Source organism: Planktothrix sp., assembly GCF_046067725.1.
In the GTDB taxonomy this organism is placed as follows: domain Bacteria; phylum Cyanobacteriota; class Cyanobacteriia; order Cyanobacteriales; family Microcoleaceae; genus Planktothrix.
On record NZ_JBJUDF010000052.1, the window covers coordinates 1 to 46,776 of the forward strand.

A 46,776-nucleotide genomic window follows, 5' to 3' on the forward strand; every position below is an offset into this window, starting at 1 on the left:
GCTTTTGCCTTAATTGATAGCCTGAAACGTCACGGTGTTAAACATATTTTTGGCTATCCAGGGGGGGCAAATTTACCCATTTATGATGAAATTTATCGAGCCGAACAAGCCGGAGAATTACAACATATTCTTGTCCGCCATGAACAAGGTGCCGCACACGCCGCCGATGGTTACGCCAGAGCAACGGGTAAAGTCGGCGTTTGTTTAGCCACCTCTGGCCCAGGTGCTACTAACCTCGTCACCGGGTTAGCAACAGCTTACTTAGACTCGGTACCGATGGTCGCCATTACCGGACAAGTTCCACGAAGCTCTTTAGGGAGTGATGCCTTCCAAGAAATTGATATTTATGGTATTACTTTACCCATTGTTAAACATTCTTATTTAGTGCGAAACCCGGCAGATATTCCTCGCATTGTTGCTGAAGCCTTTTATTTAGCAAATAGTGGCCGACCAGGGCCGATTTTAATTGATGTTCCCAAGGATGTTGGGATTGCTAAAATTGATTATGAGCCTGTTGAACCGGGTCAAGTTAAACTGATTGGATATCGACCGACGATTAAAGGAAATCCTCGGCAAATTCATCAAGCGTTAAAGTTAATTCAAGAAGCCGAAAAACCTTTATTATATGTCGGTGGCGGAGCCATTACTAGCAGTGCCCATTCAGAAATTCACGAACTAGCTGAACGGTTTCAAATTCCAGTCACAACAACCTTAATGGGTAAAGGAGCCTTTGATGAAAATCATCCCTTATCATTAGGAATGTTAGGAATGCACGGCACAGCCTATGCGAATTTTGCCGTAACAGAATGTGATTTATTAATTGCTTTAGGGGTGCGGTTTGATGACCGAGTAGCCAGTCAAGGAAACGGTTTTGCGAAAAATGCTAAAGTGATTCATATTGATATTGATCCGGCAGAAGTTGGCAAAACCCGCACCCCCGATGTTCCCATTGTCGGAGATGTGCGTCAAGTTTTAATTGATTTGTTGCGTCACGTGCATGAATTGGGAGATAGTATTAACCCGGAAAAAACCAAAGCTTGGTGTCAACATTTAACTCAATTACGCTTAGAATATCCCTTAGAAATTCCCCATCCAGAACAAGGAATTTCTCCCCAAGAAGTGATTGTAGAAGTGTCTCGTCAAGCTCCCCATGCCTTCTATACAACAGATGTGGGACAACATCAAATGTGGTCGGCTCAATTTCTGAAAACCGGGCCGCGTCGATGGATTTCTAGTGGCGGTTTAGGGACAATGGGATATGGAATGCCTGCCGCCGTCGGTGCAAAAATGGCGTTACCCCATGAACCAGTGATTTGTATTAGTGGGGATGGAAGTTTTCAGATGAATATGCAGGAATTGGGAACAATTTCTCAATATAATATTGGGGTGAAAGCGATTATTTTAAATAATGGTTGGTTGGGCATGGTACGACAGTGGCAACATTTATTTTATGATGATCGCTATGAAGCAACAAACTTAGAAAAAGGTAGTCCGAATTTTGCTAAATTAGCCGATGTTTATAATATTCGCTCGATGAATATTTCTCGTCGGGAAGAGTTAAAAGATGCCATTACTGAATTATTAGCGTATAACGGCCCGATGTTATTAGATGTGCGGGTCACGCGCAATGAAGATTGTTTCCCAATGGTGGCTCCGGGTCACAGTAACGATGATATGATAGGATTAAAACCTGCCATGATAGAAACCAATGGTCATGGTCAGGTGTTAGGCTGTCCCAGTTGCGGAAGTTTAAATCCTGCTCATCATAAATGTTGTTCAGAATGTGGAGCGAAATTAACAGCTAATTTAGTTTTAGCTTAAAATTTTAAACCGATCAGACACTAGCTGTTCTGATCGGTTTCTACTGTGCACTTGCATAAATTGTTGAATGTTTTTTCTAAAATCGAACTATTCACTCACCCATTGACACGAAAGCCGAGAGTTTTCATCCTTAACCCAACGCGCCACTAATTGTCCTTTTTTTGCAAGGCTTTTGCTTTGGGTTTGAGTTAAAGTCGGCGTTTCTAAGGCGGGTTTTTCCAGATGGGGATGAGAAAGGGGTCTTTTCCAGTAAAGATTGATAAACATGGTTGCTGTTTCTCCATAAACTTTTATGTTTCTTTCTTAATTCCAATTTATCCTCTCCTGAAATGTTGTTACAAAAACGACAAATACTTTAACAGTTGTGTAAAGTTTTATAAAGAAATCGTTAAGAATTTCCAGGCAGAAAACGGGTGGCGTGCTAGAGCCGTTGAATCTGCTTCCAAGCCGTGATCACCCGTTGTAAAGGTTGGGGGAGAAATTTCACGTTTAAATCGGTATATTGCTATCATTGTTTCTGTGATTTCTCGGTGAAAAACTGCTTTGATTTCACCAATCTTAGGAACTTTTAGGTGTTCACCATTAATGGTAACATTCTGAGGATATTGGATTGATTGCTTGTGGTATTTAGATTTCAATCTAAAGTTCTTAGTTTTATAGATTGACAAAACAGTGATAATATGCTTTCAAGAAAAGAGCATCCCAGGAGCATGAATTTTAGGGATTAAACTTGCTAACTTTATAGATTTTCAAATCGATGATGGTCTTGGGATAATTAACTTACAGTAGCAGGGTGATGTGTCCTATGCACTCAAGGAGGATTATCGCTGAAGAATAAACCAACTTGAATGACTCAGAGGCATACGATGTAGACTCAATCCGGTAACATCCCTGTAGAAAGATGTGGTAGCGGGTTCGTTAATAGGGGTGAAAGCAGATCAACTCGAAGTTCCCATCCATGACTCGAGCTTCGATTCACCCCTAGACTTTTTTTTTCAAAACAGAAATAGTAGGGAAGAAACACTGTAACTGGAAATTAGAAATGTGTCAACAATTATTTTTAGGTACTTCTGTCGAGGTACTTATTGGCTCTATAATAAAATTGGGGGATAGCTTAGAGGAAATTTAATAATTTTTTATTATTTAAACTTTTTCAAAAATTTCATAATAATTAATCAAAATTTAATAAAAATAAGTTTAATTTATTGACTATTACTAATCATATAAATTTGAAATTCTGTGGAGTACATCCAGTGACCATCAACGGCTAAATGAAGAAAAGCATTAAAAATGGTATAATGAATAAACTCTGCGTAGGGGTAGAAAATATCGGTTCTTGTGCAGTCAAGGTGACATTAGAGCCAGGGTTGTATCACAATAAAAATAGATTGTGTCATTCTGCTCCGCTCAGAAAAAACAATGACTGAAAACATCTCAATTACTCAGGTTGACCTGTATTCCTAATCATCAAACTTCCGATGATGTCTCTATGAAACGTAAATGGCGCTATCAATTTTTATCACCCAATCGCCAGATTGTTCCCTATCTTGTTCTGTTAAGCACATTGCTGTTGACGGCGATCGCAACCTATTATGTGGAATCAACAGCACGCAACCAAGAGCAATTACGATTTGACTCTTCGATTCAACGCACGGAGAATCTGATCCGAGATCATGTTAAAACCTATATTGCCTTACTGCGGGCTGGAAGCGGACTATTTGCAGCCCTAGAGGATGTAGATCGAGAAGAATTTCGCGCCTACATGGAGCGGTTACAATTGCGGGAGGAATATCCGGGGATTCAAGGAATTGGGTTTACGATTCGCTTATCACCATCGGAAATCGATCCATTAACTAACCGAATGCAAGAGGAAGGAATCTCGAACTTTAAGATTCATCCCGATTATCCTCGACCGGAATATCATGGGATTATTTACCTTGAACCGTTAGATCAACGAAACCGAGCCGCCATTGGATATGATATGTTCAGTGAGCCTGTGCGTCGTAAGGCGATGGAACGCGCTCGTGATGGAGGTTTGCCCGCGGCATCGGGTCGAGTCACCCTCCGACAAGAAATTGATCAGAAAAAACAAGCCGGTTTTTTAATTTATTTTCCCATTTATCAAGGCAATTCGATTCCCCCAACGGTGATAGAACGAAGGCAAAAATTAATCGGATTTATCTATAGTCCGTTTCGGATGGGTGACTTGATGCAAGGTCTGTTTGGAAGTAATCCAGAGTTGTTTATTGATTTCAAAATTTATGATGGGTTAGCGGTGACTCCGGCCCATCTTCTGTATAATTCTAATCCTGAGTCTCCCGTTGGGTTTAAACCCCGATTTCAGCGAATGGTATTGATCGATATCGCGGGACAAACTTGGACAATTCACTATACTTCCCGTCCCGAATTAGATTTTAATTCTCAACAAATCATTGCTCCCTATATTGGTTTATCTGGGGGTATAGTGAGTCTAATTTTATTTGGATTAATGCGATCGCAAATTCAAGCTAGACGCACGGCTGAAAAAAATGCAACAGAATTAAAAAAATCAGAACAAGCGCTGCGAGATAGTGAAGCTCGATTTCAGGTTTTTATGGATTATAGTCCGGCGGTGGCGTGGATGTGCGACGCGACGGGTCGAATGTTATATTGCAGTGAAAGTTATATTAAAACCTTTAATGTTCCCGAACAACGGTTAGGAATAACGGTTTCTGATTTATTTTCCCCCGATTTAGCTTCAAAATTTTTAGAGAATATTTCGATTGTGGTGTCAGAAAATCGAGTGTTAGAAGGAATTGAATCGATCCCAAGGCGAGATGGCACAATTGGAGAATTTTTAGTGTATCAATTTCCGATTTGGGATACTGATGGACATCCCTTGGTGGGAGGTGTAGCCATTGACCGGACGGACAGTCGTCAAGCGGAAGCTTTATTACGTCGTTCGGAAGTGCAATATCGCACGATGATTGAACAATCTCCGTTGAGCATTTTAATTTTATCTTTAGATGGGTTGGTTCAGCGTGTTAACCGAGCCTGGGAAGATTTGTGGGGAATTTCAGGGGAAACAATTAAAAATTATAATATTTTCAATGATAAGCAATTAATTGAAAAAGATGTTCTGCCTTATATTGAACGAGGATTTGCTGGAGAAGGGGTCACGATTCCACCCATTTTATATGATCCTCATGAAAGTTTCCCTGGATTGTCCTGTTATGGTTATGCTCAACGCTGGGTACAAGCTTATATTTATCCGGTGCGAGATGAAGTGGGTCAAATTCGAGAAGTGGTTTTTATCTATGAAGATATTACAGAACGCAAACACGCTGAAGAAGAATTACAAGAAAGTGAATCTCGGTTTAGAACCTTAATTGAAACAACTTTTGATGGAATTATTATTCATGAAAATGGGATCATCTTAGATGCCAACCAAGGTGCTGCTATCATGTTTAATTGTTATTTAGGAGATATGATTGGAGCCTCGGTTTTAGAGTTTGTGACTTTTGAAACTGAAGATTTAACGTTAGACCGCATTCACCAGTATTTAGAAGCACCTCTGGAAGCGATCGGGTTAACCAAAGAAGGTATTAGCTTTAATTTAGAAATTATTAGTCGTCCCCATGTTTATAAAGGTCGTCAAGTTCAAGTGACCGCACTACGAGATATCACCAATCGTAAACAATTAGAATCTCAACTTCGTACCCGTGCGGAACAGTTAGCAGAAGCAAACCGCCTCAAAGATGAATTTTTAGCGACTCTTTCCCATGAATTACGAACACCTTTAAATGCAATGTTGGGATGGACACAACTGTTAATGTCTCGACAGTTAGATGAAGAAATCTTTAAGCGCGCCACAGAAACGATTAACCGCAATACCCGTGCTTTAGCACAACTAATTGAGGATTTATTAGATGTCTCTCGTGTGATTACGGGAAAATTACACTTAAGCCTAAATCCTACTTCTTTAATTCCTATTATTGAAGTGGCAATTGACACGGTACGTCCGGTGGCGCAGGCGAAAAATATTACGATTCATGCGGCTCTTGAACCTAATATTGGGATTATCATGGCGGATGGTAATCGTTTACAACAAGTGATTTGGAATTTACTAACCAATGCGGTGAAATTTAGTTCAGAAGGGGGAAGAATTGAAGTTAGACTCGGCAAATCTCAAGGCAAAGGTGAGGTTTCTAGTTCAGATTCTTTCTTTCAAAAACAGGAACAATTTTTAATACCTGAAGCCGAAAAATCTGAAAGTGTAGAATATGCAGAAATTCAGGTTAGCGATACAGGACAAGGAATTAGTCGAGATTTTTTACCTTTTGTCTTTGAACGTTTTCGACAGGCGGATGGTTCTATTACTCGTAAACAGGGGGGATTAGGATTAGGATTAGCCATTGTTCGTCATTTAGTTGAACTGCATGGAGGAACGGTTAGTGTTGATAGTCCAGGGTTAGGACAGGGTACAACTTTTACGGTTAAATTACCCTTGATAGCATCGGATTTGTGTGACGGAAATGATGATTTTGAAAATTTTATGAAGGATGATGATTTGATAGCAGAAAGCTGTTTAAAATTAAAGGGAATGCGAATATTAGTGGTCGATGATGAAGTTGATGCTCGTGATTTTGTCGCTCATATTTTACAAAATTGTGGAGCGGAGGTCGTGACAGTGGGGAGTACAGAAGAAGCACTGAATACTTTTAAAGCCAAGAGTAGCAGATCTCCATTTCAGATCTTAGTCAGTGATATTGGAATGCCGGGAGGAGATGGTTATTCATTATTGCGTCAAATCCGTTTGTTACCTCCAGAAGCTGGAGGTAAAATTCCAGCTTTAGCATTAACAGCTTATGCGAAAGCTGAAGACCGTCAAGAAGCATTTGCGGCTGGATTTGATGCTCATTTAGCTAAACCTGTAGAATCCTTTGAATTACTGTTTACCATTGCTAATTTAATGGACATTATTGGCTAATTAAATTAGCCAAGATTGTTGCTGATAACCCATATCCCAAAATAGATATTCCATTTTAGAGGTGAGGATAAAATGGTGTTTCATGGCGGCTTTTTGACTTTCGGTGAGAGATGCAGCCATGGTGTTGGTGACGTTTAAAACCGATTGTACAATCGCTTCAAATTCATCACTACTATAGGTATCAATCCATTGTTGATATAAGGGATTAATGGAACCTTTTTTCATTAAATCTTGACCGACTTTTAAATAAATCCAATAGCAGGGTAAAAAGGCTGCTATTGCTTCTGAATAGGGACGAGTTAAAGCGACTCGGATTAAATAGGAGGTATATAATAAACAATGAGGTGCGGGAGGGGTTTGATCAACGGTTTCGGGGTTTAAATTCCAAGTTTTAAAAAAACTTTCATGTAAACTTCGTTCTGCTAAAATTGCATTTCGAGCATGGTCACAAAACATTAAAAATCCATCATCATCGGCTTTAGTGCCTAAAATAGCTAATCCTCGACCAAAATCTTGTAAATATAAAGCATCTTGAATCACATAAAATTTAAAGGCAGATTCATCTAAGGAACCATCGGTTAATCCTTGAACAAAAGCATGGGATAAAATTTGAGCATAAATCGGTTCAATGGACTGCCAAAGGGTTTCTGTAAATTTCATCGATTTTAATTTCCAATTAACTTGAAGCACTGGTATAGAATTTTAAGGCAAATCGCCAAAATTTTGCCGAAATAATTAATAATCCTAAAGCTAGGAACCCTGAACCGATAACCCAAGAAATTTGAGTTCGATTTAAAATTGATTCGGCGGGAATGGTTGTTAAAAAAGCAACGGGTACAATAAAGGTAAAAAAGAAACGATAGGCGAGGGGATAAGCAACCATTGGATATCGTCCCGCTTCTAATAATCCCCGTAATACTTCAGTTACATTATAAATTTTAACGAACCAAATACTCATGGCTCCTAAGATAAACCAGATACTATATAAACTGATAATTCCAAAAAACAACGGCAATAAACTATCCAAATAATCTTGAATGCTTAAGTTTAGTTTACTGCCTTCATAAACAACAATTGAGACGCCAAAAATTAAATCAGGAGTTCCCCAAGGAGAGATCATTCGAGTCGATAGCCAAAATTGACTACTGAGAGGTTTAAGTAAGATAAAATCTAAGGTTCCATCTTGGACATGAGTGACAATTTTGTTTAAATTAGGAACTAAAAAAGTTGTGGAAATACCTTGTAAAATTGTAAAAATACCCATAACAATTAAGGATTCTTCCCAACTCCAACCTTCAAAACTATATCCGGTTCTATAAAATAAAGATAAACTAAAGATACTGCCGATTAAACTTCCTAAACTGGTGATAGCAGAAATTAAAAAATTAATTCGATATTCCAGTTCAGCCGCAAGTGCTGTTTGCCAAAATAAAGTTAAAATTTTTAAATATCGCTGCATAATTTATCAATTTTTAAGCTAAGATTAGGATAACATAGTTAACTTTAAATAACGGGTAGAGGCAAATGAGTTTTAACTTGAACCCAAGCTGGACTCTGAATTTGAGGATTTGAGAAATTTTAAATCCTGTATACAATGAATTGAGACTCTCTCGATTGACTGAACTTTTTAAAATTTGATACAATCATGATAAGAACAAAAAAATTTAAGTATGATGTGGGATCAAATTGCAGAACAGATTAGTCAAGCCACCGGAGAACGGTTTCAAATTAGCGATCGCCGATCCGTTGGTGGAGGATGTATTAATCAAGGATATCAGATTAGTAATGGCAAGAGCCATTATTTTATTAAACTTAATCAAGCTTGTGAATTTGCCATGTTTGAAGCCGAAGTTTTAGGCATTCAACAGATTGGGAAAACGCAAACCATTCGAGTTCCTCAACCCATTTGTTGGGGAATCTTGGGAAATTCTGCCTATTTGGTTTTAGAATGGCTGAATTTAGGCGGAAAAAGTCAAGCTTCAGCTTGGAAAGCAATGGGACAAAAATTAGCGTTATTACATCGGTGGACTCCCCCAGAAAATGAACCGGGTTATGAAAATTTTGGATGGGGTATTAATAATACCATTGGTTCAACACCTCAAATTAATACTTGGGAAATAAATTGGGCAAAATTTTGGCAAGAACATCGAATTGGCTATCAATTAAAACTGGCTAAACGACGCGGAGGACATTTTGAACAAGCCGAAAAATTACTGAATCTGATTCCAGATTTGTTGGCTGGACATGATCCGAAACCCTCTATTGTTCATGGCGATTTATGGGGAGGAAATGCTGCTGTTACGGCTGAGGGAGAACCGGTTATTTATGATCCTGCAACTTATTTTGGAGATCGAGAAGTTGATCTGGCGATGACTGAATTATTCGGTGGTTTTCCGCCATCGTTTTATCAAGGGTATTATCAAATCTTTCCCTTAGAGTCAGGTTATGAACAACGGAAAAAGCTTTACAATCTCTACCATATTTTGAATCATTTTAACTTATTTGGAGGAAGCTATGCAGCCCAAGCCAATCAGATGATTCGTGAGATTTTACGTTAAACGGTGGGTATACTTTATCAATCAACTCGATTGATTTTATTGTTAATTTTGCTTAATAAACTTAAAAGAATATATAGCACTACGCATGATGGGTTAGGACATTTTTGAATCCTGAAGTTTTTTCACTTCTTACTGTTCTCTAATCAATCAATTTGCATTTGAAGAGATTATAGAGATGACCACAAAAGTATTAACTGATCATTAATAACTGATAACTGTCTTGTCTAATGAATGATGCTCAACCTGATAGCCCGCTTGCGAATATCTTGATTGTGGATGATACACCGGATAATTTATATCTGTTGTCCGCAATGTTAACAGAACAGGGGTACGATGTTCGTTGTGTCATTAATGGTTCCGCCGCCATTATGGGAGCCATTACTGACCCACCAGATTTAATTTTATTAGATATTCGTATGCCTCAAATGAGCGGGTATGATATTTGTAAACAATTGAAATCTTCAGAACGTACCCGCGATATTCCTGTGATTTTTTTAAGTGCATTGAACGAAGTATTTGATAAAATTAAAGCCTTTGAAGTGGGCGGTGTAGACTATATTACCAAACCTTTTGAGATTAGAGAAGTTTTAGCGAGAATTAAAAATCAACTGAATTTACAAGCTGCAAAAATGCAAATTCAAAAGTTAAATTTTGAACTGGAACAACGAGTTAAAGAACGAACCAAAGAACTCGAACGAGCGAATTTACGATTACTGCACATGGCTTCCCATGATGCACTCACGGGTTTACCCAATCGAGTGTATTTTATGGAACGATTGATGGCTATTTTAGCGTATACCCATACCCATCCTAACTGTCAATTTGCCGTATTATTTCTCGATTGTGATGACTTTAAAATGGTCAATGATTCGTTAGGTCATTTAGCGGGAGATCAATTGTTAAAAGCAGTCGCAAGACGATTATCCGCTTGTATTAATCCTCATTATACCTTAGCACGATTTGAAGGAGATGAATTTACGGTTTTGTTAGAACAAATTGAATCCATTGATGAAGCCACCTTCTTAGCTCAAGCGATTCAACACGCTTTAAGTCAACCGTTTTTACTGTATCAACACGAAGTTTTTATTAATACCAGTATCGGCATTGTTTTAGGAACCGTTGATTATCAACAACCAGAACATTTATTACGAGATGCAGATACCGCCATGTATCAAGCGAAAGCATTAGGAAAAGCCCGTTATGAAGTTTTTAATCGGGATATGCACACTCGCGCCTTAACTCGTTTACAGTTAGAAAATGATTTGCGACGAGCGATTGAACGTCAAGAATTTATTGTTTATTATCAACCGATTATTTGCTTATTAACAGGTCGAATTAATAGTTTAGAAACCTTGGTGCGTTGGAAACATCCCCAACGTGGCTTAGTTCGACCGGATCATTTTATTCCCATTGCCGAAGAAACGGGTTTAATTATTCCCTTGGGATTATGGGTTTTAGAACAATCTTGTCGTCAATTAAAATATTGGCAAGACCAAGCCAAAGAACGAGGAGAAATCTTTGATATTAGCATTAGTGTTAATTTATCCGTCAAACAGTTTTCTCAACCGGGTTTAATTGAACATATTGATCAGATTCTGGAAAATTTTGGGTTAGAGAGTGAAAATTTAAAACTCGAAATTACAGAAAGTGCAATTATGGATAATCCTGAATTAGCAACCCAGCTATTTGAACAACTAAAATCCCGAAAAATTCAGTTAAGTTTAGATGATTTTGGAACCGGATATTCTTCCTTAAGTTATTTACATCGTTTTCCTTTAGATATTCTTAAAATTGATCGTTCCTTCGTTAGCAGTTTGGATTCCATGGAAAAAAATTTAGAAGTTGTTCAAGCCATTCTCAATCTCGCCCATCATTTAGGGATGAGTGTTGTGGCTGAAGGAATTGAAACTCCAGAACAACTCTCTTTACTTCGACTCTTGGGTTGTGAATTGGGTCAAGGTTACTTGTTTGCTAAACCTTTGGACGCAGAAGCGACAGAAACCCTATTATTATCTCATCCCCAGTGGTAGGATTTAGGGTTGGGTTTGAATGAAGGTAATCAGTTTAGCAGACCCTAGATAGCAATCCGCATTACAGTTAGGAGAATTCTAAATCCTCAACCCTTTTCACTGCTTACTGTTCCCTGTTCAAGTCGTGCTATAGAGTTTTAAGGAGAGTCTTGATTCACCCACAATGAAGCATTTTCGTGATTGAGTTCATTTTGTAAAATTTGGTTATAAATTTCGGGTAGATCACCCGTGATCATATTATCTTCAATTCCATACCCTAAACTTGTCCAGGTTCCTGATAATAATTTCAACACTTCATCGAGTCTATCTTCTCGTAATAATTGGGAAATATTAGCACCCCAAAACTTTTCATCTAATAACCAACGATAAACCACCGCATCTTGATATTCTGGTTCAAAACTATAGGGAAGCCAAAACCAAAATTGAGACGGTTTTGGATGGTAGCGTTCAGCTTTTTCATCCCAAGTTGTTTTTAACATTTGATAGCGCCCAGCGGCGGTGGTACATTTTCCTGTGTTGGGGCCTGTAACAATTTTAATACACTCATCAGGATGACGATCTAAATTTGAGACATATTTTCCCCCATATAAAACATAATAGGGGTCAGAATAACTCGATTCGCTGGCGGAAATGGTTCGCATCAACGCCCGAATATAGGGATCACCCCCCCGCATGACCAACGGTGGCCACTGGGTTTCCACCTGTTGATCAATTAAGGGTTGAAATTCAGATTTTCCTTGACAACTTCTGACGCCAATAAACGTTAAACCGAACAACAGTAAAACACTCCAAAACAGTCGCTTTCGGCGACGAAGTTGGTCTTTTCTTAGAGATCTTCCCATTAGTTTAATACACTGGCAAACAGTTGTTCAAAGGATTGTTGTGGAGCCTCTGAATTCGCCACAATTTCAACAATTTTATTGCGAGACACTTGACTAAATAAAGCTTCTACACAAACTTGAGCCACTTTCGTTCGAGGAAGACTTCCTTCAAATAAAGTATCGGCGGATTTCATAACAATATTATCATTATTATCTTCATTTTTCAACCCCCCAGGACGCACAATGGTATAGGTTAAACCGCTTTTTTGCAGATACTCTTCCCCTTGTTTTTTCCAGACCAAAATTAACCAAAATAAATTTAACGGGTGGAAAAATTGGGAAACACACAGAGAGGAAACTAAAACAAAATGTTCAATTCCTTGCGATTTTGCCGCATCCACTAAATTTTTTGTCCCTTGATAATCCACTTGGTAGGGCCCGGTGATATCAAAACTGGGTTTTGCACCTGTGGCACACAATACAACCGTACAATCTCGGATAGCGGTGGCTAAAGTATCAGGATTTAATACATCTCCTGTCACTAATTCCACCGTTGGTGGGAAAATTTGTTGCGCCGTTTCAATGTTCCGAACTAACGCCTTGACAGGGATTTCCCGCTTAACTAATTCAGCGACGATTCGGCGTCCTGTTTCTCCCGTTGCACCCGCGACCAATGCTTTCATGCTGTTAAATGTTTCTCAGTAGTAGTTAAGTTTTACAAACAACATCAAAATTTCCGTATATTCATTGTAGCGGTTTAAGATCAGACAGGGCATTCTGGAAATAGGAAAAAACTCTCGTAGGAGAACAGATCATGCAGTACGATATCGCTGAACCTCAACCCTCAAGAGGATCATATAACTCCATTGATGATTCTGTGATTCTCCCCAACGCCGAAGATGAAACGGATGCCAAACTAGATTCTCAAGAGCTCATGTGGTTTCATAGTCACTTTGAAGACTGTATGGAAATGTTCGCCGATCTCGATACCGTCGCTGAATATTTAGGTCAGCATAGCGGTTGGTTTTGTCGGTGTGCGTTACCGATGAAAACACAACCGTTAGGAAATAATGCTTATGATTTATTAATCGGACGATTTGGCGCTTTTGGCTATTTGGTGGAAGCTCGAATTGGGTTAGAATTAGTCCCACCGGATGATCAAGGAATTTATCGCATTCGCACCGTTCCCATACCGGGTTATACCGCTCCGGGTTATGAAGTTGATTTTCAATCCACAATGAAATTAGTGGATTTACCGACGGAAGAGTTTTGTCGTGAACGGGGGATTGAATTGAGTGAATGTCCCACCCCAATTACTGGAGCACAATGGCGTTTAGATTTGGCTGTTGGGGTACAATTTCCCAAATTTATCCGCACTAAATCTAAATCTTTACTTCAAAAAACCGGGGATACCTTACTCAAAAATATCGTTAAACAAGTGTCTCGGCGTCTGAGTGCCAAAACCCAACAGGACTTTCACAGTAGCCTGGGAATTCCTTTCCCGAAACAACGATTGTAAATTTTTTCTTGCTTTAGGGGCGGGATTGGTTTAAGATCTGCCATGATTTTAATGTTTGTTTTCTGTCCTTGACAGACCTGCTGGTTGAGAGTGGCTAAATCTCCTCTGACAGCAGGACAAACCATAACGATTAGTCCCATTAAGTTAGGGAATAGTCATTGTAAACTCGACTTTGGTTTGTTCAGCAGGGTCACAGGTTCTCAGACTAGCGTGGGAAGTGCGCCTAAGTATTCAGGAACGACCTTTCAAGTTCGAGCTAGGCTGCAGTCACGATTATGAGGAACGCTGAAGGAATGACAACACCACAATTTGACCAAACCCGCTTATCGCCATCGGAATTCAATGAGGAGGTTTCCACTTCGACGCCATTGGAGAACACATTGGAAATACCCGTAGCGGAAAAACCAATAGTTCAGAAACACATTCCATTGAAACTTCCGGCTTGGTTTTGGGGTTGGCCGTTTTTGTGGCTGATTATCTTTTTAGGGTTTGGAACAACGGCAACAGGTGCGCTCTTGTGGTTATTAACCATGCCTCCGGCTCCCAACTGCGAAGAAATCTCGGCTTTGTCTCCCGATAGTGAACGGTTATATTGTGCGGATCTCGCTACAAAGTCGGGTAAAATTGAGCCCTTACGTCAAGCTTTTACGTTAATTGCAACTTGGCCGGCTGACCATCCCCTTCAGGGACTCGCTCAACAAAAAATGAAACAATGGTCACAGGCTTTAATTGAAATTGCTAAACAGAAAATTGACACGGAGGGGGATTTAAAAGCGGCTTTAGAAATTGTGAAGATTGTCCCGAAAAATACCCCAGCCTATGAACAGGTGGAAATTGCCATTGAGGGATGGAAAAATAATTGGGATCAAGGGCAAAAAATTTATGATCAAGCTCTAATGGCAATGAAAGCTTTAGATTGGACAAAAGCTTTTGAGTATGCCCAAGGGTTATCACAATTAAATAATAGTCATTGGAGCGAAAAGCGATTTAATGAAATTATGGATCGCTTAAGCTTGGAACGTCAAGGCAATCAACGATTAAATGAAGCCCGGGAATTAGCCAAGGAAAAAACCCCAGAAAAATTGGCTGAAGCGATTGCATTAGCGAATCAAATTAATCAAAAACTTTATATTCATGCTGGGGCTGTTAAAGAAATTAAAAATTGGAGTCGGTCGTTACTGGATTTATCGGCTAAAAAATTAAAGGAAAAAAATATAGAAGGTTTAACGGAAATTGCCAGTTTAGTTCCAAGTTATTCTCCGTTGTATGCAGAAGCCCAAAATTTGATTTTAATGGGTCAAATTAAAGCCCTAACTTGGAATCAAGCTAATCGTCAACCGATTTGGCAACAAATGGCGCTGCTTTGGGAAGGACAAGCGGCTTTGGAGCAAATGGGCAATTATCGCCCGCCCTATGAGGAAGCCCAAGTGAAAACCGAGGAAGTCTCAGGACAAATTCAAGATTTGATGAATTTGCAGTTAGCGACTTTGGTGGCAAGTTTTCAGACGCCCTTGACGTTACAACTGGCGATTGATCAAGCTCAAATGATTACACCTCAACAACCTCGGCGAGTTCATGCTCAAACCTTGGTGGCTCATTGGCGCAAGGAAATTCAACGCTTAGAAGATCAACCTTATCTTGCTTTAGCCCGACGCTTAGCTGAAACCCAAACCCTAGATGGCTTCCAAACCGCCGTCCAGCAAGCGCGTCAAGTGGCGTTGGGACGTCCGTTACGGGTTGAAGCTCAAACGTTAATTGCTGAATGGACAAAACGGATAGAAATGATTGAGGATCAACCGATTCTCAATGAAGCCTTAGCGTTAGCCAAACAAGGAAACCTCAGTGCGGCGATTGATAAAGCGTCTAAAATTAGCTCTGGTCGAGCTTTGTATAAGCCAGCACGAGATAAAATTTCCGGTTGGGTGGCTCAAGTTCAAACGGCGGAAGATCGACCGATTTTGAATCGAGCTTATGATTTGGCTGAGAAGGGAAATCTGAGTGGGGCGATTGCAGAAGCGTCTCAAATTGGTTATGGTCGGGCTTTATATTCTGAAGCGCAAGGGGCGATCGCAAGTTGGGCAGCGGAACGAGATGCCGCAATTGCAGCAGAACAAGCTCCTGTAGAACAAACTCGCTTGGTGTCTGAAGAGTCCTATTATAACAATTCAGGTGATTCGGGCGATAGCGGTTATTCTAATTATTCTGAACCTAGCTATTCGGGCGATAGCGGTTATTCTAATCCAGCCCCGGATGCTGGCTATTCGGATTATTCTTCCACACCCGCAGAACCCGCACCCGCAGAACCCGCACCCGCACCTGCACCCGAACCCGCAGCCGCGGAACCTGCACCCGAACCCGCACCCAGTTCTACTACTGGAGACAGCGCACCCGACCCCAATTTATTTTTAGAATAGGCTAAACACAAAGGCTGGAAAACCCCAGGATTTTTGCCGAGTTGGAATTCACAGAGTCAAGTAAGAGCGATCGTTTGAGTTCTGTCGAACTCAAAAAATCGGCACTGGGCACAATTGACGTTAAGGAACAATAGAAAAGTGTTAACCCTAATCCAAAAACAACATTTTTTCCATGTTATTTCCTACTTATTCCTTTCTGATTTTCTTTATTCTTACCTTTAGTTTAGGAATTTCTTTAAAGAAGCAAGTTAATTTATATAAACCTTTTTTACTGTTAGTTAATTTAATATTTTACTTCTTTTGGGGGTTGAATTTCTTAAGTGGGTTGTTAATTAGCATTGGAATCAATTATGGGATTCTTTGGGGTTTAAAAAATAACTCTAAATTCTCTAAATTCTGGTTAATCTTGGGAATTACTTTTAATATTTTATATTTAGGAACGTTTAAATATTATAATTTTTTTGTTGATAGTTTCTTAGCAATATTTGATTTTTTACCCCCAGTTTCCAACTTTCAACCTTTAGAGATTTTAGTTCCAGTTGGGGTTTCATTCTATACCTTCAGAATGATTTCTCACCTCGTTGATTGTTATCGCAAAATCTTAGCATTTCCCCGATGGATTGATTATATTATTTATATTAGTTACTTTCCTCAAATTGCTGCGGGGCCAATTGCACGCGCCAAAGAATTTTATAAACAACTCAATTCTTCTCAAAAATATAATTATAAAATAGAAGAAGTGATTGTCTTAATTTTATCAGGACTATTTAAAAAATATACCTTATCTAGTTTTTTATTTAATTTTACTCAACTTCCGTTTTCTGATCCAAATTCCTACTCTCGTTGGGATTTAATCTTAGCTGCTATTTCCTATTCCTGTTTAATCTACGTTGATTTTAGTGGCTATTCTGATTTATCGAATGCTATTTCTAGTGTATTTGGATTTCGTCCCATTCAAAACTTTAACTCTCCCTATCGTGCCTTTAGTTTACAAGAATTTTGGCATCGGTGGCATATTAGTTTATCGGAATGGTTAAGAGATTATCTCTATATTCCCTTGGGGGGAAATCGACGAGGAAAAATCCGAAAATATTTTAATATATTTTTAACTTTTCTAATCGGAGGATTTTGGCATGGTGCTGGATTAAACTTTATTGTTTGGGGAGGACTTCATGGGTTAGGATTAGGAATTAATCATTATTTTAAAGAAGAAATATTTCCTAAAATTAATCAACCTCAAAATTCTATTTTATCAGTTTTAATCCAGATTTTGAATTGGGGATTAACCTTTGGATTTGTCACGGTGACTTGGATTTTCTTCCAATCTCCTAATATAGAAACAGCGTTGAATTTTATCCAAGGGATTTGGAATTCTCCGGTTCAGATCATCCAATTTAATGTATGGCAGCTTTACCTCGTGATTTTTATGATTTTAGTTTTGATTAATTTTTATGGAGAAGCAATTACGTTAACATTAATTCGCTTATTGTCTTTAAAAAATATCTTTTTTAGGGTTGTTTTAATTTCTGGATTTGTGTATTCTATTCTTATGCTTGGCCCTAATAGCGTTCCCCCCTTTATTTATTTTAATTTTTAATCCCCGATGAAAGATCGAGAATTTTTGCTGTTAGTCTGTTTAGTCAGTTTGACCTTAATTTTTTCCAATTTTTCCTTATTTCTCAAAAGTATTGCCTCTAGTTCCTTTCTGCAACCCCCCTTAAAACAAGCTGCACAACAGTTAAAATTAGACGAATTCCGCCAAAGTGAACAAGCCTTTTGGAACCAAATTAAAGAAATTAACTTAGATCAATCTTCTCCTCCCACAGAAGTTGCAACAGTCAATCCTGTAACCATTCCGCCTCAACAAAAAACCATTGCTTCTCCTAACCCTCAACCCAGCAAAACGCCTGTTTCTTCTCCTCAAAAACCCATTACTTCTCCTCATACTCAACTGAGCAAAATACCTGTTTCTACTCCTGCTCAAAAAGCCATTTCTCCTCCAACTCAACCTAAACCAACCGTTGAAAAACCTTATACTCGCTTTTTATTTGTTGGGGATTCTATTATGTTTGATTTAGGCGTTAAACTTCAGTCAAATCTTCGCAAAACCCATCAAATTAATCATACAAAATTAGATTATAAAGTTTCCAGTGGACTCAATCGAATTGATTATTATAATTGGTATAATCGCACAACAACCTTGATCAAAAGTTATAAACCCGATGTTGTTGTTATTTTATTTGGGGGGAATGATGGTCAAGATATTATCGATCAAAACGGACGTTATCAACGACTGTTAAGCAAAGGATGGGAACAAGCTTATCAAGATCGAGTTGAACGCTATGCTAAATTACTCTCAGCTTCTCCTGTAAGAAAAGTTTACTGGGTGGGTCAACCCATGTCAAGAAAACCTCGTTATAATCAGATTTTTACTGTTTTGAATAAAATCTATCAAAATGTCAGTCAAGCGCACCCCAAAATCAAATATATCTCCACCTGGGACACCTTTACATCGGGAGGAAAATATCTAGCCGTTGTTGCCGATAAATCGGGTAAACGTCGATCTGTTAAAATTAATGATGGGGTTCATTTTACCTCTCATGGTGCTAATATTATTAGTGAAGTTGTGCTAGATCAAATGAAAAAGGATAAAATTATTGCCCTTAAATCACAACCCTCTAAAACATCTCCTGAATCCCCCTCTAAAACACCTCCTGCCACTGCTAAGTAATGCCTTCCACCATTTCTAAATCTCCTTAAAATTGTTCATAACTTTTTTAAAAAACGTTAATTATCCCTTCTTTATTTCATTCAAAAAATATGGTAAAAATGCTAATAAAACCTATCATTTACGATTTAGCTTCCCAAGCCATTGATTTAATTCATCAAGCTGGATGTGAATCTGGAGATATTCGTTTTTGTACCTATCGAAATCAAACCCTTTCCGCCAATAATCGCTCATTAAGTAAGTTAACAGATCATCAAGAATCAGGTTTTGGAGTTCGAGTTCTGCTGAACGGTGCTTGGGGATTTGCTGCGAGTCACCGCCAAACCCCTGAAGAGTTAATTCGGGTGGTTAATTTAGCAGTAGGAATTGCCAAAGCCAGCCGTTTATGTCAACAAAATCCTGTCCGTTTAGTTCCAGTACAAGCGTATCAAGATACCTATATTACCCCCATTAAAATTGATCCATTTTCCATCTCTATTTCAGAAAAAGCCGATTTATTATTAACGATTAATGACCGTTTACTTCAGTATGAAAAACAGGGGATTATAAAAGCCAGTTCCTCGTTGCAATTTAACTTAGAAAATAAACTCTTTGCTTCAACGGAAGGATCATTAATTGAACAAACGATTTATCGCAGTTATAGTGGATATCGTTGTACAGCAGTTGCCAATGGAGATGCTCAAAGTCGCAGTTATGAACGTCTTCCCTTAAATATTGGCTATGAACATATTGCTCAAACTGATTTACTCAGTCAAATTGAACGGGTTGCAGAAGAAGCCATTGAAAAAGTTTATGCTCCTAAAGGGCCATCAGGCATTCAAACGACGTTAATTTTAAAGCCTAGTAATCTTTATTTAACCATTCATGAATCCGTCGGTCATCCAACAGAATTAGATCGCGTTTATGGCTATGAATCTAATTTTGCTGGAACGAGTTTCGCCACAACAGATCAATTAGGAAAATTGCAATATGCAGCACCTTGGGTTAATTTTAAATGCGATCGCACCCAACCGTGCGGACGTAGCACCTTGGGTTATGATGATGAAGGAGTTCCCGCTCAAGAATGGTATGTTATTAAAGATGGAATTTTAGTCGATTATTTAACTGACCGAGAAACAGCTTATCGTTTAGGACGTTCGAGTAGTAATGGTTGTGCTTTTGCGGATAGTTGGTCAAGTTTACCGATGGTGAGAATTCCCAATTTAGGATTAGAACCAGGGCCAAGGGGAGGAAGCCATACCGCAACATTATCCGAAATGATTGCTGATACTAAAGACGGGATTTTAATTGATGGAATTGGTAGTTTTTCAATTGATCAACAACGCCGAAATTTTCAATTTGGGGGTGATAGTTTTTGGCAAATTAAAAATGGCAGAATTATCGGAATGTTAAAAGATGTAACTTATCACGCCATGACAACAGATTTTTGGAACCAAGTAGATGCCATTGGCCCTGCTTCAGAATGGCAACAATGTGGGACTAATATTTGTGGAAAAGGAGAACCTTTACAAATTGCTCAAATGAGTCATGCTTGTGTTCCTGTGCGGGTACAAAACATTAATGTAGGTGGAAGATAATGAATCAGAAAAGCGAAAAAAATGGTATCCTTTAGACCTTTTTTGAAGGAAGCAGATAGAACGATTTATTGATAAAATAGAAAAACGTACCCATTGCAACAATTTATCGGTAAAAATATGACCTTATCTAACTCAGAAGATAGTATACTCCTGTCCCAATCTAATCATCCCTATATCTCACTGATTAGTGAATTACATCAACAGGCACTTCAACACGAGGAAAAGGGAGAATTTAGCGCAGCGATCGCTTGTTATCAACAAATCATTGATATTGAACCGAACTTACTCTTACCTTATCAAAGAATAGGCTATTTTTCTTTAAAAACCGAACAATTTGAGCAAGCCGTAACCGCCTATCAAAAAGTTATTGAATTAACTTCTAATGAGTTTTGGGCTTATAATAATTTAGGAGAAGCTTTAATTCAATTAAAACGATGGGAAGAAGCGATTCTGATTTATGAAAAAGCCTGTGAATTAGATCCTAACTGTTTTTGGGTTTATAATAGTTTAGGAGAATGTTTGAGTCAAACCCAAAAATGGGAAAAAGCGGTTTCTAGTTATGAAAAAGCTCGTCAATTAGATCCGAACTATTGGGGAGTTTATCAAAAATTAGGGGAATTATTAACCACCTTGGAACGGTGGGAAGATGTTGTTCCTATTTATCATCGTTCGATTGAATTGAAACCGGATTTCTTTTGGTCTTATGTTGGTTTAAGTAACGCATTAATTCATTTAGAACGCTGGGAAGAAGTTATTCCAGTTTGTCAACAAGCCATTGCAATTGATCCAAGTTTCTTTTGGTCTTATATCAATTTAGGGGATGCTTTATGCCAGTTAAACCGATGGCAAGAAGCCGTTGAAATTTATACGAAAGCAAATCAAATTAAATCAGATTTCTTTTGGTCTTATAAAAACTTAGGAGATGCTTTATCCCAGTTAAATCGATGGCAAGATGCAATTGTCGCCTATCAACAAGCCTTAGAATTAAGTTCTACAGAAATTTCCTGTTATTATAGCTTGGGTTTAGCTTATCTCAATTTAGAACAAAAAACAGATGCGATCGCTTGTTTTGAAACTATTTTAAAATTACAACCTAATCATATTGAAGCGGAACAAAAACTCCATGAACTCCAGACAGTTTCTTCTGTTGATGCAGCTACCGAATCATCACATCAATTAGAACCTATTGATTGGTTAAAATATTATCCCACATCGGGACAAGCACCCTCTTATATTTTAGCTAAACCAATTTCTTCTGGTAAAAATCCCCAAACCGGAAAATGGCAATTTCCAGTTCCTCCCCAGGAAATCATGTTAGTTTTTACAGAAAACGAGGAAAAGTATCTCAACTCTGGAAAAACTCAAGTTCAGATCATGCTTAATGTCTTGCGAGAAAGCGGATATTTTATCAAAACTGGAAGCCGAATTTTAGATTTTGGTTGTGCATCCGGTCGGATTTTACGGGAATTAGCAGATTTATCAGAGATTTGTGAACTATGGGGAACAGATATTAACGCTGATTGTATTGCTTGGTGTCAGCAAAATATGAGCCCTCCCTTTCATTTTTTTGTGGGTACAACCATGCCCCATTTACCCTTTGAAGACCGCTATTTTGATTTAATTTATGCAGGGTCAGTGTTTACCCATATTGATGATTTAGCAGATGCTTGGCTGTTAGAACTTCGACGCATTTTAAAACCCGGAGGACTGGCTTTTATTACAATTCAAGAACGTTATATTTTTGAGAAAATTAAAGATTTCCCTGAATTATGGCTTTCTAAGAATAATATTTGGCTCCAAGAACAAAAACAAGCTTGTATTGAAAACTATTTTAACTATATCAATCAAGATTTCGGGATGTTTACCTTGGGACGAGATACCCGTTCTTTGGTTTTCTATGATTTAGATTATTTTCAAGAAAAATGGAAACCCTTTTTCCAAACCTTAGCGGTTAAACGAGAAGCGTATTATTGGCAAACGGGAATTTTACTCAAACGACTTTAATCTGCATCTAGTTTCTACCTGGAAACCCCAGGGCTGTTTCATTCTCTCTCAAAAACCTTTGTGACCTAACCCCCCAACCCCCTTCCCTATTAGGGAAGGGGGAGTAATTAATGATTTTTGATGTTTAATAGTAATAATTAGTCCCCCCTCTCCTTGCAGGAGAGGGGGTTAGGGGGAGAGGTCATACAAATTCGCTCTCGAAAATGAAACAGCCCTGCTGGAAACCCTATTGAAGAAGCTCTGCCTCCTGTAACTATTATTAATTAAAGGCAGAGCCTATAAAAAAGTATTCCCTGGCTCTACCAGGGAACCAAAAACTATCAATAATCAATCTTCGGGTGTAATTCCTAATGCTCGTAATTGTGCAGCTAACTTTTCTGCCCGTTGATGTTCAATTTCTGCCCGTTGATGTTCAATTTCCGCCCGTTGACGTTCAGTTTCTGCCCGTTGACGTTCAATTTCCGCTCGTTCATCCCCGGTTAATAATAAATTCCCCTGACTATCCCACCAGCGTAACCAAGGTAATTGTACATTTTGATATTGACCTTGCCAAATTCCTAATTCTACATTTAAAGCAGGAATGAGGTAGTGTCCGCGTTCATTTGGGGGAAGCAGTTCAAAGCGATTTTCAATTAAATGGTACACTTCAACACTCGCTTTCTCAACTTCATAAATTCCATAGAATGCTGGACGGATGACTTGCTCATAAATCCAAAATTTACCCGGTTTTTTGCCTTCAGTTTCAGCCGTCCATAACGAAGTTTTATCCCGTTCTTCTGAACCATCCCCAGAGACAAATTCTAAAATAATTAAAGGAGCAACATATTCTTGCCAAAGCACATAAGAACGGCGCATTTGACCGTTTAAACTAGGAGGAACATTAGGAACATAAAACCAATCTGGCGCTTCTGCACCCCGTTGTGGTGGGTCAGTAATTCTCCAATAAATCCCACTATCTTGACCCATACAATAATATCCATCAGGATGAATATTTTGCAAAATTGGGTTAATCGAGTCCGTCAGTAAAATACTTTGCGGGTGTTCTTGAAAGTTTTTCACAAATGTTCCGTCTGAGTCAGGGAGTTGAGTGTGATCCGGTAAAGTTGTTAGGGGTTGTTCAGTAGGAAGTATTGTTGTCATCGCAGTAGGAAAAATTAGGTTTCATTTAAGATAGCAAAATTATTAAAGAGGATTTGATTCATTTTGTACTCAACTGTTTTGATTCAGAAAATCTATTTAATTAATAAAAAAAGTTGCACCTCACCCGACTGAAAACAACTTTTTTACTATTAAATATTAATATTGTTCATAGCCCACCTGTTCTAAACGGCTTTGTTTTTCCAAAACAGATTGCTTGAGATTTTCTCGATAATCTAAAACCTTTTGTAACAATTCAGGATCATGACTGGCTAAAATTTGTACCGCCAATAAACCCGCATTTTTAGCATTTCCAATGGCTACGGTTGCCACCGGAATTCCCGCAGGCATCTGCACAATAGAATAGAGAGAATCGACCCCCTGTAACGTGCGAGTAGTCACAGGAACCCCAATCACCGGAAGCGGGGTTAAAGATGCTACCATTCCGGGTAAATGGGCAGCGCCTCCAGCACCCGCAATAATTACTTTTAAGCCTCGTAAATGGGCGGTTTTTGCATAGTCAAACATTCGGTCTGGAGTCCGATGGGCTGAAACAATGGCGACCTCATGGGGGAGATTAAATTCTTCACAAACAGCGATCGCCGCACTCATGGTGGGTAAATCTGAATCGCTTCCCATGATAATCCCGACCACAGGAGGAGTAGAGTTAGGAAATAATGATGTAGAGTCCAAAGCTAAAAACCATTCCTTATGACAACAATACAACAGCAGAATGCTGCTCATCTCGATATTATCAATGTCCGTCTCCCAGGAACCAAAAATTTACAACAAGTTTTAATTCGTCAAGGTCAAATTCATGCCATTCAACCGATGACGGATCGTGATCAACGGTTATCTTCAACAGAAATTGAACTATTAGATTTACAAGGAGATTGGTTATCCCTTGGCGGAATTGATTTACAAATTAATGGCGCGTTAGGATTAGCTTTTCCTGATTTAGAACCCCAGCATCTCCTGAAATTAACAGAAATTTGTCAATATTTATGGCAACAAGGAATCGATGGTTTTATGCCAACAATTGTTACCACTTCCATTGATAAAATTCAGCGATCGCTGGCAACAATAGCCGAATTTATGCAAACCGTTGACCCACATCAACCCACTGCTAAACTATTAGGCGTTCATCTCGAAGGGCCGTTTCTGAATCCGAGTAAACGTGGCGCCCATCCCCAAGAACATTTGTTACCTTTAACCCTGGATCACGTACAACGGGTACTAGGAAACTACAGTCATCTGGTTAAAATCATGACTCTAGCCCCGGAATTAGACCCTACAGGCAGCGTGATTTCCCATTTGACCAAATTAGGCATGATTGTTAGTTTAGGTCACTCACAGGCTACGGCAGCCCAAGCTGAACAAGCGTTTAACCAGGGGGCAAAGATGGTGACTCATGCTTTTAATGCCATGCCGAGTTTACACCATCGAGAACCCGGTTTATTAGGGGCTGCATTCATTCACCCAGGGGTGCAATTGGGTTTAATTGCGGACGGACAGCACGTTTCCCCATTAATGGTGAAGTTACTATTGAGAATGTCGGGCAGAGAAACGACTGATTTTCCCCTATTCTTGGTCAGTGATGCCTTATCTCCTTTGGGGCTTCCCGATGGCGTTTATCCTTGGGATGAACGAGAAATTGAAGTCAAACAAGGAACAGCCCGTTTACCTGATGGCACCTTAGCGGGAACCACTTTACCTCTATTAACTGGGGTGCAGAATTTAGTTCAATGGAATTGCTGTAGCGTGGAAGATGCGATCGCGTTAGCCACCCTTGCCCCTAGACAAGCTCTGGGTTTATCTTCCTTAATCGGTGAATCTGCATTTCAACTGTTGCGATGGCGGGTTGATTCATCGGCTGCAATTCAAACGTTAAGTTGGCAGCGACTCTTCAGTTGTCATCCTGCCATTTGCCAATAAATAGAATAAAATAAAATTGAGTAAATGAGATTTAATGTTAACTTTTGTATCGGAATATGGGTGAAGCAAAACGTCGAAAAGAAAGCCTGGGAGAACGTTATGGCCAAGAAGAAAAAGTCTCCCCTTGGCTTCCCATTACCAAAAAACAAAGCCAACAATTCATGGAAATTACCACTAAAGCGAGTTGGATCGGGATTGGATTATTGGTCGTTGTCTGGATTACGATTCGGTTTATTGGCCCTGGGTTTGGATGGTGGCAAATTGATTAAAATCCCAGGGAACAGGGGTTGATCTGAACTTGTCTTCAGCAACAACGGATTGCTGAAACGGGAAATTGACACTCTCATAACTAGGGTTTTACTTATAACAAGTATTAAATATTTTTATAGTTTAGAGTGGATTTGACTACTCATCCCTGGCAGAACCGCATCTAAACTCGGTTAGAACCCTAAACTGTGCAAAATTTAACCGTATTGTTTTCCGAGATACCTTCTTTGAAGAGAGGTTTGATTAATCTTCAAAACGTTATAGACTTTAATGCTTAGGAGGTATTCTTTTCAATTTAGCGAGATCAGACTAAGATTAATATTTCAGCACCAAAACCTTAAGATTATGTTACATTCTGAAAATAATCTTAGGTGTGGTGATAGGAGGACAATTTATGTTTCTCAGACTGGCAGAACAACACCGCAAATTCGTTCAGGACTTGGTAATGAACCTCCAAGCTCTAGCTACCGTGCTAGAACGTCAGGGGTATCTCGCTTCCTGCTATACCTGTGGCGGTCAGATGAATAGCGCTTCCTTTATGGTGAGTTTAGGCGAAAATCATCTGATTCGGTTTCTCGTGTCAGACTATGGCATTACCTGGACGGAAATGCGCGATGATCGCGAACTCATGAAACTTGAAGGCGCTGAAGCCATTCAACAGTTGCAGGAATTAGCAAACTTAATGGTTTACAGAGGAACAACTTCTGTTTGTGCCATGACTCCCAAACTTGTCCAGCGTGTTTAGTCGGCATGATGATATGATCTCAAGAGGGACTTTGACACCGCCTGTGAGTGGTAATCTGAAATCAGAAGCAACTGTTTAGTATTGCTCCAATCCCTTGAGGAAATTCTTAAAGATGTCAACATCCCACTGGTGAGCAACAAGCTTGGAGTTTATGGCCACACTAGAATCAGATTGGCAACATCTGTTTGTTGAAACGAACAACATTCGCTTACACACGGTGACTCAAGGCGAAGGTGAACTTGTCATACTCCTACATGGGTTTCCTGAATTTTGGTACGCTTGGCGCTATCAAATTCCAGCCCTAGCCCGTTATTTTAAAGTCGTTGTGCCGGATTTACGCGGCTACAACGATTCCGATAAACCGGAAAGTGGCTATGATTTAGATACCCTCTGTACCGATATTCACGGATTAATAGAACGTTTAGGCTATGTCAAAGCTCATCTTGTTGGGCATGATTGGGGCGGGTTAATTGCCTGGCACTTTGCTCAAAAGTTTCCCCAATCTCTCAACCGTTTAGCGATTCTCAATGCTCCTCCCCCCCATCGCTTTGTTCAAGAATTAGTGAGTAATTTAGATCAACTTCGCCGCAGTTGGTTTGTTTTTGCCTTTCAAGTTCCGGGCATTCCTGAATGGTTAATTCAACAGAATTTAAAAGAATTTGTCACCAATGCGTTACGAGAACACGCCATCCGTAAAGGAGCTTTTAGTGCGGAAGAAACTCAAATTTATGAAGCGGCTTTAGAAAAACCGGGCGCATTACAATCGGCAATTAATTATTATCGTCATTTATTTTGGCCGCCAAATTGGTTATTAAATTGGACAAAAACTCCCAGCAAAATTTTGTCTCCGACCTTGGTATTATGGGGAAAAGAAGATTCTTTTTTAAGTCATCATTTAACTGAAGGTTTAGACCGATTGATTGCTGCACCCTTTAAGTTACAATTAATTCCTGATTGTGGTCACTGGATTCAACAGGAAGTTCCCCAAAGGGTGAATCGAGAATTATTGAATTTTTTAAGATGTTGATGGATGTTGAATGGATTTTAACCTGATCATTCATCAGGATTAATCCCTATTTTTCGTAACTGTTTTGTAAATATTGCGATCGCTTTCGTTCTGATTTTAGGGCAATTTTATTATTTTTATGAAAGATGATAAATTTTTTCTAATTCCTCTAAAATCCGATCAGTAATCATTTGAATGCGATAGCGACAGGCATGGGTTTCGGTAGAATTAAACGTTCCATTTTCCCAATATTTGTTACTTCCTGCGCCACCTCCACAAACCCCAAAATATTGACAGGTTTGTTGACATTGCTCTACCCCGGCTTTCATGTCTTGATAAATGTTCTGGAATTTTTCCGTATAACAAACGGATTCTAAACTATCTGTTAAGACATGACCTAAAATAAAATCTCCATAATCTTTTGTTTTGACCGCTAATAATTCGGGATCAAAAGTAGAAAAATTGCCTTGATGATCAAAGCTGACAATCACAAAGGGAGCATTCATATCCGTTTGATGCAGACGACAATCATTATAGATAACATTACAAAGGTTTTCAAATTCTCGGATTTTAAATTCTCCTTGACTTTGGGCTGTTAAATCCCACATTCGTTTAATAAAAGCTTGATATCGCGCTTCAAGTTTTCGGTTGGCTAGAGAAGAAGATTGATGAATCCCTTCTGTTTCTTCAAAATTAAACCCCACATGGGTGAGGTTATTATCCATAAAGAAGTTAAAGATTTCATCGGGATAATCTAAGGATTGTTCTGTAATTACCGCAATAATATGAACTGAAATATCATTTTTTTGTAATAATGAAATACCTCGCATGGTACTCTTATGACTTCCGGTTCCTTTCCGAGTTTGACGGTGGGTATCATGAATAAAATCAGGGCCATCAAGACTAACACCGACTAAAACATCATGTTTTTTAAATAAATCACACCATTTTTGATTAATTAATGTTCCATTAGTTTGAATTGATTGCCAAATTCTATGAGATTTTGTATTAAATTTTTTGCTAGATTCTTCTATTAATTGAAATGCAGATTCATAAAAGGAAATTGGAACGGCTAAAGGTTCTCCTGCGTGCCAACAAACTGTAAAATCATGCTGTACAAATGGACTTGTGAGAATGGTTTTAAAAATCGCTGGGATTAAATCTAAGGATAATTGATGCTTTTGTTCTCGATTCGGTAAATAACAATAATCACAGTCTAAATTACAGAAAGAAGTGGTTTGAATCACGACTAAATTAATCGGCCCAAAATCAGCAATCTTAAAATCGGGGGAAAGCATAACTAAAAATAAAAAAAGAAGTCTTGAGTTATTTTGAGATCACCGATAGGGGCAAGATTCCCTCACCCCTATGCCCAAAATACCTGTTCAGGGTATGAGGACTGAAGTTAACGCCTCAGCTTTAGTAACGATTTAAGAAACCGCCTCCATCCGCCCAACGACCGCCTCCACGACCATTGACCCAATCTCTACCACTACCATCAGCCCAACCGCCGCCTCCACGACCATTGACCCAATCTCTGCCACTACCATCGCCCCAACCCAATGCGATCCGGGTATCTTGGGGTCGTGTTTGGATTGATTCAGATTGTTGTTCTTCCTGGGCTTTAATGGTAGCAGACAGGCGAGACAACCGTTGTTCAATGGTGTTAGCTGAATCCTTGGAGAGTGGATGGGAGGTTTTAGCTTCTGCAACCGTTAGGTTGAGAACAGAAAGAGATAAGAGAAAACCGACTAATCCAGTTGTTGTTTGAATGTTCATGTAAGGTTTGCACGCTACTGCAATAAATCTTTATATTTTAAGATCAAACTGCTATTGATTATATCATCTAAAATGTATAATAGCTTAAAAGATTTTGCTATCATCGATTCTTCTCTGTCTATAAAACGAACCTACAAAAAGTATAAGGACTATCAATGCTAAAAAAAACTTTTTTGAGTTTATTAATGGCAGTCGGATTAACGTTAGGTTGTTCTTTAACTAGCCATGCAGAAACGGTGTTAGAACGGACGGCAAGGACAGGAACTTTAACCGTTGGAATGTTAACTGAAGCTGTGCCCTTATCCTATGTGAATGATCAAGGAGAATTAGTCGGTTATTCCGTTGATCTTGTGAATTTAATTAAAAAACGAGTTGAAGAACAGTTAGGACGATCAATTCAAGTTGACTTTGTGGTTGTAACTCCTCAAGATTGGATTCCAAAAGTTGCGAATGGTGAAATTGATTTAGCGTGTAATATTGGGTTTACTTGGGATCGAGATGTATTTGTTGATTTTTCTTTGCCCATGGCAAGAGGAGGCACAAAAATCTTATCTAAATCAGGCAGTGGTTTAGGAACCCCTGATTCTTTGAAGGGAAAACGCATTGGGGTATTACCTCAAACTATTGCAGAACAGGTGATTAAATTCGTTCAACCGGATGCAACCTTTGTTCAAATTTCTACTTTAGAAGAAGGATTTCAAGCCGTATCTTCGGGACGAATTGATGCTCTGGCGGCGGATGTAATTGCACTTGAAGGGTATCGTCAAACCGTGAATCAACCAGATGCTTTTACCACCACTCCGGCTCAACCCTATAATCGAGAAGGCATTGCTTGTATGGTTCCTGAAAATAACTCTAAGTTTTTAGATATTGTGAACTATACAATTGTTCGACTGATGCAGGGTTATCTGGAGGGAGAAGCCAGTTCTGTTGCAATTGTTAATCGTTGGTTTGGTTCCCAGGGAATTATTAATCTTGATCCCCAGTTAATTGAAAACTATTTTACAGAAGTGATCAACTCCAGAGAACAAATTCGCATCAAGCAATAATACTGAAAAAACTCAAGAGCGATCGCTATTATTCACAGAAAAAACTCGGTTTTGGGGATGACAGTCCCTAGATTAATGGGAGGACAAGAGTGTAAATCCCTCCAGAAACCGAGTTTCTTGAGTTTCTTTTGAATATTCCCGCTTTTTGTTACAATCTGTAAACAAACGGTTAAGGAAAAGGGCAGTCTAACAAATGCGGGTTGCGATCGCAGGAGCAGGTTTAGCAGGCATGGCTACGGCAATAGACCTCGTAGATGCCGGACACGAAGTTGAAATTTTTGAATCCCGTCCCTTTGTCGGCGGAAAGGTTAGCAGTTGGGTAGACCCCGATGGTAATCATATCGAAATGGGGTTGCACGTCTTTTTTGGCTGCTACTATAACTTATTTGAACTGATGCGGAAAGTGGGAGCCATTGATAACCTCCGCTTAAAAGATCATACCCACATTTTTGTTAACAAAGGAGGACAGACCGGAAGCTTAGACTTTCGCTTCATTACTGGGGCACCGTTTAACGGGTTAAAAGCCTTTTTTACCACCTCCCAACTTTCGGTCATTGATAAACTTCAAAATGCCATTGCATTAGGAACCAGTCCCATTGTTCGCGGGTTGGTAGACTTTGAAGGTGCGATGAAAACGATTCGAGAATTAGATCGAGTGAGTTTTGCTGATTGGTTTCGCAGTCATGGCGGTTCTGAAGGCAGTTTAAAACGAATGTGGAACCCCATTGCCTATGCGTTAGGATTTATCGATACTGAGAATATTTCCGCTCGCTGTATGTTAACGATTTTCCAATTTTTTGCCGCAAAAACAGAGGCATCTGTGCTGCGAATGTTAGAAGGATCTCCAGCAGAATATTTGCATAAACCCATTGTTAATTATTTACAAGAACGGGGAGCAAAAATTCACACCCGGCGTCGAGTTCGAGAACTTAAATTTGAGGAAATTGACGGAAAAACCTATGTCACCGGAATGATCGTGGCAAAAGGGGATACAGAAGAAACCATTGTTGCAGATGCTTATGTTTGCGCTGGGGATGTTCCAGGTGTACAAAAAATGATTCCGGCGGCTTGGCGCAAATGGTCAGAATTTGACAATATTTATAAATTAGAAGCGGTTCCCGTTGCTACAGTTCAACTGCGTTTTGATGGTTGGGTGACAGAATTAAATGATCCGGCAAAACGCCAACAACTGAAAGAAGCTGCGGGCATTGATAATTTATTATATACAGCCGATGCGGATTTCTCTTGTTTTTCCGATTTAGCGTTATCTAGTCCGGCGGATTATTATCGAGAAGGACAGGGATCTTTATTGCAGTTAGTGTTAACACCCGGTGATCCGTTTATTAAACAAAATAACGAAGAAATTGCTCACCATGTTCTCAAACAAGTTCACGATTTATTCCCTAGTTCACGGGAACTGAATATGACTTGGTATAGTGTGGTGAAATTAGCACAATCTTTATATCGAGAAGCACCCGGAATGGATGCCTATCGTCCGAGTCAAAAAACCCCCGTTGCTAACTTCTTTTTAGCGGGAAGTTACACGCAACAGGATTATATTGATAGTATGGAAGGAGCTACTATTTCAGGGCGACAAGCTGCTAAAGCCATATTAGAAAATAGCTTTCCTGGGGTTAAACCTTCTGCAGTAGTTGTTTAAAAATTGAGAGGGATCAAAGAAATCCGGTTTGTGATCAAGATTTGAGATAAAATTAGGAGATATCACGAATCTTAATCTGTTGTACAAATAGGGTGGGGTGTACTTACACCCAGATCTATAGCAATCCTATTTGATTTGTGGTAGGGGCAATTCATGAATTCCCCCTACTACGGTAAGGGTTTTAGTCATAGAGGTGATTACAACCTATGTAGACTTGCTATAGATCTTTTTTAAGATTAATATAGCAAGTCTAAATGATTTGTGATCAAAACCAGTAGGAGTTGGGTCTCCCAAACTAGGAGCAAACAGGGTTAGGAAACCCAACTCCTACCCTCAAATCTGACAACCTCAGCGCGGATTGCTATATTCTTGATCTGCTTTTGTGCAATCCCTAAAAAGCCGGGTATTATTTTCAATCCTTAGCATAAAAAATCATTACATCGACTCAATATTATGGCTAATTGGTTAGAACATAGCGTTCAAATTGAAGTTCCGGTTCCCATTGATGTTTCTTGGAATCTGTGGTCAGATTTGGAACAAATGCCTCGTTGGATGAAATGGATTGATTCAGTAACAGTTTTAGATGAGAATCCTGAGTTGTCTCGTTGGAAATTAGCGACAGGTAATTTCCAATTTAGTTGGTTATCAAGGATTTTGAAACAAATTCCTCATCAAATTATTCAATGGGAATCTGTCGATGGTTTACCGAATCGAGGCGCAATTCGGTTTTATGATCGTCATGGCAGTAGTATTGTTAAATTAACGGTTTCTTATGCTATCCCAGGAATTTTAGGGCAAGTTATGGATAATTTGTTTTTGGGTGGAATTGTAGAATCAACCATTCAAAAAGATTTAGAACGATTTCGAGATTATGCCATCGAATCCTATAGTAGTGCTTTGAATTAGAATCAGGTTCAATGATGGCATCTGATCTTTAATTCCAGATGGTATTTTTAGCTTAAAGCGTTAATTAACCGTTCAACTCGTTGTTTAATTTCATCTCTCACCCGATGAAACGTTTCTAACGGTTGTCCGTCGGGATCATCTAATTGCCAATCTTCAAAAACTTCTTGAGTGACCCAATCTTCGGGTAAATTCACACCACAACCACACAGAGAAATCACCGCATCATACTCTTCCGCTTGAAAATCACTTAAGGGGTTAGAAGTTTGATTGCTAATATCAATCCCAATTTCATCCATCACTTGAATTGCAGTAGGATGAACCCGACTCGCTTCTAAACCGGAACTGGTAACGGCGATTTTTCCGGCTCCTAATGTTCTAGCAAATCCTTCCGCCATTTGAGAACGGCAAGAATTTCTTTTACAAACAAACATTACTTTTTTCATGTTTAATCTCCTAATTTATAAAGGTTAAAAACTCGAAAATCTCAAGGGTTTAGATCCGATGAAGATCAACTTTGTTAATCGTTTTCCCCATCTCACTTAGGGTTTCCTGAAGCCCTTTTTCTTTGCGTTCACTGTAACGGTCGGTGAGATAATCAACTTGATCTCGAAGTAACAATGTGAATTTATAAAGCTCCTCCATAACATCAATAACCCGATCTCGATACGGAGAATCCTTCATGGTTCCGTCTTCGTTAAATTCTTGGTAAGCTTTAGCCACCGAAGACTGATTAGGAATAGTAAACATCCGCATCCAACGCCCTAAAATTCGCAGGGTATTAACAGCATTAAAAGACTGGGAACCTCCACTCACCTGCATCACCGCTAATGTTCTTCCCTGAGTGGGTCTAACGGCGCCAATATTCAAGGGAATCCAATCAATTTGATTTTTCATAATTCCACTGATTTGACCATGCAATTCTGGACTTGACCAAACTTGTCCTTCAGACCACAAACTGAGTTCACGTAACTCCTGAACTTTAGGGTGAGTATCCGGTACACTTCCATAAATCGGCAATTCTCGTGGGTTAAAAAATCGGACTTCTGCACCGAATTCTTGTATGATTCGGGCGGCTTCTTCTGCTAATAAACGACTATAGGAACGCTCTCGCAAAGAACCGTATAAAAACAAAATTCGGGGTGGATGATCAAACTGACTCATTGATTTAGACCTTTAAGCAACGAGGATCAAGTAAAGTCGCTTTTTCTGGTTCTCTGGGAAACCAAAAAGCTGTTTTTTTACAAATTTCCACCAACATTAACATTACAGGAACTTCAATTAATACCCCCACAACTGTTGCTAAAGCAGCACCGGAATTTAAACCAAATAATGTAACGGCGGTTGCGATCGCGACTTCAAAATGATTACTCGCTCCAATTAATGCGGCGGGTGCTGCATCTTCATAGGACAATTTTAATTTTAAACCCGCTACATAGCTAATTAGAAAGATAAAATTAGTTTGGATGAATAATGGAACTGCAATCAACACAATATGCAGAGGATTATTAACAATTAATTCTCCTTTGAATGCAAATAGTAACACCAAAGTAATTAATAGTGCCGAGATAGCAATTGGGCTTAAATAATGCAGAAACTTTTGTTCAAACCATTGTTTACCCTTGTTTTTAAAGATCCAATATCGGCTATACATTCCCGCCGCTAAAGGTAAGCCAACATAAATTAAAACGGATAAAAAAATCGTTAGCCAAGGAACGGTTAAATCATTGGCTGCTAATAACCAACGCCCTAACGGTGCATATAAAAATAGCATCGCTAAGGAATTAACTGCCACCATAACTAAAGTATGACCTTGATTACCATAACACAGATAACCCCACATTAAAACCATGGCGGTACAAGGAGCAATTCCTAATAAAATCGCCCCGGCAATATAGGAGTTAGCTAATACAACTTCTTGCCCTCGGATCAGTTCTGTTCCTGTTAAAAGCGGACGAAATAACCAGCCTAAAAAGAATTGAGCAAATACGACCATTGTGAAAGGTTTAATTAACCAATTCACCACTAAGGTTAGAAACACAGGTTTGGGAGTACGAAGGGCGTTGACTGCCTGGGTAAAGTCAATTTTTACCATGATGGGATACATCATAAAAAACAGGCAAATCGCAATCGGAATTGAGATTTGATAGATGCTCATGGCATCTAAAGCAACGGCAACACCCGGAAATAATCGCCCTAAAATAATCCCCGCAATAATACATAAAAATACCCAAAGGGTTAGATATTTTTCAAAAAAACTGAGTCGGCCACCAACCTGCACGGCTGATGGATTTACACCTGACGATTTTACATTCATTGAACCTCCTGCAAAATCCTAATCTTGATTGCTTGATAGTTCTGACCACCTAGAGATAGTACCATTATTTCAAAAAATTTTGATATGTCAAGTTAAAAAATGTTAAGAATCTGAGATCGATCTAAGAAAGATTCACTTGATCTAGGTGAATTAACCTAGATTGACCTGATTTAAACTTTAGTATTCTGCTCGTTTTATCAATACTTCATCTAAGGTTAAATCAAACTCAGATTTGCCACCAAAGACTGTCCCAACTTTTGTTTTATGAAAGTTGCGATAGAGTTTGGTATAATCATCAAAGTCAAAAGGAATATAACCCACGTTTTCAACCACTTGTGATGCTTTTTGCATATAGAAATCCAGAAAATCATTCATAGCTGGGTTATTTTGAAGGGCAACGGCATTAACATAAATAAATAAAGGGCGAGATAAGGGTCGATATTTTTCGGCTTCCGTTGCATTTTGAGAAGGCATAATTGGCCCTGAACCCTTTTGATTATCAACGGCTAATGCTTTTAACGCCTCTAATTTTTTCTGATAATAAGCATAACCAAAATAGCCTAATCCATTGGGATCATTAATAATAGCTTGTTCAAGAATCTCATCATCTTCACTGGCTTGATAATCAGTGCGACTGGCTCCTTCTTTTCCCACAATTGCGGCGGTAAAATAATCATAAGTTCCTGAATCTTTACCGGGGCCATAGAGATTAATGGGTTGCTTTGGCCAAGAAGCTCTAATTTGATTCCAAGTTGTAATTTTTCCTTGGGCTTCAGGTTCCCAAATCTTTTTTAATTCGGCAACTGTAATATCATGAGCCCAGGTATTTTGAGGATTAACGACAACGGTTAACGCATCAAAGGCAACTGGTAATTCCAGATAAGAAATATTGTTTTGTTTACAAACTTCCATTTCTGCTTTTAAAATCGGTCGAGAAGCATTATTAATGTCCGTTTCTCCAGCACAAAATTTTCTAAAACCTCCTCCTGTCCCTGAAAAATTAACCGTTACGTCTATATCAGAAGGACTCTGAGCATTGTAATTTTTAACAATTGTTTCAGTGATGGGATAAACGGTACTAGAACCATCAATTTTAATCGATTTTGTCTGTTTGATCTGACCTGGACTGCACGCCAAAAGCAGGGTAGAAGTCCCCAGAGCTAAAGTTAAGGTTGTGAGAGAACAAGGTAATTTTGGTAGTCTCGTCGTCATAAAGTATCCCCTGTAACATTTAGGATGAGGGATGTTAAAATTATATCAATTTTTTTTGATATGTCAAGTTAAAAAAAGGTTAAAAATATTTTAGAGCCTCTAAAAATACTTCATCAGCTTGAGTAAGATGAGGAAAATTATTATTGCTAATTGCCTTGATTCATCTAATCTTTGAGTAATTGATTAAAACTGAGGTAACTGCCATAATTCCGGTTGAAATTCACTCAAGGAATTAAGAATCTGATCCGCTTCTTGATAAAGGGATTGATCCATATCAGATGCGGGAACAGCAATGACTGACATTCCTGCTGCTTTCGCTGCTGAAACTCCCGCTAAGGCATCTTCAAACACTAAACAATTTTCGGGTTTTGCCCCTAAACGTTGCGCGACTAATAAGAAAATATCGGGGGCTGGTTTACCCTTTTTAAGTTCAGGATCATCGCCTCGAACAATTTGTTGAAATAAGGAAAACCATTCTTGATGACTTTGGGTTTTAGCGGTAAACGGACGAGTTCCTGAACTGGTCGCAACCCCTTGAGGAACGTGATGAGAAGCCAGATGTTGAGTTAAACGAACAGCCCCATCTAACGGTAAAACATGGGGATAAAATTTATAAATAATGGCATCTTTTTGTTTTAAAAAGTCTTCAACGCTCAGGGATAAATCTAACTCTTGAATCAAGAGTTGAGCAGAATCATGGGATTTCCTGCCTCTCACTTTGCAATGGAGAGTAGGGTCAATTGTTTTCCCATAATGGTTAGCAACCATTTGATTTACTTGAGCATGAAGGGGTTCTGTGTCTAACAGTAAACCATCTAAGTCGTAGATAACGTGAGTAATTTTTTTGAAGTTGGGCATGGGTGGAACATTAATAAAGTATTGAATTGATTATGAATGAAATTGACTCATAAATCAAGACTAAGACGAGATGGATATTCAAGATTTTTCAATTGACTTCTAATTTTCTATTTTAAACTACGATAAAACTTGTTTCTAATTGGCAATCAATAGGAAAAACCCTAAAAAAAGCTTAAAATTAGCCATGTTTAACTCCTAAAATGGTAATCTTGACCCTACCGATAGGAGGTTAAAAAAGTTTGAATATTGGGTTAAGATTTCCTAAAGAATCAAAAAATATAAACACAATAATAGTTTTATTGAGAAAGACTAAATTTTGTAAAGTCGATTTACAATTACTTTTTAAATTTAATGAACGACTCCCTTGACTTTAATCAGCTTATTCTCTAAGATAAGAATTTAATTGTTAAGCTAACAAGCTAATGACAAGTCGCCGCGTTTGGAAACAGCCATGAGATTAACCCCAGATTGTTTTGATTGGAATCAGGCTGATCATTGGGAAACTCAATTATCTTTAGTATTGGATCAAGCTCAATTGGAAGAGTTTGCGACCCATCTCACTCAAATTTTTAGTTTAGAAACTGAAGGTAGACTATCTCCTAGACAAGCCTATAGCCAAATTAAGGCATTAGTTACTAACCTAAAAACCAACGTTATCCGTGATTAAATTTAAGTTAAGCAAGCTGATTACCGATGGAGAATCCTGTGTTTTGCTTCTATTTTGAAGTTCTGTTATAATTTTTTGTGCGATAGATTCAGTGACAACGCGAATACAATTAACTGTAATATTTTGAGAGCTTCACAATGGAAACAAAAACCAATCCTCAAGCCCAAACTTTAGGATATTGGGCGGTACAAGGCATTAAAAAACATCTGGAAAAAGTCGTCAGTCATGAATCTGAAGTGTTAAAAGATCATGATCCTGAAGAACTTCATCAAATGCGAGTGGGGATGCGAAGATTGCGTTCTGCAATTGTTGGGTTTGCTCCAGTATTAGATTTACCTAAATCGGCGGAAGATGAAAAAATTGGTAAGATTGCGGGACGTTTGGGAAAATTACGAGATTTAGACGTACTATTAGAAACGTTACAAAATAATTATTATTCCTATTTACCTTCATCCGAACAAGAAATCTTAGATCAATTATTAATGGGTTTAGTTAAACAACGTCACAAAGTCTTTCGAGTTGTGTCATTAACTTTAGAATCTAAAAATTATAAAAACTTGAAAGCAGATTTACAAGATTGGGTGAAAGATCCTGGCTTTACCCCCCTAGAAAAGCTTCCAATTAATGAAGTTCTTCCTGATTTATTACTTCCGCAAATCAGTCAATTATTTTTACATCCAGGTTGGCAGGTTGGTGACACTCACAACCCACTAAGTTCTATTCCTTTAGAAACCGTAGAAAAAATTTTAAATCAACAAGGAAAATTATTGCACAGTTTAAGAAAGCAAGTCAAGCGAGTCCGTTATCAAATGAATTTATTTACTAACTTTTATAGTCCTAAATATTCAGATTATTTAGAAGACATGAAAGCGATTCAATCTTGTTTAGGAGATATTCAAGATAGTATGGTTTTAGGAGAAAAAATAGCCGAAGAAATTTCATCAAAAACCATAGCTAAACTTCCTACTTTTTTTAATTTATTGACTCAAAATCGTTACCAATCTTGGCAAATCTGGGAACCATTTCAACGTCGCTATTTACAACCTGAAACTCGTTATCAATTTCGCTTAGAATTGCTGAACCCTAGCCAAGAAACCGAAAATAAAAATCTTGACGATTAACAGTCAATCCCCAACTGCTAACCGCCAAAAAACCGAATTTAAGGTTGTGTTTTCGGGGGTGTTTTCGATGGATTGATCGGGTTTTTCAGTTTAACAAACATATCATAACGACTGGTGCGATCGCTCACGATGGCAGTCGTTAATCCAATAGATTGAATTGCATCAATCCAAACTTTTTGTTGAGGAGGAAGTTGAGGTAAAGATAAAGTTCTAACATTGGGATCAAACACCCGTTCAACATTCATAAAAAAGTTGCCATTTTGGGGACTCAATCCCATAGGAACTGTTTGTTGAAATAACGGATTAGAGGTAATGGGAACCGTTGGTAACGGTACAATTTGATCCGCAACGGAACCCCCCAAAGTTATAAACGCTAAATTCCCTTCTAACCAACCACGAGTCACCAAAAATCCCCCAAAGGGAGACACCCATTGGGTCACCGATTGATCCTTAACTTTAACTTCACTCACCTTAAACTTTTTATTCTTCATCACCTCATCTAATTGGGTAAAAGTTTTATCCGCCGCATTGCGATCGGATACTTTTACCATTAACACTAATCCCGCAACAAATCGTTCCAATGCTCTTGGATTTGGAGTCGAAGGAACCAAAGATAACGAAAATTCTCCCTTCATCCAATTCAGAACATCTGTTTCTAATTCCAACCCCGTTGAAGATTTAAAACTCGAACTCAACACTTGAGGATTAAACGGCGCCATCGGATTCGCATTCGCACCTTGAGAATAATCTTCCCAAACTTGTTTTAAATTACTTCCAGAAACCATCATTAATGTATTTTCTGGAATTTGTTTCAAAATTTCTTGACCTTGATTTTCAACAATAAATTTTTTCTCACTATTGGGTTTTAACCAAGACACCGCTTTTAACCCAACCCCTTGAGATTCTAAGGTAATATCCGTTGCGAATCCTTGATGCTGTTGAACTTGTGCTAAATTTTTTTCAGGAATGGGATTACCAGACCGATCGGATGCAACCGTTGTGGCAACCGGAATATTCAGATAAACTTGAGCAAAGGGATTCCCCGTTTTAATCTGATTCAAAGCCGCCGCATATCCGGGTGTTTTTGCTAAGGAATTAGACCCTCGATAAGTATCAATTATCCGTTCTGTTGCATTCGGATCAGTGGTAACAACTAAGAAATCCTGTCCTAAAATAGCAATCGAATAATTTTGTTTAGGATTTCCTTGGGTTTCAATAATATCAATTCCTCGATAAGATCGCTGAGTCGTTTGACCTTGGGGTAAAGTTTTCGGTTGTGATAATAGTTCTTTAGCTTGAGTGGGATTAGCAATCGGAAAAACCATCACTATCGCCTGTTGATTCAAGGTTTTAGAAGTTTGTGGTGCAGGTGGGGTTCCTGTTAGTAAACTAGAATTGGGTAAAAAAGCAACCATCACGTCTTTCCCCACCCAAGGCTGAATATCTTTTTGATAATCATAGCCATTTTCTGTGAAAATTCGATTTTGCCAATCATTCAGCACTTGTTTTAACGCCGCTTGAGATTGGGATGTACCATATTGTTTTAATTTGTCCCATTGTTGAGCGTCTGTAGATAGAGATACAGCCACCATTGCTTCTTGAGGAACAATATTGGCACCAATGGGAACCCCTTCTAAAAATTTTCGAGACACTAAGGTGTAGTAAGCTGCAATTCCACCTCCAACAAGTAGCGCCGCAACTCCCACCGTTAAAATTAAATTGGGTTTGATTTTTTGCATCATGAAAATAGCAACGATGGCTATAAATAACTAATCAACAAATGGATTAAGTATCGAGGGAGATTTTAACCCAAGGAGTTACACTTTGCAAATCAATCACCGGATCGGTAGTTCTTCATCTTGAGAGGGGGAAAAACTATTAAACCAACCTCGTCGCCAGAAGAAAAAGAATAAGGCTAAAGCAATTAAAAACATTAATCCTAAACACACTGGATAACCCCAATACCAATTTAATTCCGGCATATTTAACGGGGAAGCATCAGGATTAAAATTCATTCCATAGACTCCCGCCACAAAGGTTAGGGGAATAAAAATAGTTGAAATGACGGTTAGCAACTTCATAATTTCATTCATTTTGTTACTCATCGAAGACATATAAATTCCCATTAAATCCGATGATAATTCTCGATAAGTTTCTACCATATCCCGCACTAAAATTGTATGATCATAGCAATCTCGCAGGTAAACTCGAACTTCTGGACTAACTAAATTACTTCCATCTCGAATTAACATATTAATCGCTTCTCGTTGTGCCCAAATTGCACGTCTCAGGGTAAATAAATCTCGACGAATCCTATAAATTTTAGCAAGATCTCTGGGTACAGGATTAAAAACAACTTGATCTTCTAAGTCTTCTAAAATATCTCCATATTCTTCTAAAACCGGGAAAAAGCCATCAATAATCGCATCCAAAATTGCATAAGCTAAATAATCAGCACCTTGTTTGCGAATAATGCCTTGATTATAACGAATGCGATCGCGCACAGGTTGTAAACAATCATATTCCGCTTCTTCCTGTACGGTTAGTAAATAATTTTTACCTAAAATTAAACTCACTTGTTCTTTATGGAGAGGATCTTCACCGGGTTTTAAATTCACCATCCAAGCAACAATAACCAGTTGATCATCATACTCCACAACTTTCGGACGTTGAGGCACATTCACCACATCTTCTAAGGCGATGGGATGTAAATTAAAGACCTTCGCCATGCGTTCCCAGGTATCTTGATTTCCTAACCCTAAAATGTCTAACCAAGAAACAGAATGAGTATCTAAATAAGGTGCACATTCTTCCGGCGTTGTTAATTTTAAACGAGTCGCCATCCCCTCACTATAATCAATTAAAACCATTTCTGGTGGCGGATCATCCGCTTCAACATCTAATGTTCCAGGGGGTGTACCCGGATCATCATAAAAATAATCTAAATTAGATTCTTCTTCATCCTCATCTTCTACGGAATGAATAGCAGATGTCATCGGTTTCATACTATGTGTCATAACCCGTCCCTAGAATCTTAATTGAATAGAGTTCTTCGCACAAAACCAGGATTATTTTAGCGAATTTTGTTGCAGAAGTAGAAGGAAAGAAGCAAAAATCTTGATCGTTTAACTCATCATCCTAGAAAATATAGTGAGTCTAAATCATTAATACAAATTACCGAAATCCTTGGGGCGAGGTTTTTTCGGACTGACACCCGGATGTGTATCCATTTTTTGAGATTAATGATCCTGAAAGTCAGATTCTACAATCGATTTAGACTGCCTATATAATCATTGGCTACACAATATTAAATTCTCTTAAAGCCGGGAAAAAGTTTTTATTTTCATGGCTGGGACGACTTAATTTTAGTAAGGCAAATCTTTGTAGGGGGGTGAGATTTTCCCAATGTTTTAATGTTAGATTAACCCCTACTTCTTCAGCTTTTTTCTGGACACTATCCGGTAATCTTGTCGCATTTAACCAAGGCGGATGATCATCAATGGGTAAATCTTTCAAAGGAATATGACTATATTGTTTGACAAATTCATACAATAAACTTCGATAGATTGTAATTTCTTCCGGTGTATTCATCGGATTTTGCACCAACTGTTGACGAACTTTTTGAGGAAATTGATTCCAATGTTCCAGTTTTAACTTCACTCCACAGGTATCCAGTTTATACCGCACAACCATCGGAATACAGTGCAAAGATTCAACAAAATCCTGTTCAAATTGAAATAGATTATCCATATTTCGAGTTGGGAATATCAGGTTTCAGTCAACCGTTAATCAGAATTCTACTTCTGCTCTGGATGGGCTGCTTCTGGGGACTTGGCTCCCATTCGATTAATTGTATAAATCATTTGATATAATCGTCCAACTTGACGTTGATTAAAATGGAAGGTTAAACGAGGTAAATCGTCCGTTTCGCCGCCAAGTTCTTCAGGGAATGCCTTGGTTTTCTCGATTCTACCTTGGGATAAAATATCCTGAAACTCAGCATTCAGTTGTTCAACTTGCTGATCGGATAATTCCGATTTTAACCGCATCACAAACTGATCTTTAACATAGCGACTCGAATGATAAACGCGATAAAAATTAGCGATGGCTTGACAAGCTACAGATAAATCATCCGTAATCGTATAAAAACTCGGATCATCCGGTGAAATCAACCCTCGATTTAACATTTGTTTCTCAATAAATTGATGTAAATCGTACCAATAATCCCCCCCTGGACGATCCACTAAAATCAACGGAGCCGGGCCAAATTTCCCCGTTTGAATTAACGTTAAACATTCAAAGGTTTCATCCAAGGTTCCAAACCCCCCAGGAAACATCGCTAAAGCATCACTTTCACGCAAAAAGAACAACTTGCGTGTAAAGAAATACTTAAAGATAATCGCTTTTTTATTCCCTTCAATATAAGGATTTGAAGATTGTTCAAAGGGAAGTTGAATATTCAACCCAAACGATAAATCTAAACCCGCCCCTTCATTCCCAGCCTGCATAATACCACCTCCCCCCCCGGTTAAGACCATAAATCCTTGTTGGGTGACAGATTGGGCAAAATCTACCGCCATGCGATACTCTTGGGTATCAGCCGGAATCCGAGCGGAACCAAAAATACAAATTTTACGAACATGACGATAGGGATAAAAGGTTTGAAACCCTCGCTCTAAGTCCAGTAAAGATGCGGAAATAATTTTCCAATCCAGGGTCTCAAATTCCTCTCCAGCCATGTTAACAAGGCTTGAAAGCGCTCGTGAAATCCACTTTTTATGCCTTAAATTCGGCAGTTGATCAACTAACTGGATAATATCGGCTTGTAGAGAATCTACCGCGTGGCTAAGATCAGAGGAGTTCATAAAATTTATCACTTACAACAAAGCGCCTCAGACCCAAGGTTCCAAGGCGCAACACCCGTGAATAATGAGCTTGAGGTGGGAGTATCGTTTTCAAGGACTCGAAAATCTCTTCTCCCAACTGACCCAAACGAATTGATTTTTGAAGTCAGTTGTTGAGATGAATGGTCAACCCCTGCAACACTGATACAACAGTGGAACCTAACTATCTGAGTTACTTTTCTTCACGTATTTTTCTACAGTAGTCGCTAATGTTGTTTTAGGAACAGCACCCACAACCATATCCACTTTTTGACCCCCTTGGAAAATCATCAAAGTCGGAATACTGCGAATGCCATATTGACTAGCAACCTGCGGATTTTCATCTGTATTGAGCTTGACGACTTTCAGTTCTCCGGCATATTGATCGGCAATTTCCTCGACAACGGGAGCGACCATCCGGCAAGGCCCGCACCAAGGCGCCCAAAAATCCACTAACACTGGGATTTCGCTGTCAAGCACATCGTTCTTAAAAGTAGCATCAGTAACTGTTTCGGCTTTGGACATCCCTAGAAATCCTTATAATATATTAAGACCCTATCAACTTGGACAGTCCCATCGCTGACACGGGAGTATCTGACGACAGATTCTTGCTGAACGGATTGGATGAAGACAGCGTTAACATCAGATTTAACGGTTTTCCTGCAATCTGATCGACAAGAATTAAAATTTTACGTCCACTGACTGTCAAACAGTAGACGCAGCCACAGAAGAGAAGATTCCTCTCTAGGTCTTGCTTTCTTCTTGTCTATCCTACTCGGATTTTGAGCAAACGGTTGACCGAGCAATAACTCCTCATTATATTGCATATTTCAACACGGGCTTGAATCAACCCCGGGGAAACGTTAAGCTCAACTTAAGGATTAGAGTCGGTTCTGTTGTTCCGAACAGGATTAGCAGAAGTTTAACTCAATTTTACTGCAAAAGGATATTCTCTGAAATGCTGATTCATCTGAGGCTTGGCACTCAACACTCAGGTTGCTCAATTTTTTTCTCTAGCGACTTGCACAAATGAGGAGTTGTCCGTATGCTAGGGGCAAGTGAATCTAAGCGGGTCGGTTGTATATCATCCCTAAAATTAAGAAACCGCCCGAACAAAAGTTCAGGCGGAGTGTGGTGTGAGGAGTGAACGGAAACATACGTCTCCGCTTCTTCTATTGTGCCATTTTATTTCAGAGAATTCCAGATTGAGTCGTAATTTTTAGGACGATTTAAGCAGTTGTGTCAAGACACCTTAAACTCAACCGGAGTCAGTTTACTTACCCATTCCTAACTGTTGGGCTTTTTGGTAAACTTTGCCTTCCGTCAACAGCGAAGGTGCAATTACCACTTCCACTTGCTGCATTTCCTGAATCGTCTGGGCACCCAAAGTGCCCATACTGGTTTTTAACGCCCCTAATAAATTATGAGTGCCATCATCGAGTTGAGCCGGGCCGCGCAGAATTTGTTCTAAGGTTCCCGTAGTCCCCACCCGAATGCGAGTTCCACGGGGTAAGACCGGGCTAGGAGTTGCCATTCCCCAATGATAACCTCGTCCAGGGGCTTCTTTGGCACGGGCAAAGGGTGAACCAATCATCACCCCATCCGCACCACAGGCGATACATTTACAGATATCTCCTCCGGTAATTAAGCCACCATCGGCAATAATCGGCACATACCGTCCGGTTTCTTGATAAAAATCATTGCGGGCGGCAGCACAGTCAGCCACGGCCGTTGCTTGGGGAACCCCAACCCCTAAAACCCCCCGTGAGGTACAGGCAGCCCCAGGGCCAATCCCCACTAAAATTCCTGCCGCACCGGCTTTAAGCAAATCTAAGGTGACATCGTAGGTAACGCAGTTCCCTAAAATCACCGGGATGGGCATTTCCTGACAAAACTTGACTAAATTCAGAGGGGTAACGGACTCTGGCGATAGGAAGGTTGTAGACACCACCGTTGCTTGGACAAAAAATAAATCAGCCCCAGCTTCAGCAACAACCGACCCGTATTTACTCGCTCCCACTGGCGTAGCACTTACGGCGGCAATTCCACCCCCTGCTTTAATTTCCTGAATTCGTTGGGTAATCAGTTCGGGTTTGATGGGTTCAGCATACAATTCTTGCATCAGGGTGACAAACTCATCTTTTCCCACTGAAGCGATGCGATCTAAAATCGGTTCTGGGTCTTGATAACGGGTTTGAATCCCTTCTAAATTCAAGACCCCTAATGCCCCCAGTTTAGATAATTCCACAGCCATGCGAACATCGACCACCCCATCCATTGCACTCGCAATAATGGGAATTTCTCGTTGAATGCCACCAATTGTCCAGGTTGTATCTGCCAAAACCGGATCAAGTGTGCGCTGTCCAGGGACTAACGCAATTTCGTCAATGCCATACGCTCTGCGGGCGACCTTGCCCCGACCAATTACAATATCCACTCTTGTATTTGTTCCCAAGACTCTATTTGTATTAAGACTATCAAAAATGAGGGGACAGATCGAGAATTAGGGTCTGGGATGGGATGTATGGAAAGTTGAAGATTCTCAAACTTAAACCTCAATGGCCTCAAGCGTTAATCCTTCCCTCACCAGACTCGTCATTGACTCCGCCCTTGTTTTTAAGCATCATAAAGGGCTGTTCTCTGAGATCCACCCTGAACTTAACTTTTGATCAATTACTTACAGAATTTTTCAACACAGCGAACAAACATTTCAACACCCATTCCTAACACCGTTTCATCAAAATTAAAACGCGGATGATGATGGGGAAAAGCTAAATTTTTATCAGGATTTGCAGA

General features: G+C 39.1%; 40 protein-coding genes and 1 pseudogene. 19 read left to right on the top strand and 22 right to left on the bottom strand.

Annotated features, from left to right (window positions below; genetic code table 11):
• Positions 1-1,821 (top strand): biosynthetic-type acetolactate synthase large subunit (gene ilvB / locus ACKPEB_RS02820; protein ID WP_408963269.1); only part of this gene is annotated, 1,821 nt, incomplete at its 5' end.
• A gap of 87 nt (positions 1,822-1,908) precedes the next feature.
• Here the strand turns inward: ilvB and ACKPEB_RS02825 are convergent.
• Together ACKPEB_RS02825 and ACKPEB_RS02830 are read right to left on the bottom strand one after the other, a co-directional pair.
• Entirely contained in the window at positions 1,909-2,088 is a 180-nt protein-coding gene (locus ACKPEB_RS02825) for a hypothetical protein (protein WP_408963270.1), read from the bottom strand.
• 107 nt (positions 2,089-2,195) lie between these two features.
• On the bottom strand, positions 2,196-2,333 hold the full coding sequence (locus ACKPEB_RS02830; RefSeq protein ID WP_408963271.1) for a hypothetical protein: 138 nt from the start codon (positions 2,331-2,333) through the stop codon (positions 2,196-2,198).
• Positions 2,334-3,310: 977 nt separating this feature from the next.
• Here ACKPEB_RS02830 and ACKPEB_RS02835 point away from each other — a divergent pair.
• Positions 3,311-6,790 carry a CHASE domain-containing protein gene (locus ACKPEB_RS02835; RefSeq protein WP_408963272.1) on the top strand — a complete coding sequence of 1,160 codons (3,480 nt, stop codon included), beginning with the start codon at positions 3,311-3,313 and terminating at the stop codon, positions 6,788-6,790.
• Here ACKPEB_RS02835 and tenA read toward each other — a convergent pair whose 3' ends face one another.
• Both tenA and ACKPEB_RS02845 read right to left on the bottom strand, forming a co-directional pair.
• Entirely contained in the window at positions 6,791-7,450 is a 660-nt protein-coding gene (tenA, locus tag ACKPEB_RS02840) for a thiaminase II (protein ID WP_408963273.1), read from the bottom strand.
• A 16-nt stretch (positions 7,451-7,466) separates the two neighbouring features.
• Positions 7,467-8,249: an ABC transporter permease gene (locus tag ACKPEB_RS02845; RefSeq protein ID WP_408963274.1), complete on the bottom strand. Its 783-nt coding sequence runs from the start codon at positions 8,247-8,249 to the stop codon at positions 7,467-7,469.
• A gap of 214 nt (positions 8,250-8,463) precedes the next feature.
• On the opposite strand from ACKPEB_RS02845, the gene ACKPEB_RS02850 reads away from it, so the two are divergent.
• Positions 8,464-9,348: a fructosamine kinase family protein gene (locus ACKPEB_RS02850; protein WP_408963308.1), complete on the top strand. Its 885-nt coding sequence runs from the start codon at positions 8,464-8,466 to the stop codon at positions 9,346-9,348.
• 227 nt (positions 9,349-9,575) lie between these two features.
• Positions 9,576-11,378, top strand: a complete 1,803-nt coding sequence (locus ACKPEB_RS02855) for an EAL domain-containing protein (RefSeq protein WP_408963275.1) — start codon at positions 9,576-9,578, stop codon at positions 11,376-11,378.
• 137 nt (positions 11,379-11,515) lie between these two features.
• On the opposite strand, the gene ACKPEB_RS02860 is transcribed toward ACKPEB_RS02855, so the two are convergent.
• Positions 11,516-12,220, bottom strand: coding sequence for a glycoside hydrolase (locus tag ACKPEB_RS02860; RefSeq protein WP_408963276.1), 705 nt, complete (start codon positions 12,218-12,220; stop codon positions 11,516-11,518).
• Positions 12,220-12,882: an NAD(P)H-binding protein gene (locus tag ACKPEB_RS02865; protein ID WP_408963277.1), complete on the bottom strand. Its 663-nt coding sequence runs from the start codon at positions 12,880-12,882 to the stop codon at positions 12,220-12,222. The genes ACKPEB_RS02860 and ACKPEB_RS02865 overlap by 1 nt, the downstream gene beginning before the upstream one ends.
• Before the next feature lie 131 nt (positions 12,883-13,013).
• Here ACKPEB_RS02865 and ACKPEB_RS02870 point away from each other — a divergent pair, with 131 nt between their 5' ends.
• The 6 genes from ACKPEB_RS02870 (at position 13,014) to ACKPEB_RS02895 (ending at position 22,441) form a co-directional block, all read left to right on the top strand.
• The gene (locus ACKPEB_RS02870) at positions 13,014-13,718 is read left to right on the top strand and encodes a DUF1997 domain-containing protein (protein ID WP_408963278.1); all 705 of its coding nucleotides are present in this window, start codon (positions 13,014-13,016) and stop codon (positions 13,716-13,718) included.
• A 293-nt stretch (positions 13,719-14,011) separates the two neighbouring features.
• Positions 14,012-16,132: a hypothetical protein gene (locus tag ACKPEB_RS02875; RefSeq protein ID WP_408963279.1), complete on the top strand. Its 2,121-nt coding sequence runs from the start codon at positions 14,012-14,014 to the stop codon at positions 16,130-16,132.
• Positions 16,133-16,304: 172 nt separating this feature from the next.
• Positions 16,305-17,729, top strand: a complete 1,425-nt coding sequence (locus ACKPEB_RS02880) for an MBOAT family O-acyltransferase (RefSeq protein ID WP_408963280.1) — start codon at positions 16,305-16,307, stop codon at positions 17,727-17,729.
• Positions 17,730-17,735: 6 nt separating this feature from the next.
• On the top strand, positions 17,736-18,863 hold the full coding sequence (locus ACKPEB_RS02885; RefSeq protein WP_408963281.1) for a DUF459 domain-containing protein: 1,128 nt from the start codon (positions 17,736-17,738) through the stop codon (positions 18,861-18,863).
• Positions 18,864-18,961: 98 nt separating this feature from the next.
• Positions 18,962-20,437: a TldD/PmbA family protein gene (locus ACKPEB_RS02890; protein ID WP_408967497.1), complete on the top strand. Its 1,476-nt coding sequence runs from the start codon at positions 18,962-18,964 to the stop codon at positions 20,435-20,437.
• A gap of 117 nt (positions 20,438-20,554) precedes the next feature.
• Positions 20,555-22,441 (top strand): tetratricopeptide repeat protein, encoded by a 1,887-nt coding sequence (locus ACKPEB_RS02895; protein ID WP_408963283.1) that lies wholly within the window; start codon positions 20,555-20,557, stop codon positions 22,439-22,441.
• A gap of 327 nt (positions 22,442-22,768) precedes the next feature.
• Here the strand turns inward: ACKPEB_RS02895 and ACKPEB_RS02900 are convergent, their stop codons facing one another.
• Both ACKPEB_RS02900 and purE read right to left on the bottom strand, forming a co-directional pair.
• Positions 22,769-23,581 (bottom strand): Uma2 family endonuclease, encoded by an 813-nt coding sequence (locus ACKPEB_RS02900; RefSeq protein WP_408963284.1) that lies wholly within the window; start codon positions 23,579-23,581, stop codon positions 22,769-22,771.
• Between the two features lie 156 nt (positions 23,582-23,737).
• A complete protein-coding gene (gene purE, locus ACKPEB_RS02905; protein ID WP_408963309.1) occupies positions 23,738-24,217 on the bottom strand; it encodes a 5-(carboxyamino)imidazole ribonucleotide mutase in 480 nt (159 codons plus the stop codon).
• Positions 24,218-24,289: 72 nt separating this feature from the next.
• Here purE and nagA point away from each other — a divergent pair, with 72 nt between their 5' ends.
• From nagA to ACKPEB_RS02925, 4 genes are all read left to right on the top strand, one after another.
• Entirely contained in the window at positions 24,290-25,513 is a 1,224-nt protein-coding gene (gene nagA, locus ACKPEB_RS02910) for an N-acetylglucosamine-6-phosphate deacetylase (RefSeq protein ID WP_408963285.1), read from the top strand.
• A gap of 56 nt (positions 25,514-25,569) precedes the next feature.
• Positions 25,570-25,782, top strand: a complete 213-nt coding sequence (locus ACKPEB_RS02915; protein ID WP_408963286.1) for a DUF2839 domain-containing protein — start codon at positions 25,570-25,572, stop codon at positions 25,780-25,782.
• Between the two features lie 392 nt (positions 25,783-26,174).
• Positions 26,175-26,525 (top strand): DUF1815 family protein, encoded by a 351-nt coding sequence (locus ACKPEB_RS02920; RefSeq protein ID WP_408963287.1) that lies wholly within the window; start codon positions 26,175-26,177, stop codon positions 26,523-26,525.
• A 151-nt stretch (positions 26,526-26,676) separates the two neighbouring features.
• On the top strand, positions 26,677-27,552 hold the full coding sequence (locus ACKPEB_RS02925) for an alpha/beta fold hydrolase (protein WP_408963288.1): 876 nt from the start codon (positions 26,677-26,679) through the stop codon (positions 27,550-27,552).
• A gap of 116 nt (positions 27,553-27,668) precedes the next feature.
• Here the strand turns inward: ACKPEB_RS02925 and grrM are convergent, their stop codons facing one another.
• Both grrM and grrA read right to left on the bottom strand, forming a co-directional pair.
• Positions 27,669-28,829: a cyclophane-forming radical SAM/SPASM peptide maturase GrrM/OscB gene (gene grrM, locus ACKPEB_RS02930; protein ID WP_408963289.1), complete on the bottom strand. Its 1,161-nt coding sequence runs from the start codon at positions 28,827-28,829 to the stop codon at positions 27,669-27,671.
• A 121-nt stretch (positions 28,830-28,950) separates the two neighbouring features.
• Positions 28,951-29,310 (bottom strand): GrrA/OscA1 family cyclophane-containing rSAM-modified RiPP, encoded by a 360-nt coding sequence (gene grrA / locus ACKPEB_RS02935; RefSeq protein WP_408963290.1) that lies wholly within the window; start codon positions 29,308-29,310, stop codon positions 28,951-28,953.
• A gap of 155 nt (positions 29,311-29,465) precedes the next feature.
• On the opposite strand from grrA, the gene grrP reads away from it, so the two are divergent.
• From grrP to ACKPEB_RS02950, 3 genes are all read left to right on the top strand, one after another.
• Complete coding sequence (gene grrP, locus ACKPEB_RS02940) at positions 29,466-30,359, top strand: extracellular substrate binding-like orphan protein GrrP (RefSeq protein WP_408963291.1); 894 nt, start codon at positions 29,466-29,468, stop codon at positions 30,357-30,359.
• A 193-nt stretch (positions 30,360-30,552) separates the two neighbouring features.
• Complete coding sequence (gene zds / locus ACKPEB_RS02945) at positions 30,553-32,019, top strand: 9,9'-di-cis-zeta-carotene desaturase (RefSeq protein ID WP_408963292.1); 1,467 nt, start codon at positions 30,553-30,555, stop codon at positions 32,017-32,019.
• A gap of 453 nt (positions 32,020-32,472) precedes the next feature.
• Positions 32,473-32,925 carry an SRPBCC family protein gene (locus tag ACKPEB_RS02950; RefSeq protein ID WP_408963293.1) on the top strand — a complete coding sequence of 151 codons (453 nt, stop codon included), beginning with the start codon at positions 32,473-32,475 and terminating at the stop codon, positions 32,923-32,925.
• A 47-nt stretch (positions 32,926-32,972) separates the two neighbouring features.
• Here the strand turns inward: ACKPEB_RS02950 and arsC are convergent, their stop codons facing one another.
• From arsC to ACKPEB_RS02975, 5 genes are all read right to left on the bottom strand, one after another.
• On the bottom strand, positions 32,973-33,368 hold the full coding sequence (gene arsC, locus ACKPEB_RS02955) for an arsenate reductase, glutathione/glutaredoxin type (protein ID WP_408963294.1): 396 nt from the start codon (positions 33,366-33,368) through the stop codon (positions 32,973-32,975).
• 49 nt (positions 33,369-33,417) lie between these two features.
• Positions 33,418-34,086, bottom strand: coding sequence for an arsenical resistance protein ArsH (arsH, locus tag ACKPEB_RS02960; RefSeq protein WP_408963295.1), 669 nt, complete (start codon positions 34,084-34,086; stop codon positions 33,418-33,420).
• Between the two features lie 4 nt (positions 34,087-34,090).
• Positions 34,091-35,239 carry an ACR3 family arsenite efflux transporter gene (gene arsB, locus ACKPEB_RS02965; RefSeq protein WP_408963296.1) on the bottom strand — a complete coding sequence of 383 codons (1,149 nt, stop codon included), beginning with the start codon at positions 35,237-35,239 and terminating at the stop codon, positions 34,091-34,093.
• Positions 35,240-35,416: 177 nt separating this feature from the next.
• On the bottom strand, positions 35,417-36,451 hold the full coding sequence (locus ACKPEB_RS02970; protein ID WP_408963297.1) for a PstS family phosphate ABC transporter substrate-binding protein: 1,035 nt from the start codon (positions 36,449-36,451) through the stop codon (positions 35,417-35,419).
• A 183-nt stretch (positions 36,452-36,634) separates the two neighbouring features.
• The gene (locus ACKPEB_RS02975; protein ID WP_408963298.1) at positions 36,635-37,309 is read right to left on the bottom strand and encodes an HAD-IA family hydrolase; all 675 of its coding nucleotides are present in this window, start codon (positions 37,307-37,309) and stop codon (positions 36,635-36,637) included.
• 451 nt (positions 37,310-37,760) lie between these two features.
• Between ACKPEB_RS02975 and ACKPEB_RS02980 the strand changes: the two genes are divergently transcribed.
• Together ACKPEB_RS02980 and ACKPEB_RS02985 are read left to right on the top strand one after the other, a co-directional pair.
• Positions 37,761-37,976 carry a hypothetical protein gene (locus ACKPEB_RS02980; RefSeq protein WP_408963299.1) on the top strand — a complete coding sequence of 72 codons (216 nt, stop codon included), beginning with the start codon at positions 37,761-37,763 and terminating at the stop codon, positions 37,974-37,976.
• A 137-nt stretch (positions 37,977-38,113) separates the two neighbouring features.
• A complete protein-coding gene (locus ACKPEB_RS02985; RefSeq protein WP_408963300.1) occupies positions 38,114-39,097 on the top strand; it encodes a CHAD domain-containing protein in 984 nt (327 codons plus the stop codon).
• A gap of 38 nt (positions 39,098-39,135) precedes the next feature.
• Here the strand turns inward: ACKPEB_RS02985 and ACKPEB_RS02990 are convergent, their stop codons facing one another.
• The 7 genes and pseudogenes from ACKPEB_RS02990 to ACKPEB_RS03020 all read right to left on the bottom strand — a co-directional run.
• A complete protein-coding gene (locus tag ACKPEB_RS02990) occupies positions 39,136-40,839 on the bottom strand; it encodes a DUF3352 domain-containing protein (RefSeq protein ID WP_408963301.1) in 1,704 nt (567 codons plus the stop codon).
• Between the two features lie 93 nt (positions 40,840-40,932).
• Positions 40,933-42,114, bottom strand: coding sequence for a magnesium/cobalt transporter CorA (corA, locus tag ACKPEB_RS02995; RefSeq protein WP_408963303.1), 1,182 nt, complete (start codon positions 42,112-42,114; stop codon positions 40,933-40,935).
• Positions 42,115-42,394: 280 nt separating this feature from the next.
• Positions 42,395-42,847 carry a nitrate reductase associated protein gene (locus ACKPEB_RS03000; protein ID WP_408963304.1) on the bottom strand — a complete coding sequence of 151 codons (453 nt, stop codon included), beginning with the start codon at positions 42,845-42,847 and terminating at the stop codon, positions 42,395-42,397.
• A 47-nt stretch (positions 42,848-42,894) separates the two neighbouring features.
• Positions 42,895-43,962, bottom strand: coding sequence for an LOG family protein (locus ACKPEB_RS03005; protein ID WP_408963305.1), 1,068 nt, complete (start codon positions 43,960-43,962; stop codon positions 42,895-42,897).
• A 198-nt stretch (positions 43,963-44,160) separates the two neighbouring features.
• Positions 44,161-44,505: a thioredoxin gene (gene trxA, locus ACKPEB_RS03010; RefSeq protein WP_408963306.1), complete on the bottom strand. Its 345-nt coding sequence runs from the start codon at positions 44,503-44,505 to the stop codon at positions 44,161-44,163.
• Between the two features lie 748 nt (positions 44,506-45,253).
• Positions 45,254-46,417 (bottom strand): GuaB3 family IMP dehydrogenase-related protein, encoded by a 1,164-nt coding sequence (locus ACKPEB_RS03015; protein ID WP_408963307.1) that lies wholly within the window; start codon positions 46,415-46,417, stop codon positions 45,254-45,256.
• Positions 46,418-46,653: 236 nt separating this feature from the next.
• A pseudogene (locus ACKPEB_RS03020) lies at positions 46,654-46,776 on the bottom strand (amidohydrolase); the annotation flags it as partial.

Excerpts from the sequence above, each read along its gene's own strand:
- ACKPEB_RS02900 (WP_408963284.1), bottom strand. The coding sequence starts at position 23,581 with ATGACAACAATACTTCCTACTGAACAACCCCTAACAACTTTACCGGAT.
- zds (WP_408963292.1), top strand. The coding sequence starts at position 30,553 with ATGCGGGTTGCGATCGCAGGAGCAGGTTTAGCAGGCATGGCTACGGCA.
- ACKPEB_RS02870 (WP_408963278.1), top strand. The coding sequence starts at position 13,014 with ATGCAGTACGATATCGCTGAACCTCAACCCTCAAGAGGATCATATAAC.
- ACKPEB_RS02970 (WP_408963297.1), bottom strand. The coding sequence starts at position 36,451 with ATGACGACGAGACTACCAAAATTACCTTGTTCTCTCACAACCTTAACT.
- ACKPEB_RS02835 (WP_408963272.1), top strand. The coding sequence starts at position 3,311 with ATGAAACGTAAATGGCGCTATCAATTTTTATCACCCAATCGCCAGATT.
- ACKPEB_RS02850 (WP_408963308.1), top strand. The coding sequence starts at position 8,464 with ATGTGGGATCAAATTGCAGAACAGATTAGTCAAGCCACCGGAGAACGG.
- ACKPEB_RS02860 (WP_408963276.1), bottom strand. The coding sequence starts at position 12,220 with ATGGGAAGATCTCTAAGAAAAGACCAACTTCGTCGCCGAAAGCGACTG.
- ACKPEB_RS02830 (WP_408963271.1), bottom strand. The coding sequence starts at position 2,333 with ATGATAGCAATATACCGATTTAAACGTGAAATTTCTCCCCCAACCTTT.
- ACKPEB_RS02990 (WP_408963301.1), bottom strand. The coding sequence starts at position 40,839 with ATGATGCAAAAAATCAAACCCAATTTAATTTTAACGGTGGGAGTTGCG.
- ACKPEB_RS02855 (WP_408963275.1), top strand. The coding sequence starts at position 9,576 with ATGAATGATGCTCAACCTGATAGCCCGCTTGCGAATATCTTGATTGTG.
- ACKPEB_RS03000 (WP_408963304.1), bottom strand. The coding sequence starts at position 42,847 with ATGGATAATCTATTTCAATTTGAACAGGATTTTGTTGAATCTTTGCAC.
- tenA (WP_408963273.1), bottom strand. The coding sequence starts at position 7,450 with ATGAAATTTACAGAAACCCTTTGGCAGTCCATTGAACCGATTTATGCT.
- ACKPEB_RS02885 (WP_408963281.1), top strand. The coding sequence starts at position 17,736 with ATGAAAGATCGAGAATTTTTGCTGTTAGTCTGTTTAGTCAGTTTGACC.
- ACKPEB_RS03005 (WP_408963305.1), bottom strand. The coding sequence starts at position 43,962 with ATGAACTCCTCTGATCTTAGCCACGCGGTAGATTCTCTACAAGCCGAT.
- arsC (WP_408963294.1), bottom strand. The coding sequence starts at position 33,368 with ATGAAAAAAGTAATGTTTGTTTGTAAAAGAAATTCTTGCCGTTCTCAA.
- ACKPEB_RS02880 (WP_408963280.1), top strand. The coding sequence starts at position 16,305 with ATGTTATTTCCTACTTATTCCTTTCTGATTTTCTTTATTCTTACCTTT.
- nagA (WP_408963285.1), top strand. The coding sequence starts at position 24,290 with ATGACAACAATACAACAGCAGAATGCTGCTCATCTCGATATTATCAAT.
- purE (WP_408963309.1), bottom strand. The coding sequence starts at position 24,217 with ATGGGAAGCGATTCAGATTTACCCACCATGAGTGCGGCGATCGCTGTT.
- grrP (WP_408963291.1), top strand. The coding sequence starts at position 29,466 with ATGCTAAAAAAAACTTTTTTGAGTTTATTAATGGCAGTCGGATTAACG.
- grrA (WP_408963290.1), bottom strand. The coding sequence starts at position 29,310 with ATGAACATTCAAACAACAACTGGATTAGTCGGTTTTCTCTTATCTCTT.
- ACKPEB_RS02950 (WP_408963293.1), top strand. The coding sequence starts at position 32,473 with ATGGCTAATTGGTTAGAACATAGCGTTCAAATTGAAGTTCCGGTTCCC.
- ACKPEB_RS02845 (WP_408963274.1), bottom strand. The coding sequence starts at position 8,249 with ATGCAGCGATATTTAAAAATTTTAACTTTATTTTGGCAAACAGCACTT.
- corA (WP_408963303.1), bottom strand. The coding sequence starts at position 42,114 with ATGACACATAGTATGAAACCGATGACATCTGCTATTCATTCCGTAGAA.
- ACKPEB_RS02825 (WP_408963270.1), bottom strand. The coding sequence starts at position 2,088 with ATGTTTATCAATCTTTACTGGAAAAGACCCCTTTCTCATCCCCATCTG.
- arsH (WP_408963295.1), bottom strand. The coding sequence starts at position 34,086 with ATGAGTCAGTTTGATCATCCACCCCGAATTTTGTTTTTATACGGTTCT.
- arsB (WP_408963296.1), bottom strand. The coding sequence starts at position 35,239 with ATGAATGTAAAATCGTCAGGTGTAAATCCATCAGCCGTGCAGGTTGGT.
- grrM (WP_408963289.1), bottom strand. The coding sequence starts at position 28,829 with ATGCTTTCCCCCGATTTTAAGATTGCTGATTTTGGGCCGATTAATTTA.
- ACKPEB_RS02980 (WP_408963299.1), top strand. The coding sequence starts at position 37,761 with ATGAGATTAACCCCAGATTGTTTTGATTGGAATCAGGCTGATCATTGG.
- ACKPEB_RS02925 (WP_408963288.1), top strand. The coding sequence starts at position 26,677 with ATGGCCACACTAGAATCAGATTGGCAACATCTGTTTGTTGAAACGAAC.
- trxA (WP_408963306.1), bottom strand. The coding sequence starts at position 44,505 with ATGTCCAAAGCCGAAACAGTTACTGATGCTACTTTTAAGAACGATGTG.
- ACKPEB_RS02915 (WP_408963286.1), top strand. The coding sequence starts at position 25,570 with ATGGGTGAAGCAAAACGTCGAAAAGAAAGCCTGGGAGAACGTTATGGC.
- ACKPEB_RS02920 (WP_408963287.1), top strand. The coding sequence starts at position 26,175 with ATGTTTCTCAGACTGGCAGAACAACACCGCAAATTCGTTCAGGACTTG.
- ACKPEB_RS02975 (WP_408963298.1), bottom strand. The coding sequence starts at position 37,309 with ATGCCCAACTTCAAAAAAATTACTCACGTTATCTACGACTTAGATGGT.
- ACKPEB_RS02890 (WP_408967497.1), top strand. The coding sequence starts at position 18,962 with ATGCTAATAAAACCTATCATTTACGATTTAGCTTCCCAAGCCATTGAT.
- ACKPEB_RS02985 (WP_408963300.1), top strand. The coding sequence starts at position 38,114 with ATGGAAACAAAAACCAATCCTCAAGCCCAAACTTTAGGATATTGGGCG.
- ACKPEB_RS02875 (WP_408963279.1), top strand. The coding sequence starts at position 14,012 with ATGACAACACCACAATTTGACCAAACCCGCTTATCGCCATCGGAATTC.
- ACKPEB_RS02895 (WP_408963283.1), top strand. The coding sequence starts at position 20,555 with ATGACCTTATCTAACTCAGAAGATAGTATACTCCTGTCCCAATCTAAT.
- ACKPEB_RS02865 (WP_408963277.1), bottom strand. The coding sequence starts at position 12,882 with ATGAAAGCATTGGTCGCGGGTGCAACGGGAGAAACAGGACGCCGAATC.